Origin of the sequence: Mammaliicoccus sciuri (genome assembly GCF_025561425.1) — a bacterium.
GTDB classification, from domain to species: Bacteria; Bacillota; Bacilli; order Staphylococcales; family Staphylococcaceae; genus Mammaliicoccus; species Mammaliicoccus sciuri_A.
On sequence record NZ_CP094824.1, the window covers coordinates 2361739 to 2418217 of the forward strand.

Annotated in this window: 71 protein-coding genes, 1 other RNA gene and 1 pseudogene (2 of these 73 running past the window's edge); 13 read left to right on the forward strand and 60 right to left on the reverse strand. The window is 32.8% G+C overall.

Features of this window, described 5'->3' with window-relative positions:
- The 13 genes from MUA60_RS12305 to MUA60_RS12365 form a co-directional block, all read right to left on the reverse strand.
- Positions 1-84 carry the start of a DUF722 domain-containing protein gene (locus MUA60_RS12305; RefSeq protein WP_219926193.1) on the reverse strand. 348 nt of this gene lie to the left of the window's left edge, so only the first 84 of its 432 coding nucleotides appear in the window; its start codon is at positions 82-84; its stop codon lies beyond the left edge, outside the window.
- Between the two features lie 234 nt (positions 85-318).
- Positions 319-510 carry a hypothetical protein gene (locus tag MUA60_RS12310; RefSeq protein ID WP_262648435.1) on the reverse strand — a complete coding sequence of 64 codons (192 nt, stop codon included), beginning with the start codon at positions 508-510 and terminating at the stop codon, positions 319-321.
- A 152-nt stretch (positions 511-662) separates the two neighbouring features.
- A complete protein-coding gene (locus MUA60_RS12315; protein ID WP_262648436.1) occupies positions 663-1019 on the reverse strand; it encodes a hypothetical protein in 357 nt (118 codons plus the stop codon).
- A gap of 1 nt (position 1020) precedes the next feature.
- Entirely contained in the window at positions 1021-1446 is a 426-nt protein-coding gene (locus MUA60_RS12320) for a serine--tRNA ligase (RefSeq protein WP_262648437.1), read from the reverse strand.
- Positions 1447-1568: 122 nt separating this feature from the next.
- Entirely contained in the window at positions 1569-1754 is a 186-nt protein-coding gene (locus MUA60_RS12325) for a hypothetical protein (RefSeq protein ID WP_262648438.1), read from the reverse strand.
- Positions 1755-1765: 11 nt separating this feature from the next.
- Complete coding sequence (locus MUA60_RS12330; protein WP_262648439.1) at positions 1766-2734, reverse strand: phage replisome organizer N-terminal domain-containing protein; 969 nt, start codon at positions 2732-2734, stop codon at positions 1766-1768.
- Complete coding sequence (locus MUA60_RS12335; protein WP_262648440.1) at positions 2727-3401, reverse strand: putative HNHc nuclease; 675 nt, start codon at positions 3399-3401, stop codon at positions 2727-2729. Before MUA60_RS12335 ends, MUA60_RS12330 begins: the two co-directional genes overlap by 8 nt.
- A 19-nt stretch (positions 3402-3420) precedes the next feature.
- Positions 3421-3933 (reverse strand): single-stranded DNA-binding protein, encoded by a 513-nt coding sequence (gene ssb / locus MUA60_RS12340; RefSeq protein ID WP_262648441.1) that lies wholly within the window; start codon positions 3931-3933, stop codon positions 3421-3423.
- Complete coding sequence (locus tag MUA60_RS12345; protein ID WP_262648442.1) at positions 3930-4589, reverse strand: ERF family protein; 660 nt, start codon at positions 4587-4589, stop codon at positions 3930-3932. The genes ssb and MUA60_RS12345 overlap by 4 nt, the downstream gene beginning before the upstream one ends.
- Positions 4590-5075: a siphovirus Gp157 family protein gene (locus tag MUA60_RS12350; protein ID WP_262648443.1), complete on the reverse strand. Its 486-nt coding sequence runs from the start codon at positions 5073-5075 to the stop codon at positions 4590-4592.
- A complete protein-coding gene (locus MUA60_RS12355; protein WP_262648444.1) occupies positions 5068-5337 on the reverse strand; it encodes a hypothetical protein in 270 nt (89 codons plus the stop codon). Before MUA60_RS12355 ends, MUA60_RS12350 begins: the two co-directional genes overlap by 8 nt.
- 2 nt (positions 5338-5339) lie before the next feature.
- On the reverse strand, positions 5340-5600 hold the full coding sequence (locus tag MUA60_RS12360; RefSeq protein WP_262648445.1) for a hypothetical protein: 261 nt from the start codon (positions 5598-5600) through the stop codon (positions 5340-5342).
- A 92-nt stretch (positions 5601-5692) separates the two neighbouring features.
- Complete coding sequence (locus tag MUA60_RS12365) at positions 5693-5890, reverse strand: hypothetical protein (RefSeq protein ID WP_262648446.1); 198 nt, start codon at positions 5888-5890, stop codon at positions 5693-5695.
- Between the two features lie 121 nt (positions 5891-6011).
- On the opposite strand from MUA60_RS12365, the gene MUA60_RS12370 reads away from it, so the two are divergent.
- Positions 6012-6563, forward strand: coding sequence for a hypothetical protein (locus MUA60_RS12370; protein WP_262648447.1), 552 nt, complete (start codon positions 6012-6014; stop codon positions 6561-6563).
- Positions 6564-6722: 159 nt separating this feature from the next.
- Here the strand turns inward: MUA60_RS12370 and MUA60_RS12375 are convergent, their stop codons facing one another.
- Positions 6723-6899, reverse strand: coding sequence for a hypothetical protein (locus MUA60_RS12375; protein WP_262648448.1), 177 nt, complete (start codon positions 6897-6899; stop codon positions 6723-6725).
- A complete protein-coding gene (locus MUA60_RS12380; protein WP_206180412.1) occupies positions 6900-7112 on the reverse strand; it encodes a hypothetical protein in 213 nt (70 codons plus the stop codon).
- 369 nt (positions 7113-7481) lie between these two features.
- Between MUA60_RS12380 and MUA60_RS12385 the strand changes: the two genes are divergently transcribed.
- Positions 7482-7856, forward strand: a complete 375-nt coding sequence (locus tag MUA60_RS12385) for a hypothetical protein (RefSeq protein ID WP_262648449.1) — start codon at positions 7482-7484, stop codon at positions 7854-7856.
- Here the strand turns inward: MUA60_RS12385 and MUA60_RS12390 are convergent.
- Complete coding sequence (locus MUA60_RS12390) at positions 7853-8053, reverse strand: hypothetical protein (protein ID WP_262648450.1); 201 nt, start codon at positions 8051-8053, stop codon at positions 7853-7855. The two genes, MUA60_RS12385 and MUA60_RS12390, sit on opposite strands and share 4 nt — an antisense overlap.
- 85 nt (positions 8054-8138) lie before the next feature.
- Between MUA60_RS12390 and MUA60_RS12395 the strand changes: the two genes are divergently transcribed.
- Positions 8139-8519: a DUF2513 domain-containing protein gene (locus tag MUA60_RS12395; RefSeq protein ID WP_218697269.1), complete on the forward strand. Its 381-nt coding sequence runs from the start codon at positions 8139-8141 to the stop codon at positions 8517-8519.
- On the opposite strand, the gene MUA60_RS12400 is transcribed toward MUA60_RS12395, so the two are convergent.
- The 3 genes from MUA60_RS12400 to MUA60_RS12410 are packed head-to-tail and all read right to left on the reverse strand — an operon-like array spanning position 8506 to position 9719.
- Entirely contained in the window at positions 8506-8700 is a 195-nt protein-coding gene (locus MUA60_RS12400; protein ID WP_218697268.1) for a hypothetical protein, read from the reverse strand. The two genes, MUA60_RS12395 and MUA60_RS12400, sit on opposite strands and share 14 nt — an antisense overlap.
- Before the next feature lie 20 nt (positions 8701-8720).
- Complete coding sequence (locus MUA60_RS12405) at positions 8721-9467, reverse strand: phage antirepressor KilAC domain-containing protein (protein WP_262641731.1); 747 nt, start codon at positions 9465-9467, stop codon at positions 8721-8723.
- Positions 9468-9482: 15 nt separating this feature from the next.
- The gene (locus MUA60_RS12410) at positions 9483-9719 is read right to left on the reverse strand and encodes a helix-turn-helix domain-containing protein (RefSeq protein ID WP_262619693.1); all 237 of its coding nucleotides are present in this window, start codon (positions 9717-9719) and stop codon (positions 9483-9485) included.
- Between the two features lie 153 nt (positions 9720-9872).
- Between MUA60_RS12410 and MUA60_RS12415 the strand changes: the two genes are divergently transcribed.
- The 7 genes and pseudogenes from MUA60_RS12415 (at position 9873) to MUA60_RS12445 (ending at position 13257) form a co-directional block, all read left to right on the forward strand.
- Positions 9873-10187 (forward strand): helix-turn-helix domain-containing protein, encoded by a 315-nt coding sequence (locus MUA60_RS12415; RefSeq protein ID WP_262641732.1) that lies wholly within the window; start codon positions 9873-9875, stop codon positions 10185-10187.
- Between the two features lie 12 nt (positions 10188-10199).
- Positions 10200-10664: an ImmA/IrrE family metallo-endopeptidase gene (locus MUA60_RS12420; protein ID WP_262641733.1), complete on the forward strand. Its 465-nt coding sequence runs from the start codon at positions 10200-10202 to the stop codon at positions 10662-10664.
- 14 nt (positions 10665-10678) lie between these two features.
- On the forward strand, positions 10679-11263 hold the full coding sequence (locus MUA60_RS12425) for a DUF4352 domain-containing protein (protein ID WP_262641735.1): 585 nt from the start codon (positions 10679-10681) through the stop codon (positions 11261-11263).
- Between the two features lie 107 nt (positions 11264-11370).
- Positions 11371-11622, forward strand: a pseudogene (locus tag MUA60_RS12430) (S24 family peptidase); the annotation flags it as partial.
- 14 nt (positions 11623-11636) lie between these two features.
- On the forward strand, positions 11637-11948 hold the full coding sequence (locus tag MUA60_RS12435) for a hypothetical protein (RefSeq protein ID WP_262641737.1): 312 nt from the start codon (positions 11637-11639) through the stop codon (positions 11946-11948).
- A 35-nt stretch (positions 11949-11983) separates the two neighbouring features.
- On the forward strand, positions 11984-12166 hold the full coding sequence (locus tag MUA60_RS12440) for a hypothetical protein (protein WP_242449798.1): 183 nt from the start codon (positions 11984-11986) through the stop codon (positions 12164-12166).
- A 206-nt stretch (positions 12167-12372) separates the two neighbouring features.
- Complete coding sequence (locus MUA60_RS12445; RefSeq protein ID WP_262641738.1) at positions 12373-13257, forward strand: hypothetical protein; 885 nt, start codon at positions 12373-12375, stop codon at positions 13255-13257.
- Here MUA60_RS12445 and MUA60_RS12450 read toward each other — a convergent pair.
- Entirely contained in the window at positions 13245-13436 is a 192-nt protein-coding gene (locus MUA60_RS12450; protein ID WP_262641739.1) for a hypothetical protein, read from the reverse strand. The two genes, MUA60_RS12445 and MUA60_RS12450, sit on opposite strands and share 13 nt — an antisense overlap.
- A gap of 369 nt (positions 13437-13805) precedes the next feature.
- Between MUA60_RS12450 and MUA60_RS12455 the strand changes: the two genes are divergently transcribed.
- Together MUA60_RS12455 and MUA60_RS12460 are read left to right on the forward strand one after the other, a co-directional pair.
- On the forward strand, positions 13806-14459 hold the full coding sequence (locus MUA60_RS12455; RefSeq protein ID WP_262641740.1) for a CPBP family intramembrane glutamic endopeptidase: 654 nt from the start codon (positions 13806-13808) through the stop codon (positions 14457-14459).
- Between the two features lie 66 nt (positions 14460-14525).
- Positions 14526-15575 (forward strand): tyrosine-type recombinase/integrase, encoded by a 1050-nt coding sequence (locus MUA60_RS12460; protein ID WP_262641741.1) that lies wholly within the window; start codon positions 14526-14528, stop codon positions 15573-15575.
- Between the two features lie 49 nt (positions 15576-15624).
- Here the strand turns inward: MUA60_RS12460 and ssrA are convergent.
- From ssrA to MUA60_RS12525, 13 genes are all read right to left on the reverse strand, one after another.
- Positions 15625-15981: a transfer-messenger RNA gene (gene ssrA, locus MUA60_RS12465) on the reverse strand.
- A gap of 79 nt (positions 15982-16060) precedes the next feature.
- Positions 16061-16522 (reverse strand): SsrA-binding protein SmpB, encoded by a 462-nt coding sequence (smpB, locus tag MUA60_RS12470; protein ID WP_025906370.1) that lies wholly within the window; start codon positions 16520-16522, stop codon positions 16061-16063.
- A 16-nt stretch (positions 16523-16538) separates the two neighbouring features.
- Positions 16539-18887 (reverse strand): ribonuclease R, encoded by a 2349-nt coding sequence (gene rnr, locus MUA60_RS12475; protein ID WP_262648451.1) that lies wholly within the window; start codon positions 18885-18887, stop codon positions 16539-16541.
- 35 nt (positions 18888-18922) lie between these two features.
- Positions 18923-19663 (reverse strand): alpha/beta hydrolase, encoded by a 741-nt coding sequence (locus MUA60_RS12480; protein WP_262648452.1) that lies wholly within the window; start codon positions 19661-19663, stop codon positions 18923-18925.
- A gap of 89 nt (positions 19664-19752) precedes the next feature.
- Positions 19753-19986: a preprotein translocase subunit SecG gene (gene secG, locus MUA60_RS12485; protein ID WP_025906376.1), complete on the reverse strand. Its 234-nt coding sequence runs from the start codon at positions 19984-19986 to the stop codon at positions 19753-19755.
- 69 nt (positions 19987-20055) lie between these two features.
- Positions 20056-21399 carry a 3-phosphoshikimate 1-carboxyvinyltransferase gene (aroA, locus tag MUA60_RS12490; protein WP_262648453.1) on the reverse strand — a complete coding sequence of 448 codons (1344 nt, stop codon included), beginning with the start codon at positions 21397-21399 and terminating at the stop codon, positions 20056-20058.
- A gap of 569 nt (positions 21400-21968) precedes the next feature.
- Positions 21969-23273: a surface-displayed alpha-enolase gene (gene eno, locus MUA60_RS12495; protein ID WP_262648454.1), complete on the reverse strand. Its 1305-nt coding sequence runs from the start codon at positions 23271-23273 to the stop codon at positions 21969-21971.
- Between the two features lie 31 nt (positions 23274-23304).
- The gene (gpmI, locus tag MUA60_RS12500) at positions 23305-24837 is read right to left on the reverse strand and encodes a 2,3-bisphosphoglycerate-independent phosphoglycerate mutase (protein WP_262648455.1); all 1533 of its coding nucleotides are present in this window, start codon (positions 24835-24837) and stop codon (positions 23305-23307) included.
- The gene (gene tpiA, locus MUA60_RS12505) at positions 24837-25598 is read right to left on the reverse strand and encodes a triose-phosphate isomerase (RefSeq protein ID WP_262648456.1); all 762 of its coding nucleotides are present in this window, start codon (positions 25596-25598) and stop codon (positions 24837-24839) included. Before tpiA ends, gpmI begins: the two co-directional genes overlap by 1 nt.
- Positions 25599-25620: 22 nt before the next feature.
- Positions 25621-26811, reverse strand: a complete 1191-nt coding sequence (locus tag MUA60_RS12510; protein WP_262648457.1) for a phosphoglycerate kinase — start codon at positions 26809-26811, stop codon at positions 25621-25623.
- Positions 26812-26925: 114 nt separating this feature from the next.
- Positions 26926-27936, reverse strand: a complete 1011-nt coding sequence (gene gap / locus MUA60_RS12515; protein WP_025904545.1) for a type I glyceraldehyde-3-phosphate dehydrogenase — start codon at positions 27934-27936, stop codon at positions 26926-26928.
- Positions 27937-27984: 48 nt separating this feature from the next.
- Positions 27985-29001 (reverse strand): sugar-binding transcriptional regulator, encoded by a 1017-nt coding sequence (locus MUA60_RS12520; protein ID WP_262648458.1) that lies wholly within the window; start codon positions 28999-29001, stop codon positions 27985-27987.
- A 150-nt stretch (positions 29002-29151) separates the two neighbouring features.
- A complete protein-coding gene (locus MUA60_RS12525) occupies positions 29152-29397 on the reverse strand; it encodes a glutaredoxin family protein (RefSeq protein ID WP_262648459.1) in 246 nt (81 codons plus the stop codon).
- A 443-nt stretch (positions 29398-29840) separates the two neighbouring features.
- Between MUA60_RS12525 and clpP the strand changes: the two genes are divergently transcribed.
- Positions 29841-30431, forward strand: coding sequence for an ATP-dependent Clp endopeptidase proteolytic subunit ClpP (gene clpP, locus MUA60_RS12530; protein WP_025904542.1), 591 nt, complete (start codon positions 29841-29843; stop codon positions 30429-30431).
- Positions 30432-30480: 49 nt separating this feature from the next.
- Here clpP and whiA read toward each other — a convergent pair whose 3' ends face one another.
- The 27 genes from whiA to MUA60_RS12665 all read right to left on the reverse strand — a co-directional run.
- The gene (whiA, locus tag MUA60_RS12535; protein WP_262648460.1) at positions 30481-31425 is read right to left on the reverse strand and encodes a DNA-binding protein WhiA; all 945 of its coding nucleotides are present in this window, start codon (positions 31423-31425) and stop codon (positions 30481-30483) included.
- Between the two features lie 130 nt (positions 31426-31555).
- A complete protein-coding gene (locus MUA60_RS12540; protein WP_262648461.1) occupies positions 31556-31708 on the reverse strand; it encodes a hypothetical protein in 153 nt (50 codons plus the stop codon).
- A gap of 143 nt (positions 31709-31851) precedes the next feature.
- Positions 31852-32838, reverse strand: a complete 987-nt coding sequence (locus MUA60_RS12545) for a gluconeogenesis factor YvcK family protein (RefSeq protein ID WP_262648462.1) — start codon at positions 32836-32838, stop codon at positions 31852-31854.
- Positions 32835-33740, reverse strand: a complete 906-nt coding sequence (gene rapZ / locus MUA60_RS12550; RefSeq protein WP_262648463.1) for an RNase adapter RapZ — start codon at positions 33738-33740, stop codon at positions 32835-32837. Before rapZ ends, MUA60_RS12545 begins: the two co-directional genes overlap by 4 nt.
- A gap of 404 nt (positions 33741-34144) precedes the next feature.
- The gene (gene trxB / locus MUA60_RS12555; protein ID WP_025904538.1) at positions 34145-35092 is read right to left on the reverse strand and encodes a thioredoxin-disulfide reductase; all 948 of its coding nucleotides are present in this window, start codon (positions 35090-35092) and stop codon (positions 34145-34147) included.
- Positions 35093-35159: 67 nt separating this feature from the next.
- Positions 35160-36593, reverse strand: a complete 1434-nt coding sequence (locus tag MUA60_RS12560) for a tetratricopeptide repeat protein (RefSeq protein ID WP_262648464.1) — start codon at positions 36591-36593, stop codon at positions 35160-35162.
- Between the two features lie 8 nt (positions 36594-36601).
- The gene (locus MUA60_RS12565; RefSeq protein ID WP_262648465.1) at positions 36602-37084 is read right to left on the reverse strand and encodes an acyltransferase; all 483 of its coding nucleotides are present in this window, start codon (positions 37082-37084) and stop codon (positions 36602-36604) included.
- 18 nt (positions 37085-37102) lie between these two features.
- The gene (gene lgt / locus MUA60_RS12570) at positions 37103-37921 is read right to left on the reverse strand and encodes a prolipoprotein diacylglyceryl transferase (RefSeq protein ID WP_262648466.1); all 819 of its coding nucleotides are present in this window, start codon (positions 37919-37921) and stop codon (positions 37103-37105) included.
- Positions 37921-38853 carry an HPr(Ser) kinase/phosphatase gene (gene hprK, locus MUA60_RS12575; protein WP_025904534.1) on the reverse strand — a complete coding sequence of 311 codons (933 nt, stop codon included), beginning with the start codon at positions 38851-38853 and terminating at the stop codon, positions 37921-37923. The genes lgt and hprK overlap by 1 nt, the downstream gene beginning before the upstream one ends.
- 132 nt (positions 38854-38985) lie before the next feature.
- Complete coding sequence (locus MUA60_RS12580) at positions 38986-39312, reverse strand: hypothetical protein (RefSeq protein ID WP_262648467.1); 327 nt, start codon at positions 39310-39312, stop codon at positions 38986-38988.
- Positions 39313-39329: 17 nt separating this feature from the next.
- Positions 39330-42164 carry an excinuclease ABC subunit UvrA gene (gene uvrA / locus MUA60_RS12585; RefSeq protein WP_262648468.1) on the reverse strand — a complete coding sequence of 945 codons (2835 nt, stop codon included), beginning with the start codon at positions 42162-42164 and terminating at the stop codon, positions 39330-39332.
- A 5-nt stretch (positions 42165-42169) separates the two neighbouring features.
- Positions 42170-44152, reverse strand: a complete 1983-nt coding sequence (gene uvrB / locus MUA60_RS12590) for an excinuclease ABC subunit UvrB (RefSeq protein ID WP_262648469.1) — start codon at positions 44150-44152, stop codon at positions 42170-42172.
- A gap of 130 nt (positions 44153-44282) precedes the next feature.
- Positions 44283-44513, reverse strand: a complete 231-nt coding sequence (locus MUA60_RS12595) for a DUF2198 family protein (protein ID WP_025904530.1) — start codon at positions 44511-44513, stop codon at positions 44283-44285.
- An 8-nt stretch (positions 44514-44521) separates the two neighbouring features.
- Positions 44522-45172: an HD domain-containing protein gene (locus MUA60_RS12600; RefSeq protein WP_025904529.1), complete on the reverse strand. Its 651-nt coding sequence runs from the start codon at positions 45170-45172 to the stop codon at positions 44522-44524.
- Entirely contained in the window at positions 45172-45747 is a 576-nt protein-coding gene (locus tag MUA60_RS12605; RefSeq protein ID WP_262648470.1) for a TlpA family protein disulfide reductase, read from the reverse strand. The genes MUA60_RS12600 and MUA60_RS12605 overlap by 1 nt, the downstream gene beginning before the upstream one ends.
- A 123-nt stretch (positions 45748-45870) precedes the next feature.
- Entirely contained in the window at positions 45871-46566 is a 696-nt protein-coding gene (locus MUA60_RS12610; RefSeq protein WP_262648472.1) for a LysM peptidoglycan-binding domain-containing protein, read from the reverse strand.
- Between the two features lie 320 nt (positions 46567-46886).
- A complete protein-coding gene (cccB, locus tag MUA60_RS12615) occupies positions 46887-47207 on the reverse strand; it encodes a cytochrome c551 (RefSeq protein ID WP_025904526.1) in 321 nt (106 codons plus the stop codon).
- 144 nt (positions 47208-47351) lie between these two features.
- Positions 47352-48462 (reverse strand): peptide chain release factor 2 gene (gene prfB, locus MUA60_RS12620; protein WP_262648474.1). Its coding sequence is split into 2 segments (ribosomal slippage): positions 47352-48389 and positions 48391-48462, totalling 1110 coding nucleotides; the frame shifts between segments, so codons are not numbered across the junction.
- Between the two features lie 12 nt (positions 48463-48474).
- A complete protein-coding gene (gene secA, locus MUA60_RS12625) occupies positions 48475-51006 on the reverse strand; it encodes a preprotein translocase subunit SecA (RefSeq protein ID WP_262648475.1) in 2532 nt (843 codons plus the stop codon).
- A 166-nt stretch (positions 51007-51172) separates the two neighbouring features.
- The gene (gene hpf, locus MUA60_RS12630; RefSeq protein ID WP_262648476.1) at positions 51173-51745 is read right to left on the reverse strand and encodes a ribosome hibernation-promoting factor, HPF/YfiA family; all 573 of its coding nucleotides are present in this window, start codon (positions 51743-51745) and stop codon (positions 51173-51175) included.
- 48 nt (positions 51746-51793) lie between these two features.
- On the reverse strand, positions 51794-52327 hold the full coding sequence (locus MUA60_RS12635; protein ID WP_262648478.1) for a ComF family protein: 534 nt from the start codon (positions 52325-52327) through the stop codon (positions 51794-51796).
- 146 nt (positions 52328-52473) lie between these two features.
- Positions 52474-53013, reverse strand: a complete 540-nt coding sequence (locus MUA60_RS12640; protein ID WP_262648479.1) for a helicase-related protein — start codon at positions 53011-53013, stop codon at positions 52474-52476.
- Complete coding sequence (locus MUA60_RS12645; RefSeq protein ID WP_103361549.1) at positions 53013-53876, reverse strand: IS3 family transposase; 864 nt, start codon at positions 53874-53876, stop codon at positions 53013-53015. Before MUA60_RS12645 ends, MUA60_RS12640 begins: the two co-directional genes overlap by 1 nt.
- Entirely contained in the window at positions 53840-54391 is a 552-nt protein-coding gene (locus tag MUA60_RS12650) for a helix-turn-helix domain-containing protein (RefSeq protein ID WP_025907016.1), read from the reverse strand. The genes MUA60_RS12645 and MUA60_RS12650 overlap by 37 nt, the downstream gene beginning before the upstream one ends.
- On the reverse strand, positions 54388-55227 hold the full coding sequence (locus MUA60_RS12655) for a DEAD/DEAH box helicase family protein (protein ID WP_262648480.1): 840 nt from the start codon (positions 55225-55227) through the stop codon (positions 54388-54390). The genes MUA60_RS12650 and MUA60_RS12655 overlap by 4 nt, the downstream gene beginning before the upstream one ends.
- 55 nt (positions 55228-55282) lie before the next feature.
- Positions 55283-56149, reverse strand: a complete 867-nt coding sequence (gene fakB1 / locus MUA60_RS12660; RefSeq protein WP_262648481.1) for a fatty acid kinase binding subunit FakB1 — start codon at positions 56147-56149, stop codon at positions 55283-55285.
- Between the two features lie 73 nt (positions 56150-56222).
- Positions 56223-56479, reverse strand: the end of a protein-coding gene (locus tag MUA60_RS12665; RefSeq protein WP_262648482.1) for a hypothetical protein. The gene runs 259 nt beyond the window's last position; the window shows 257 of its 516 coding nt (coding positions 260-516); its start codon lies beyond the right edge, outside the window; its stop codon occupies positions 56223-56225.

Consider the following 56479-nt stretch of genomic DNA (forward strand, 5'->3'; position numbering starts at 1 on the left):
GTCATAGTTCTTATAATCGTATAACTCATCCTCTAACTTTCTTACTGTTGATAATCTTAAACCATACTTCATCTTAGTATTCATTAAACCATAACCCCTTCCATTTCAATCTCTTTCAACTGTTACCTGGATTACTCCATGCTTTATCTCTAATGTGTTCAGTGAGTCTGTTATACTTCTTATTCACTTCTTCATACATCTAATCACGCTCCTTTAACAAATTCTTGAGTAAGCGTATCTCTTTATTTTTTTGATGTAATAACAAATTCGCGAAAAATACATGCAATAATAATAGTGTTGATAATATTGTTACAGTCATTACTTCTCACGCTCCATATCATTTATATATCCGACTAAACTTTTATATCTCCACTCGCTAGGGTTGTTTTCTTCTTTGAGTCTGATGAAATGCGTAAGTCTCTTATATTTCTCACTCAACTTTTCATACATTGGTTTGTATGTTTTAATCGCATCAAGATGCATTTCTATTGCTGCCTTTTCTTCCCTCAACATAAAATAACTTTTTCGTGTAGTTTCATGTTAATTACCCTCCGAATCTCCTACTATCTCCCAACATTCATCTAATTTCCCTATATTACGTGTAGAAATATTCCAATCTCCATTGGCATAATTAACTAGTTCTTGTTGGTAATCTTCGGCATTTAATCAGCCTCCAAATCAAACAACTTTTGATTATTTTCTTCTAAACTTTTAAACAACATTTCCATATGCTCTTTTGGATAATTCCCATCATTTCTGAGACGCATTTTATATTCAGCTTTCATATTATTAATCGCTTGTTTCATATGCCACCTTGTTAGCTGTTTAACATCATTTGCAAATTCATCTGACATTGCCATAATATCTCCACTATCTTTTGTGTCGTATATAACAGGTCTAACTTCTAATGGTCTATTGAATGTCTTGTTGTAATCTGTAATTGCCCATTTGAGTTTTCTTTGTAAGTCGAAGAATGATAACTGTTGTATTTCTTCAATAGTTAGATTAAATAATGCCATGTCATTCACGCTCCCTAATACCTAATTCATTCAGTCTATCTCTGAAATCCATATACTCTTTCTTACCTGGACATGCTTCAACTTTTCTGTGAATGAATCGCGAGAAGTCTTTGAGTAATTCTCGTTGTTGTTCAACATCTTTGATAAGTGAGTCACGTTCACGCTTATACTTAATACTTTCTTCGACTGCTTCTTTTAATCCAGCTGTTAATTTGTCATGTGCCATTTTGTACTGATCGAGTTCGTTGTTAAGATTGGCATTTTCTTCTTTTAAATTATCGATGAGTTTATCACGAGTTTTTTGGTTCTTTTTTAATAGAGCTATATCTTCTCGTAACAAATTACCTTGGTGTTTTAACTGATCGAGTTCTTTTTTTACCTCTTCATACATCATCAGCAACTCTACTTGGTCCTTACTACCTTCCATACTCCACCAGCCCTTTCTCTTTAGTCCATATCAATTGATCTATCCTATCGTTTTTCATTAAATATATTTCTAGATATACAATTCGATTTTTGGTGTGTATTTAACCATAACTATATCCCTCCTTAATCAACCCATAATATCTCTGTTTCAAGTTCTTTTATTTTTCCGTCTATTAAGTCAGGTGACTTTTGTTCTGCTAAATTTTTAATATAATCTACTGCCTCTTCTTTCGTTCTACCTGGTGCATATGTTTCGACTTTTAGTTCTGCAGTGACTTTCACTACAACTAATCTTTGTGGTTGTTCCATATGATCACTCCTCACTTAGATTCTTCCCAAAAACTATTAACTTCTCTTTCAAGTTGCGCTTTCCTTCTCTCAAAATCTTCAGATATTTCTGTAGTAGATGATTCTTTGCTAGTTGCACCATTCTTTTGTTTAATTAACCATTCTGGTGTTTTCTCTTTTGATTGATATTGGTTATTATTTCTAGATTGATATTGTTGTAGTTTTCTTTTCTCATAGGCTCTAACTTCTTCAAAAGAATTTAAGTTAGCATTTATCCAATTACGTAAAACGCCTTTAGTATATCCCCAACTGATATTATTTCTGTCTATCGCAATCTTCATTGCAGCTATTACGATATCGTCACCGTTATATTTGAAATCATCTATAAATGCACCCATTTCATCACTGATATGACTATTCAATAACCCAAATCCATTTGATTGATAGAAGTCGAAGGCTTTCACTTCTTTTTCAACTTTTGGCTTCTTCTCTTCTTCTACGTCTTTCTCTCTATCTAATTCTTTATCTATATCTTCTTCTATCTCTCTATCTATATCTGTACCGTCACGTGACGTCACGCTAACGTCATTACTATTCTTTAAAAGTTTCTGTTCTTTTTTTCTTTGTCGATATTTTCTATTTCTCTCCGCATTTAGTTGTTTAACTCTATCCATACCATCAATATTTTGATGATTTTCCCAATTTTTAATTTTAATTGCACCATGTTCAGATTTCTCAATCATTCCATATCTTTCAAAAGTATTTATTGCTAATCTAACGGTATTCAATGGTCTGCCAAATATTGTCGCAAGCTCCTCTATATTCATTGGTATTTTTTCGGTTAACATAATATATCCACCAGCATTAACTTTTCCTGCATAAGCAATTAACTTTATCCATATAATTAAAATTGAATCTTTATCTGGTAATGCTTCAATCAATTTAATTTTTTCATTTTCAAACATATTTGTTTTTAATTTGACCCATGTTATTTCAGCCATTCTTTCCACCTCTTAACATTCTGTTTAATCTTTCATCTACTTGAACCCAACTATCCTCTAAATGGTATTTTTTATTAAAGCTATCCATACCTATCGTGTGCTGTTCAGTATGGTGTTCTCTACAAAGTGCTAACACTTTATTATCTGTATGATCAATCTTGTTTCTGTTCCGTCCTCTACCTACTGCGTTAAAATGTGCTAAATCACTATTAGGCTTGCCACAGATGACACATTTTCTGTTCAGGGTGTTTAAGTATAGAAAAGTCTTATCACCTCTTAAAAGCTCGCTAGTACGATAATTTAAAGGAACATCATGTAAAGCAACCCAATTTAATATCACTTCTATAATTTGATTAGCCACTTTCATTGAACATGACGATAATGAAATCTGCTTATCATAGCCATAAATAAATCGGACATAATCTTGGAACATATACCGCATATACTCTCTTGGTTGCCCTGTATAATCTTCTATATCATTCACCAGCGCGAATATCTTACGACGTTGTTTATCCGTTATCGTATCGATATCTAGTACATCTAACTTCACGTTGACAGGCACATTGTTATCGAGCAGTAACGTTGTTTTATTGTCTAGTTCAGCATCATCTATGACGATAGTATGGCTACCGTCATAGTTTTGCTGATACGCTATAATTTGAGTCATTTGTTCACTTCCTGTTCATTTAGAAAGGTAAATCATCATCCTTTATATCAATTGGTCCATTCGCATTGGCAAATGGATTATGCTGTTGTGGTGCTTGGTATTGATTGTTTTGTGGTTGTTGGTAATTGTTAGGTTGTTGATAACTTTGTTGTTGGTATCCTTGTTGTTGATTATATTGAGGGGCTTGATTGTTACTCTGCTGTTGGTTATTACTTTTCGGTTCTAGGAATTGTACACTGTCACATACAACTTCTGTGACATATACACGCTTACCTTCATTATTTTCATAATTTCTAGTTTGAATTCTACCTTCAACACCTGCTAGACTACCTTTTTGTAAATAATTATTAACTGCTTCAGCAGTGTTCTTAAATGATACACAGTTGATAAAGTCTGCTTGTCTTTCACCATTCTGATTTGTAAATGACCTATTAATCGCTATAGTAAATGTTGTTACCGCAATACCATTTGGTGTAGTTCTATATTCTGGATTTTTAGTTAATCTCCCTACTAATACTGCTCTATTAATCATTTCTGTTGTCCTCCTTGATTTTGTTTAATAATATCTTGCTTCCAGGCGTTCAATGTTTGAATACCTTGCATAGTTTCAGCAATACTTAATTTTTCATAGTTAATAATTTTCAATTGCGCTTTGACTGATTCAGTATCTGCTTTTACTAATTGCGCAAATCCTTCTATATGTTTTTGCAATAGTTTGATATCACTATCATCAGCTTTTGTATATTTCTCTTTCTTTTGTTTTGCATCTGCATCATCTTCATCAGTTGGTATATTGAAGAACTTGAGTAAGAAATAACGTTCGGCATATGTTAAAGCTGTACCATATGCTTTACTGGCATCATCTTGATGACCTATCGCATAGAATGGTATTTCTAATCTTTCTTTAGGGTTGTCAGTGTTAATAAATGTATACGTCATATTCATTTCTACTAAGATATTTGGTTTCATATTGCCTTTCACTAAAACTTGAATGTCTTTGTAATCTGCTTGATGAACACTCGGATATAGCAATAAATGATTTTCTTCCATTGCTTTTCTTATTTTGTGTAATATTTGAGAACCTTCAACATAGTTGTATTTGTATCCCTCAGCATCCTTTGTAAAGCCTTCTATATTGGATTTAACATCTAAGATACGTTGGTATAAATTTGTTTCTTGTTCACACATTTACTTAACCCCCAATGATTGTGTTTGTTTAAGCTCTACGCCATCAAACTCACCATTAGCTTTAACATGAGCTAATAACCCGCGTTTATCGAGTTTCGGTGTTTGTTCTTTATAAAAATCTTTCGGTATTTTAGTTTCATCTTTAATGTCTAAAGAAGGTGCATTATTTCGTATTGAATAATTGTGTAGTTTAGTTTTAAATTTTGTTTTACCTGTATAGGTCATTGCTTCTAATAAAGTAGTTTTTAAACGCTCAATACCGTTATTATTCTTTTTCTTACGTTCTTGTAATCTTTTTACTTCACGATCAATCGCTTCATTCTCTGACTCTAACGTTTTAACAACTGCATAATAGCCATCTGCTTTATCTTCTAAGGCATCGTTAATAGAATCTAATGTGTCTTTTAATGCTTTGTCATCCTCACTGTCTTGAATGATTTCCAACACTTCTCTATATTGACTTGATAGTTCAAATATATTAACCATGAATATATGCCTCCTTTATTACTGATAACCTTTGGTCCTCTTGTAGACGTCTGTATACTTCTTTACAGACATATTCCATTTCATGTGGATGAATTAAATCGAATGTTGTATGGTAACTGCCTGCATATTTAAAGTGAATAACTAATTCACAAATATATTTGTCGTCTTGTTCTACTTTATACTTAAGTTTTCTCGGCTTTAAGTAACAGTTTTCTAATAATTGAAGCCTATATTGATTACGCTTTAAATGTGGTGTGTACATATTTACAACCCTTTCTTAATCAAAGCCTTTCCTCTCATAACTTCGACCATATGGTTTTTAAGTCTTTCAAACGATTCTGGATGATTCTCATAAATAGCAATCCATTTGTTATTGCTGTCGTATGAGTCGTGCCAATGCGTAAAATTAATAGTTATTCCGCTTTTGTTGCGATCTATTTCTAACCAGCAACGCTGGTCACTTACTTTAAACTCTTCAAATAATCTAGCAAATAAGCTATATAGTTTCTTCTGATTGCTCGTCACCTTTGACGTCCTCCTTGATTAGTTATATAATTTAATTTTATAATATTTCTAATTTCATTGACTCCTTCTGTCTGCAAACAGCTGGAGTCTTTTTATTTTTTCAGACTTTCTTTTAAAAACATAAGATCTTTCTTAACCTCTGTTAAAACTTCTATTCTTTCTTGCGATGAAATGAGTCGTTCTTCTGTTCTTTTTATTAACGATTTATGTTCTTCAATAATTTCATGATTATCCTTTATTCTCTTCTCGATTTCTCCTATTTGATGTTCGTAGTAATCTGATTTTTTCATTTTAAGTTCACTCCTAATTTATTAATGTGGTTATCTACTTTTTCTCTAAATCTATATCTTATTTCAGTATTGATTGCGGATGTCATATTAAATTAATTTAATATGAAAGCGTGGTGAGAAAATGTACTATGATTACTCTAAAAATTTAAGAACGATATTAAATGCACAATCTCGGCAGATGAGTTTGATTTCATCAATACCTCAAAAAAATTTAGAAACATTAATTAAATCCGCAAATATTTCATCTCAAATACTTAGCACTTACAATAAATCACTGTTAAATTATGGGTATACTAATGTTATAAATAATACAAACATTCAAGATGTTTTGAAGTTGAATATTCCATCATTCTTTAAAAACAACAACTTCCAAAAAAATCTATTTTCTGATGTAGCTCTTAATAAATTCGTATATTCGACGCGAATTCCTAAAAATGAAATTTTGAAAATGAATTATGCTTTTAGAAATTTTAATATCAATATAACTACTACGCCTACATTTACTGAATCCATCAATTCTTCCGATCCAGTAAATGTAAAAGATCAAGACAAAGCCTGCAATGTAAGTGGCAGGATGTTCAATATGAAACATGTTCAAACCTCCTCTAAAAAATATTTAAATTTAAAAATGGCAAGGGTAAATGTCGACACTGCAATTCGACCATTAATTTAGATTTGAATTATCGTTAAAAAAGTAATCATCTACTATTGTTTTTAATCGTTCATTATCGATATTCATTTCAATTGAATAAGCAGGTTTGATAGCATTCCTAATCTCCTCCACCAAGATGATGATTAGGAGTGTTATTTTGATAATCTTTAGTTTATTCATCTACTCTTCAACCCCTTTATAAATTTGATCAGCCATTTCAAAGCCTGCTACCGTCACTAGCCAAAATAGAAACGAATGCTCAATAGGTGTTGTACTAAATGACGATATAATAAAGAACTCAACAACAATTGCTAGTGTTAATGCAGGGTATTTGATAATATTCCATGCTACGGTCATTTAGTTTACCTCCGTTTCATTTTTCATAAGGTTTTCAGCTATATAGTCAATAGCTGGTGCTACTTTGATGTAACGCTTGTTTCCATTTCCAAAGCGATACATACATTTTTCTTGAAAGCCTTTGTTAGCGAAAACTTTTCTTTCTAGATCATTTTCTGATATTCCACTAATTCTTTTAAATTCTTTTACGTCTGCAAAGCCGATGAATTCCATGTTATTGCCTCCTTTCGTGCATAATTTAGTTATCAAATAATAAGGTGATGATAAAATATGAATAAATCTGATAAAGAATTAGCAGTTGAGTTAACTATTGCCACTATCGATATGGTTACTAATCATAAAATGCAAAGTCGAACACCTAGTTTAGAACCTTTAAGCCAAACGGAAATAAAGAACTTGCTAAATTCGTATCACTCAACTATTAAAGATCTCGATAATTCTTAGGTCGATTAAGCAATTGTTCTATCACTGTTGCAGCAGCGTATAGAATGATTGCTTTTTTAATTGTTTGTAATGCTTGCATTTGTTATTCATCCTTTCTGATATAATTTAGTTATCCCTATATGAAGGGAGGTGTTTCCAATGAGCATATTTGAAATGTCAGAAGAAAAAGAGTACTTAAGAAATTTAGTTGTTACTGGATATTACGATACAAAGAAAGCTATTAGACAAGTTGTTGATAACGACAATGAAATATTGGCACTGCATTACTTATCAAAAGCTAATTCTTACTTTGTGACTTTAGAATCTTATGTTAGAAGTAAAGAGGATTTATATCGTTATGAATTTATACAAGCAGTTGATGCTTTTAATAACGTTTACAAAGAAGCGCTTAATTGTGTTCGAGACAATCATTCGCACCAACACACCGTAATATACTTCAATGAATTTAAAGAAAAATTGTATCCAGTGCTAGGTTATGTTGATTCTAATCTTGACTTAGAACTCAACAACTAATCTTCTTGGCCTCTTGTTAAATCAAGAGGTCTTTTTCCTTTTGATATCTCAGTATTTTGAATGTGGTGTAACAACTTGATATCGATTACATGTAAAACTCTTTTTACTTGTGTATAAGATAAACCATATTCATGAATTAATTGATAAACCTTACGTTCTACTGCACTTTCTTCCAAATTTAGTTTTGTTTCTTGCATTGTTATTCCTCCTTTAAGTTGGTTGTTCGATTGTGGGTTTTGTTCATAAATTTTCTGCTATACTCCTGTTAAGGAGGTGATTAATATGAAACTAAATCAGGACTGCGTAAGACATTTATTATTAGAAGTTGAATCAAATAAAAAACTTGGCGAGCCACTTACTGAATATAATTTCAAAGACAATATAATTTTTGGTAAATATGATTTTGAAACGGTAATGTACTCGCTTTTAAAATTAAAAGAAGCTGGATATATCGATGCTCAGTTTAGTTGGTCATCTGGAAAAATTATTGCTTGGATAATCAATGACATCACCTGGTCAGGTCATGAATTTTTAGACAATATTAGAGATGACAAGACATGGAAAGAAGTTAAAAAAGTTGCTAGTAAAACATCAAGTATGTCTTTAACATTGCTGAATAAACTAGCTTTCCAATACCTTTCTCAAAAATTCAATCTAACTTAAATTCAACTCCATCAACTAATGCATAAAAGTTGCTTTTTAGTTCAGGTCTTCTCGCTAATGTTCCGTCAATAAAATAATTTTGAGTCATTAAATCATAACCATCATTTATTTGAACATCTAATGGTCGTCTATTACCTTCTTCGTCATAGTAGTAATAGATGACCTTTTTTGATTCATTCACTGTGTTTCCTCCTTTATCTACTACGGCTGTTCACATAAGAACTTATTGATAAAATATTGTTGGCCTTTACCAGTTACTTTTGGTGTCTTACTAATCGATACATGACCATCTGAATGACTGATTGTTGTTTCTTTGATTTCAAATAGTTCTCTTTCCATTGAGTACTGTGTCGGCATGTTGTAATCAACGCCCTTACGTTTGATCAAGAAACCATTTTGTCTTAACCACTCAAACAGCCTACGTTGACCAATATCTACACCATTTTGTTTGATAATCTTCGCTAACTCACCAACCAGAATTGATGTTTTAGTAGTAGCCACCGCATCAGCAAATACAATTTTAGGTTTGTCTTTCTCAATCTTTGCTTCAAGTTGATTGATTGTATTGTTAGCAATTTTCAAAGCACGCTGCATAACCATTTCTGGACTGTTCCACGCTTTTTCCACTTGAATAAAATATTGACGTGCACGTTTTCCTGGTTCACTTCGTTGTATCATTGCTATTTCTTTAGCAGTGTCTAAAGTTAGTGCGTGGTCAACATAGTGAGTCATATTACCTTGAGCTGTTGCTCTTTTTTGAGCGATAGCTGTATAGTCCGCATTTTCTTCAAAACCATATTTCAGCATTCTAGGGAACCAATCTTTATATGCTGTTTTCACTTCTAACGCTTGATGAAGTTCACGACCACTAATCGCAATTTCTCCATTTTCTTTTTCTTGAATATTGAACATCTTTCCGATGTCAGGTTTGGTTTGTAATTCTTGCATTATTCATTCCTCCTTTTAAGTCAAAACTTTCCTTTTACGTAAGTCTTCGTTAAAAAAAATATCTCTACCTTCTTGCGGTGTTAAATCTAAAGCGAAATAAATTCCATTGATAACAGGATAAGATGGCTTTGTTCTACCATGTATCATATTAGACAACGTATCTCTATTCACTCCTATTTCTTCTGATAAGGTTTTGATGTTATGCTCTTTCAAAGCCATTTTAGACTTTAAGAGTTTAGCGTCGATTGGCATATCTTCTCACCACCCTTTCGTATTACGTAAGTAATCTTATCATGACGTCACAAAATCAGTCAAGCGTTTTACGAAAGTTTTTAAGAAAAATGTTGCAAATGCAGAAAGTTTTCCTTATAATATAATTACCAAGAAAAAAGGAGCTGTATTACAATGTGCTTTTCAAAAAGAATGAAACAATCAAGAGAAAAACAAGGTATGACTTTGGCTGAATTGGGTAGAAAAATTGGCAAAACTGAAGCTACCGTTCAACGATATGAAAGCGGCAATATTAAAAATTTAAAAAACGACACTATAGAAAGTATTGCCGAAGCATTGAATGTAAATCCTGCCTATTTAATGGGGTGGATTGATGAAGACAATGATGAAGTACAACATCGTGCAGCTCACTTAGAAGGTAACCTAACTGATGATGAGTGGAAACGCGTGTTAGATTATGCAGATTATATTAGAAGTAGACGCAAATAAAGGGTGTATTGGATGGGATTATACGAAGAAACTTTAATACAACATGACTATATAGAAGTAAGAGAGGCGAATGTACTTCCTGATGATTTAGATGGAGTCTGGCTAGGTGATCTAATATTAATTAAACGTAACCTACCAGAAAAGAAGAAAGTCGAAGTCCTTTTTGAAGAATTAGCACATCACAAACTTACATACGGTGACATCACCAATCAAAAACAGTTCAATAACCGAAAATTCGAAAATTACGCTAGACGCTATTCATACGAAAAGTCTATGCCCCTATCGGGTATAGTCCAGGCGTTTGAGCAAGGGGTACATAATCTGTACGAGCTTGCTAATTTTTTTGAGATTTCAGAAGGTCACGTACTAGATTGTATTGAGCATTATAAAGCTAAGTATGGTTTGTCCACCTATCACAAGGGTTATGTCATTAAATTTGACCCTTTGCAGGTGTTTAAACATATAGAATTTGAATAAAGGAGAGATATGTAATGGAAGAAATGAATCAAAAACCTAAGAAAAAGAAAGGTTTACTTTGGGGCTTATTAGGATGTTTAGGTGGTATTGTAATCGTCATAGTAGCTATTATAGTTATAGTATCTTTATTCTTTAGTAGTGTTGACGAAGAATTGAATGGAACTAAAGAAGAGAAAGATGAAATAGCTAACACTGCCAGTAAAACTCACAAAGTTGGGGACACTGTGAAGGCTGATGGAGTAGAAGTAACATTGGTAAGTGTAGAAGAAGCTGGAGAAACTGGAGAAATAGGAACACCTCCTGAAAATGGTAAAGCGTTAAAAGTTAATTATAAGTTCAAAAATAATAATGACGACCAAATTTTAATGGACTCATCTGATTTCACTATAAATGTTGGTGGGGAAACATATTCTGAATGGTTTGGTACTGATGATACTAACGCTGATTTTAGTCATCAAATAAATAAAGGTAATACTGCAAGTGGATATGTATACTATGATGTACCTGAATCTGACGAATATATGATTGAGATGGACGCTACTCCTGGACTTAAAAATATTAAAGCAAAATGGGAAATTAAAAAAGAAGATATTCAATAACCAACTACCTCACAATACGTGGGGTTTTCTTATAAGGAGGAATAACTATGGCATCATTTACAGTTACGAAAAGAAAAAACAAAACATCAGTTTCTTGGCAATATACTGATTTCTGCGTCTTAGTAAACGGGGATTCTATGGAACCTACTATACGTGAAGGCACATACGCTTTCTTCAAAGAAGTTCATGAAATTAATGATGGTGGGATTGCATTAGTCACTTTAGATGGTGCAGGCTTTATAAAACGTGTGGATAAATATTATGATCATATTGAGTTAATTTCAATTAACCCTAAGTACGATAGCATTACTGTTTCTTCATACAATCAATTTAAAGTGATTGGTAAGTTAGTGATGTAAGAAAGGATGATTTTATGGATTACAAAACATTTAAAGAACACATGAATGATAACCTCGAATCCCTTGACTCTTTTTATAATAAAGTTACAGAATTCCAATTAGACAAGAATAAAAGCCGTGCTAAAAAATCAAGATGGAATGATGCTAAAGTACAGCGTGCTATAGATAATATGTATGAAGACTTATTTAAGAATATCTATGAAAAAATAAAAGCACAGGTTGAAAATAACGGCAAGAAAACAGATGCTCAATGGGTTGAGTACATGGAGAAAAATGAAATATATGAAAATTTAGATCAGTCAATTTATGAAATTGAAATTGAATAATATAACACACCTCACACTAAAGGAGATGATATCAAATGAAAATAATTAATTGCAAAATAAAAAGAGAAACTGTCGTCTACGAGGTTTTAACAAATGACAACCATGCATTCACTTACGAGTTACCTAAAGATTTATCCTCGCAAAAAGTAATAGAGTGTTTAAAAATTATAGAAGAAAAAGTAGATAACGATAACAAAACAGGAAAGATCTTATCGTAGTATGTAAATATATTTAAAGGAGAGGCAAAAAATGAGATTAATCAAAAAACTAGTTCAATACATCGTATTAAATGTAATCTACAGTATCGCGCGTAGAATTTTAGATGATAGAAAGAAGAAGTAAAACTTGGGTAGCCCGCCTACCCTTATTATTTTACCATCCTAGTGACGCTTTATATAAAAACAATTTTTAAGGAGTGGAAAATATGGATATTCAGAAAATAAAAGCTAGCTATATGAATGGATACAAAAATCAAGCATGTCACTATGATTTTTTAGGCGACGATATTCAAAATGCTTTTCCTTTGATAAAATTCGAAAATTACTTAAGTTTTATTTTATTCGAAGCCAATAAAGATGTTTTTCATGCTTCGAAATTTTTAGTTATAGTTGACAATTATGACAATCCTGAAGAAACAATAAAAGTCAGAGAAGAAGATTATAAAAATATAAAAAGACTGTTGATGGACAGCGAAAAACGCGAAAGATTCGAAATTTTCATCGAACACTATTATGAAAAGTTGTCATCTAAAAATATTTTCATAATTGAACCTATTCATTTACTCTATATAGATAATGATTTAACGTTAAATGGTAAGTATCAAGCAGAAAGAGACTATAAAGAATGGTCAAACGAAAATAAAACATCTCTAGATAGGTACAATCATGATAAAGTTAGTCCTTATTCACATTTAGACTATGAAGGACTAATATTAAACTTCGATAGCGAAAAATATAATAATGACTTTTCATATCAAATGTCACAAGCCGAAGAATGCTATAAACGAAAGTTGTTCTTGCCTGCTGCTGCCACTTTAAGTGTCGCGTTAGAAACTTTACTTATGGCTATTTGTGAAAAAGAAAATGTTAAATTAAAGAGTAAAGACACTAACGATACCATGATGAATTACCTTGGGCAACAACTATTAAACGCAGGAAAAATAAACTATAGAATGCATAAGAGAATCGACATTACTTATTCTTTAAGAAATTCAGTTTCCCATTCCAATCCAGGAGAGGTTTCGAAGGCAGATTGTCAAATTATATTATCCTGTATAAAAGTTCTAATAGACGAACACTACTCAAAATAAAGTATACCTTTTCTTTCTTTTACAGAAGATTCACTTACCTTATCGAATGCGCTTATAAACGCATTAGTGTACTTCTCTTTAGACAAATCATTATAAGGATTAGAGTATACATCTGTTGTACATTCCAAATGGTAAAGCGCGTCGTATATAATTGCTATTTCATCTTGTGAAAAATTCACTATAATCACCTACTTTCTATAATTATAACATATAGTTATATAGTTATTGTTTGATTAATTTTCAATAAATAAACCCTATAGTTCTAGGTTACCTCCCACGTACCCTTTTTTATTACATTGGAGGTTGAGGGATGGAGAAAGAATTATATGAAATTTTTGTTAGAAAAAATTAAAATTTTTGAGATAGATATATTTGAGGTTAATATAATGTAACGCCAATATCCCTAGATAATTCGAAAAGGGGCAAATAGGGATATTTCAAACATAAAATATCTTATCTTTTTATGTTATTTATAAAATGTTCTTGTCAACACAGTAATTATTAATGTAATTTAAATATAAACACTAAAACATCTAAGGAGATAGCTTATGAAAAAACTAAAATTATTATTTGAAGATAACCACTTAGTCAACAATGATGTATACTGGAAGGCTATTTTAAAAGCTTTTTTTCTCTCTTATATTTTTTATAATGCATTCGCATTAAGTGATTACGTTACAAAAAACTACATATTTGCAATCATTGCAATTATTATAATTATAATAGGAGTGTGGGCTACTAACAGATTAAAATTTAATTTATTGCAATTTAAAACATTAAACAGAAAAGATATATTAATTACTATACTAGGTTTCATTCTATTGTACTCTTTCGATGAAATATTTGAATATTTGAAACCCGGACTATCCCCTAACGACACATTAATTGTTCATGAATTCTCAGGAACACCTTTTATACTGCTAATAATTAGTATCGCACTTATTCCTGCGATTGTAGAAGAAATTATTTTAAGAGGATTTCTACTCCGAGTAGTTTTTAGAGGACATTTATTTATAGGGTTAATTATTTCAAGTATTATTTTCGCGTTATTACATGAAGGGAATACTTTTATAGACTATCTCCCTTATTTTTATTTTGGTCTTATTGTTGGTATATCTTATCTTATTACTAAAAGATTAGAAGTTGCTATAATTATTCATTTCTTAAATAACTTTATAACTCTTTTTGAATATTTTAACTAATCTAATTGGATACAGGGTAGCCCGCCTACCCTTATTATTTTTTACTTTTTTTAAGGAGGAATACGCATGGCATCATTTACAGTTACGAAACGAAAGAATAAAACATCAGTTTCTTGGCAATATGATGTGAAAGACAAATCTTTTAAATCGGGTAAAAAGCGCAAATCTGGTTTTAAAACTAAAGCAGAGGCGACATACGCAGCACAACAATTAATTAGAGATTTAGAAGACGGCAATAAGATTGAAGATAATAAAACATTCGAAGATTATTATACCGATTGGCTTGTGATTAAGAATAAAAAGAAAGTAGCGCCGAAACAATATTATTGGTATGAAAGATCGCTAAATTTATTCAAAGAACACTTCGGCGATTATATGTTAGTTAAGAATATAACACGTTCTGAGTACCAAAAGTTTTTAAATGAGTATGGTCAAAATAGAACGACTGAAACAGTTAGAAAAGTACACGGTTGTCTTGCGCCATGTATTAGAGATGCAGTATATGATGGATATTTGAAGAAAGACCCGACTTATAAAATTGAGTTAAAAGGTACTAAGGCACCTAAGAATGAAGATAATAAGTACATGACCATTCAACAGTATTTAGATTTGATTGAATACTTTAAAACACGAGATGAACAAAGTTATATATTTTTATATTTACTAGCTATTACAGGTGCTAGATATAGTGACATAATAGGAATGACTAAAAAAGATTTAAACAAATCAAGTGGCATTGTCCACTTACCAGGTACTAAAACAAAAAATTCTAAACGTGATGTCGAAGTAAGTCAAAAAGATGTATTACTGATTAATACGAAGTTATCTAAATTACCAGTTAGAACTGATGGTAAATTATTTCACCTATCACACAATGCAATCATAAAGTCATTTAACTATGCTAAAAAACAAATTGAATTAAATGACGACACAATAACACCATATGCTTTACGTCATACGCACACATCATATTTGTTAAGTAAAAGCATTCCTGTTGAATATATAAGTAAACGTTTAGGTCATGCGACGATTTCACAGACTCTTGACACTTACTCACATTTACTTGATGAACATAAAAAAGAACAGGGTCAAAAAGTAAGAGAATTATTCTCTTGACACTTTTTTGACACCTGCTAGGTCAAAACCCCGTCATATATAGGGTGAAATATGGAGACGGCGGGAGTTGAACCCGCGTCCAGAGATCCTGATACAAATGTTTCTACGTGTGTAGTCTAGTCATTAAGGTTTCGCGTTGTCTCAGGGGACTGACACCCAAAGACAATGCTAGCTTGATTAATCTCTTCTCGTCAGACTTCAAACGGCAGTGACGAGCGTATCCTACTTAAGTTGAATCACGTTAACGGCACATAGGCGATGCGGTTAGGTGATGCAGAGTGCTATTACGCAGCTACTGCTAAATTATCTTGTTTGCCAGTTATTATAACTGTTGTGTTGATGACGAAGACAACCCTCCGACACGCTTCATAAGCTCGGGGACCCCTGTCGAATCCGTAACGTCCCCTCAATAAGAAATATACTTCCTTTTAACAGAAGTATATTTAATCTTAACAATTTTTGATTGATTTTTCAATACAAATTGCTTAATATCGTTGTTTCATTGCTCTTTCAACGTCACGTTTTGCTTCTTTTGCTTTTAATGCATGTCGCTTATCATAGTCACGTTTACCTTTAGCTACACCTAAAAGAACTTTACAGTAACCGTTTTTAATGTAGAGTTTAAGTGGGATTAATGCATACCCTTTTTCTCTTGTAATACCAAAGAGTTTATCGATTTCTTTTCTTTTTAAAAGTAATTTACGGTTTCTCAATGGATCATGATTAAATCGGTTACCTTCTTCATATGGCGCGATATGCATGTTATATACATACATTTCTCCATTAAATACACGTGCATATGAATCTTTTAAGTTTGCACTGCCTCGGCGAATGGATTTGATTTCAGTACCTTGAAGTACAATACCCGCTTCAACCGTATCTTCTATTGTGTAATCATGGCTTGCTTTACGATTTTGTGCTAGTGGTTTACTTTGAACTTTTGGCACATCCATCACCTACTTTCTATTTTTTCTTTCGTCTTGCTTTGTTTTTCACAGCTTTTGCTTTGTAATAAGGCTTTTTACCTTTCTTACCTTGTTTACCTTGATTGCCGCCTTGTTTACCTTTAGCTCTACCTTTTTTATGCTTATTAGGTTTATCTTGTTCTTTAGCTGTACCACGTTTTTTAGCTTTGATTGTTTTTTCTCTTGCTAAACGTTCTCTATTCTTTTCAGCTATTAGCATACCAACAATTTGAAAATCAATCATACGCTCATCAACGTTAACATTAATGACTTTAACTTCAACTTTGTCACCAATTCTAAATACTTTAGCTTGGCGCTCACCTATAATAGCCATATTACGCTCATCAAAGTTGTAATAGTCATCTGTTAAGTTAGAGATATGCACCATACCTTCAATTGTGTTCTCTAGCTCTACAAACATACCAAAGTTCGCTACTGAACTGATAATACCTGTAAACACTTCTCCAACGTGTTGAATCATATACTCTGACTTCTTCAAGTCATCTGTATCACGTTCAGCGTCAATTGCTCTTCGCTCACGTTTAGAAGTATGGTCAGCGATGTCTGGCAACATTTCTTCCCAATGTCTAATTTGTTTACTGTTCATAGATTTTTCAATTAAATATTTACGAATTAATCTATGCACTATTAAGTCAGGATATCTTCTGATTGGAGATGTGAAATGTGTATAGTAATCTGCTGACAAGCCAAAGTGACCTAAATTATCTTCACTATATCTAGCTTGTTGCATACTTCTTAACATTAAAGTAGAAATAACCATTTCTTCTTTCTGTCCAGCAACTTCTTCTACAATTTTCTGTAATGTTGCAGGGTGTATGTCTTCACTTGAACCTTTAACAGCAAGTCCAAAGTTTGAAATAAATTCAAAGAATTGGTTTAATCTTTCTGCTTTTGGATTCTCATGGACACGATAGATAAATGGCACTTCTAGTTTACTAAAGTGTTCAGCAATTGTTTCGTTAGCAGATAACATAAAACTTTCGATTAAACGCTCTGCATCGTTTCTTTCTCTCACTTCAATGTCTGTAGGTATACCATCTTCATCTACTAATACTTGCGCTTCTTTAATATCAAAATCAATTTCCCCACGTCTTTTACGTTTAGCGATTAATTGTTTTGATAGTTGTTGTGCTAAATCAAGCATTGGTGTAATTTCTGAATACTTTTCACGAATTTCTTGATCGTCATTTTCAATAATGGCATTTACATCTGAATATGTCATTCTATAATCTGAATGAATAACACTTTCAAAAATATCATGTCTGATGACTTCACCTTGTTGATCTATTTCCATTCTACAACTCAATGTTAATCTATCTTCATGTGGATTTAATGAACAAATACCATTACTTAATCTATGCGGAATCATAGGGATTACTCTATCAACAAGATATACACTTGTCGCTCTGTCGTATGCTTCTTTATCTAACTCACTATTTTCTGTTACATAGTAGCTGACATCAGCAATACTAACTGTCAGTTCTGTTAAACCATTGTCTAAAGATTTTACAGAGACAGCATCATCTAAATCTTTCGCATCTGCACCATCTATCGTGATTGTAAGTTCATCTCTTAAATCTCTTCTACCTTTAATTTCGTCTGGACTGATTTGATCTGGTACATTTTCAGCTTCTTGAATAACATTGTCAGGAAATTCAATATTAATGCCATGTTGATATATGATAGATAAAATATCAACACCTGGATCATTCTTATGACCTAGAATCGCTTTAACATGACCTTCTGGGTTATGCGTCCCATCAGCATACTCTGTAATTTCTACTAATACTTTATGACCTTCGATTGCTCCAAGATTTTTACCTTTAGGAATAAAGATATCTTGTGTAATACGTTTATCATCAGGTAACACGAAACCGAAATGTTTCGCTTCTGTATAAGTACCAACTACTTGCGTAATATTACGTGTCGTAATTGCTTTAACTCTACCTTCAATCTTACCTTTATGATCTCCACGAGATGGCACAACTTCTACTAATACTTCATCGCCATCCATCGCTTTGTTAATTTGATTAGGTGGGATAAAGATGTCTTCTATTGTGTCATCTTCCGGTCTTAAAAAGGCAAATCCTTTTTTGTGCTGACTTAAAGTACCTTTCACAAGGTCTGATTTGTTACTTTTCTTCTTATATCTATCCGTTTTTGTTCTTTCTAGTTGACCCTTTTGTTCTAAATCAACTAGAACTTTAATTAATTCTTTAAATGAATCAGCATTACTAAGTCCTATTACATCTTGAAATTCACTTACGGTCATAGGACTGTATTCTTTATCATTGATGATTTCTTCAACTTCTTCTCTTAGATTCATAGTGGGCCTCCTTTCTCGTTTATATTATGTGTGTGTTACTCGGACCAATCTAATGATTCTAAGAATTGATATACGTCTTCAAATACTTGTTCTTTTTCTTGTCCGATTGTTATAACATGACCAGATTCCTCATACCATTTAATATTTTTGTCATCAGAAGATGATTCATTATAAATAATATTAGCTGAATCAGGGTTAATCATTTCATCTAGTTTACCTTGCACAACAAACAATGGATCAAATACTTCGTCTACTTGATCTCTCACACCTTGAATGGTTTCTTGTAAATCTTTCAAAGTATTCGTAGGATGAAAATGTTTCATTTCTTCTTCAATTTGTTCAGGTGTTTTGCCTTCATATTTTTTAAATTCTCTAGCATAATCTAATACACCTTCAAACATCGTGCCTTCAGTTTTTATATACATAGGTGAGCACATTATTACAATACCTTTTACATCTCTGTTTAAACTTAATTTCAAACTAAATACGCCACCTAGTGATAATCCAGCTACTGCTATTTCAGTATATCCTTTTTCTTCTAAAAAATCATATGCATCTAAACAGTCTTTAAACCATACATATGGACTTGATTCCAAAATTTCTTCAGGTGGTCTACCATGACCTTCATAATGCGGAGCATATGATGTATACCCTTTTTTCTGTAAGTAACGTCCTAATTGTCTAACATCTGATGAATTACCTGTAAATCCATGTAAAAGTAATACTGCTCTTTTTCCTTCTTCAAAAAAGAAAGGTTTAGGTAATTGAATTCTCATGAATGACCATCCTTTAACATAATCTAGTTCTATTGTATCGTTTTTTTACTTGTATATAAATAAAAAAGTCCGACAATACAGTCGGACCACTACATTTTGAAGTAAGTAATTGCTAACATTAATAAGAAAAATAAAATTGCTAAAATAATTGTAACTCTGTGTAAAATTAAATCTATTCCACGTTGTTTTTGTTTTCCAAATAATTGTTCTGCTCCGCCACTAATTGCACCAGATAAACCAGTACTTTTACCTTCTTGAAGTAATACGACGGTAATCAATGCAATACAAACGATGATTAATAAGACGATTAAAAATGTATGCATGGACTCGGTCCTCCTGTCTATTATAACAGTAGCATTATAGCATATTTACAATATGCACTCAAGTTTTCATTAATGATACTCAACCGATATACCTAACGATGCTAACATTTCAAAATATGTTGGGCAAGTCTTTGATACGCATGAAGGATCTAATAATTTAATCCCATCAACTTTAGTACCCATTAAACTTAATGACATTGCAACACGGTGATCATCATAAGTATCTAATGTAGCTGCTTTTACATCACCCGGTGTGATAGTCCAACCATCTTGATGTTCAGTAACTTCAATACCTAATTTTGTTAAACTTTCTGTTAATGCAGTTACACGATTACATTCATGATGACGTATATGTTCTACACCTGTAATAGTAATTGGACCATCAGCAAATACAGCTAAACTGCCAATTGTTAAAGCTTGATCTGAGCAAGCATTCATGTCAATTGTTAAGTTCCCTTTTAATTGTTCAGGACCAGAAATCACAACATAATCAGAACCTTTTTCAACAGTTGCACCCATTTTTTCAAGAATATCGACAACTTCTAAATCAGGTTGATGACTTTCCATATTTAAATGATTAATTTTAATCGTAGACTTATTAAGTGCTGCTAATGCCATAAAATAGCATGCTGTAGATAAGTCAGCTTCTAATGGTAAAGTAGCTGCTTCATACTCACCTTGTTCTACTTTCATATGTGTATAATCATCTGATACATCTACATGTATGCCAAATTGTTTCATCATTTCAATTGTAATATCCACATAAGCACTTTGAACTATCTTAGTCGTAAGTTCTATTTCAGTTGGTTTGTTAAATAAAGGTGCCGCCATTAATAAACCACTTATAAATTGACTTGATTGATTACCAGCAATTGAAACTTTTCCGCCCGTTTCAGGTGCACCTTTTATAGTCACAGGTAACTGACCTTCTTTTTCAAGATACGTTAGTTGAACACCTAATTGTTTTAACGCATCGTGTAAAGTCTTGTGAGGTCTACCAGCAAGTTGTTCAGTTGAAGTAATTGTGATTTCACTTTTCTCTTGAGTCCCTAAAATACCTGGTAAGAATCTAGCAGTCGTACCAGCAGAACCAATAAATACTTGTTGTTTCTCAGGTAATTCTGAACGATTAATACCTGTAATATGAAGTTCATCACCTACAGCTTCAACAGTAGCACCTAGTTTTTTAATTGTTTCCATACACCAGTATGTGTCATCACTCTTTAAGTATCCAGATAATTTAGAAGTACCCTTACTAAAACCAGCCAAAATAAAAGCACGATTCGTTACACTCTTACTACCCGGAATCATGACTTCTTTATTAAATGCTTCTTTAATAGGATGAAGAGATAATTGATCCACACCATCTAAACTAGACCAAGGTGATTTTGCACTTTTTAAATTAATCGTCATTATGATCCTCCTATAAAATTCATCGCCTCTATTATAGAACATTTTCAAATAGAATGAAACGATAAAATACTATTGATTTAAAGCGTTAAAGAATTTGTTTGGTGAAGGAGGTTGTGGGAGATGGGAGGTATATAGTGTGTGGAATTTAATTGTGTAGTGTGGGATTTAATTGTGTAGAGTAGGATGTCTTGGCTTTATTTGATGTGGGGATACGACTTGGGGTCATCTCTTGGCTTTATTCAGAAGTTAAGCTACGACTTAGTCAATTTTTAAGTAATCAAAAATGTTAATTCCTAAATAATCATATAATTTTTGAAAAGATGTGAGTTTATTGCCTCTTTAACTCACATTTTCATCAATCTCGTGTGTTTACTCCATCTTTAACCCGCATCTCCCAATACACGTGATACCCCCACCGCTCTGACCACTCCAGCCTTCAACTAGCCATTTTCTATATCAAATACCAATCTCCCTTACATACCAAAATTTCGATTACAACTATAAAAAGCCCAAAAGATGTGACGACATCTTTTGGGCTTTATGTGAACCATTTTTATTTATATGCTCAATTATTTTGATAAGTTATAGAAAGCTTTGATTCCTTCGAATTTACCTGTTTCGAATAATTCATCTTCGATACGTAATAATTGGTTGTACTTAGCAATACGGTCAGTTCTTGATAATGAACCTGTTTTGATTTGGCCAGCGTTAGTTGCTACTGCGATATCAGAGATTGTAGTATCTTCTGTTTCACCTGAACGATGTGATACAACTGCAGTGTAACCAGCTTTTTGAGCCATTTCGATGGCTTCGAATGTTTCTGTTAATGTACCGATTTGGTTAACTTTGATTAAGATTGAGTTACCGATACCTTTTTCGATACCTTCAGATAATTTTTCAGTGTTTGTTACGAATAAATCGTCACCTACTAATTGTACGCGGTTGCCGATACGGTCAGTAAGAAGTTTCCAGCCGTCCCAGTCGTTTTCATCCATACCATCTTCGATAGTGATGATTGGGTATTTGTTTACTAATTCTTCAAGGAAGTCTACTTGTTCTTCAGAAGAACGTTTAGCACCATTTTCACCTTCGAATTTAGCATAGTCATATACGCCATTTTCGTAGAATTCTGATGCTGCACAGTCGAATCCTAAGAATACATCTTTACCTGGTTCTAAACCAACTGCTTTGATTGCTTCTAAAATTGTTTCAACACCGTCTTCAGTACCTTCAAATTTAGGAGCGAAACCACCTTCGTCACCTACTGCAGTTACTAAACCACGAGATTTTAAGATTTTAGCTAAGTTATGGAAGATTTCTGCTCCCCAACGTAAAGCTTCTTTGAATGATTCAGCACCTACTGGTAAGATCATGAATTCTTGGAATGCGATTGGTGCGTCTGAGTGAGAACCACCGTTAACAATGTTCATCATTGGTACTGGTAATTGAACACCGTTGAATCCACCAAGATATTTGTATAATGGTTGACCTAAGAAGTCAGCTGCAGCACGAGCTACTGCGATAGAAACACCTAAAATAGCATTAGCACCTAATTTAGCTTTGTTTGGTGTACCGTCTAAAGCGATCATTAATTTGTCGATAGAAACTTGTTCTAATACTGAGAATTCACCTTCAATGATTTCAGGTGCAATGATTTCGTTAACGTTTTCTACTGCTTTAAGAACACCTTTACCTAAGTAACGGTCTTTGTCTCCGTCACGTAATTCTACTGCTTCATATTCACCTGTTGAAGCACCTGATGGTACTAAAGCTCTACCAAAAGCACCGCTTTCAGTTAATACTTCTACTTCTACTGTTGGATTACCACGAGAGTCTAATACTTCGCGTGCATAAATATCTGTAATAATTGGCATAATTAAAACTCCTTTATAAATTTATAATTTATTATTTAATTAATGATTCACCAGTCATATCTTCTGGTTTTTCTACTCCAAGTAAGTCTATAAGTGTTGGTGCTAAGTCTGCTAAGCGACCTCCACTTCTTACTTCTACCCCTTCTTTTGTCACAATAACAGGAACTGGGTTTATTGTATGAGTTGTCATAGGTGATTCGTCATCTGTTAACACTTCATCAGAGTTACCATGGTCTGCTGTAATGATAGCTGTACCATTCATTGATAAAATTTTATCAACAACTTCACCTAAACATTCATCTACTGCTTCAATTGCTTTAATTGTTGGTTCAAGCATACCACTATGACCAACCATATCAGGGTTCGCAAAGTTTAAGATAATTAAATCTAAATCACCTTTATCTAACTCACTGATTAAAGCATCTTTTACTTCATATGCACTCATTTCAGGTTTTAAGTCGTATGTTGCAACTTTTGGTGAATCGATTAATATTCTTCTTTCACCTTTAAACTCTGCATGATTACCACCACTCATGAAATAAGTCACATGAGGGAATTTTTCTGTTTCAGCAATTCTTAATTGATTTAAATTATTTTTCTCAGCTACTTCACCGATTGTATTTTTGATATCAACTGGTTTAAAAGCAACTTCGGCAATAACATCATCACTATAGTTTGTAAAAGTAACAAAGAATAAATCATCTAGTTTACGTTTAATTTCAAAACCTTCAAATTTTTCATTTGTATATATTTGGCTAAGTTGTGCCGCTCTATCTGGACGGAAGTTAAAGAATACCATAGCATCATGGCTATTTACGCCAGTATTTTCTACACCTTTTTCTTCGTCTTTAACGATAAATGGAACAACAAATTCATCTGTTAGACCTTCTTGATAATTAGCTTCTACACCTTCAACTGCAGTTGCATATACAGGTCCAACGCCATTAGACATTGCATCGTAAGCTTTTTCTTCACGATTCCAACGTTTATCTCTATCCATAGCGTAATAGCGACCAGAAATAGAAGCGAATTGACCAATACCTAGCTCTTTAAATTTATTTTCAGTTTCTTCAATATATTTAAGTGCTGATTTTTGATCAACGTCACGTCCGTCTAAGAATCCGTGAACATAAACTTTTTTAACACCTTGTTTTTTGGCTAATTCTAATAGTGCAAATAGATGTTTGTAGTGACTGTGAACACCACCATCTGATAAAAGTCCCATTAAATGTAGCGTTGAATCATTTTTTACAATGTGATCCATTACTTGTTTAAGTGCGTCAATTTCAAAGAAATCGCCATCTTCAATTGATTTATTGATTCTAGTTAAACTTTGATAAACAATTCTTCCTGCACCAATGTTTAAGTGACCTACTTCAGAGTTACCCATTTGACCTTCTGGTAGACCTACATCTAAACCACATGCTGATAATTCGTTATGTGGGTATTTGTTGTAATATCTATCAAAATTTGGTTTGTTGGCTTGTTTTACCGCATTACCATGCTCTTCTTCACGATTAGCAAAACCATCAAGAATGATAAGTGCTGTTGGTTGTTTAGCCATTATTTAGCACCTTCTAATAATGCTACGAATGAATCAACTTTTAATGAAGCGCCGCCAACTAATGCGCCATCGATATCTGATTGAGCCATATATTCTTTAATGTTTTCTGGTTTAACACTACCACCGTATTGTACACGTAAAGCATCAGCAGCTTCTTGAGAGAAAGCACCTGCAACAACGTTACGTACGTGTGTACACATTTGGTTAGCATCTTCAGAAGTTGAAGATTTACCAGTACCAATTGCCCAGATAGGTTCATAAGCGATTACTGTCGCTTTAACTTGATCTTCTGTGAAACCTTTAAGTGCTGCTTCAACTTGACCACCTACTACTGATTCAGCTTTACCTGCTTCTCTTTCTTCTAATGTTTCACCAACACAAATAATTGGTGTCATATTATGAGAAAATACAGCTAATGCTTTTTTATTAACATCTTCGTCAGTTTCGTGGAAGTATTCACGACGTTCAGAATGTCCTAAAACGACATACTTAACACCTAAATCTTCAAGTGCTGCTGGAGATGTTTCACCAGTGAAAGCACCATTATCTTCAAAGTATGCATTTTGCGCACCAATTTGTAAGCCTTGTGCTACGCCTTCTTTAGTTAAGTTAACAAGTGCATCTAATTGTATAGTTGGTGCACAAATTACTGAATCTACCTCATTAGTATCTGGTAATGCTGGAAGTTCATTAACAAAGTCTTTTGCTTCTTGAACTGTTTTATTCATTTTCCAGTTACCTGCGATAATTGGTTTTCTCATGATATATAAACTCCTTTTATGATTATTTTTCAGAAATTGCTTCGATACCTGGTAATGCTTTACCTTCTAGATATTCTAGAGAAGCTCCGCCACCTGTAGAAATGTGTGTGAAATCATCAGCAAATCCTAAGTCCATCGCTGCTGCAGCTGAATCTCCACCACCGATAATTGTTGTAGCATCTTTTAAGTTAGCGATTGCTTTACATACGCCAATTGTACCTTGTGCAAAGTTACTAAATTCGAATACGCCCATTGGACCATTCCAAACAACTGTATTTGAACCTTGTAGAGCTTCACTAAATACTTCAACTGATTTAGGAGCGATATCCATTGCTTCTTGATCAGTAGGAATTTCATCAGCAGAAACAACTGTAATTTCAGCATCATTTGAAAATTCTTTAGCTACTTTACAATCAACCGGTAAAATAATTTTATCGCCAGCACGTTCAAGTAAATCTTTAGCAAAATCTACTTTGTCTTCTTCAAGAAGTGATAAGCCGATTTCTTTACCTTGTGCTTTGAAGAATGTATATGCCATTCCTCCACCGATGATAACTTTATCAGCAATTGTTAATAAGTTTTCGATAACACCAATTTTATCAGACACTTTCGCGCCACCTAAAATTGCTACTAAAGGACGTTCAGGTTCACTTACAACGCCGCCGATAAATTTAATTTCTTTATCCATTAAGAAACCTGATGCTGTTTCAATATTAGATGCAATACCTACGTTAGACGCATGTTCACGGTGTGCTGTACCGAATGCATCATTGATAAATACATCACCTAATGAAGCCCAGTATTTACCTAATTCAGGATCATTTTTAGATTCTTTTTTACCATCAACATCTTCAAAACGTGTATTTTCAAATACTAATACATCGCCTTCAGATAATCCGTCGATTGCGCTTTCTAACGCTTCACCACGAGTTTCTGGTACGAATGTTACTTCTTTATTTAATAATTCACTTAAGCGTTCTGCTACTGGTTTAAGTGACAATCCTTGTTTATCTTCTTCAGTTTTCACTTTACCTAAATGTGAGAATAAAATAACTTTACCGCCTTGTTCGATAATGTATTTTATTGTAGGAAGCGCTTGAACGATTCTGTTATCGTTTGTAATTGCACCATCTTTCATTGGTACATTAAAATCTGCTCTTACAAGTACTTTTTTACCTTTTAATTCTACGTCTTTAACATTCTTCTTTGCCATGACTTGTCTTCCTCCTCTAGATAATAGAAAATACTTTACGATTAAAAATAAGCGGAGAAGCGTTGTGCTCCCCGCTTACTCATAAGCATAACCTATTTAGTTCAATTATTTAAATTATTTGTTAGCTTGAGCTGCTAAATATTCTAAAGTACGAACTAATTGTGAAGTGTAAGACATTTCATTGTCATACCAAGATACAGTTTTAACTAATTGACGATCTCCAACTGTCATAACACGAGTTTGAGTTGCATCGAATAATGAACCGTAAGTGATACCAATGATATCAGAAGATACGATTTCGTCTTCAGTGTAACCGAATGAATCATTTGTAGCATTTTTCATTGCTGCATTGATTTCTTCAACTGAAACTTCTTTGTCTAATACAGCTGTTAATTCTGTTACTGAACCAGTTGCTACTGGAACACGTTGAGCTGATCCATCTAATTTACCTTTTAATTCTGGAATTACTAAACCGATTGCTTTAGCAGCACCAGTTGAGTTAGGTACGATGTTTTGAGCAGCTGCACGAGCACGACGGAAGTCACCTTTAGCATGTGGAGCATCTAAAGTATTTTGGTCACCAGTGTAAGCGTGAATTGTCATCATTAAACCTTCAACGATACCAAATTCATCATTTAATACTTTAGCCATTGGAGCTAAACAGTTAGTTGTACAAGATGCACCTGAAACGATTTCTTCAGATCCGTCTAATTCATCATGGTTAACGTTATAAACGATAGTTTTTAAGTCACCTGATGCTGGAGCTGAAATTAATACTTTTTTAGCACCTGCTTCGATGTGAGCTGAAGCTTTGTCTTTGTCAGCGAAGAAACCAGTACATTCTAATACTACATCGATATCTAAATCGCCCCATGGTAATTCTTTAGGGTTAGGATTTTCGAAAGTTTTGATTTCTCTACCGTTTACGCGGAATCCGCCTTCGATAACTTCTACTTCGTCTTTGAAACGACCTTGTGTTGAATCATATTTTAATAAATGAGCTAACATTGCGTCATCTGTTAAATCGTTGATTGCTACTACTTCGATATTTTCAACTTCTTGTAATCTTCTAAATGCTAAACGACCTATTCTACCAAAACCATTAATTGCTACTTTAGTTGCCATTATGATGGCCTCCTTTTTATTTTTTATTCAAAAAGGTTAAATAACCTTTTATTCCAAATTGATTATTGCTTTTGCAGCACCTTCATCAGTGATAAGAATTGTATTCTTAGGTGCAATCTCAAGATAAGCTTTTATCGCTTCTGCTTTAGATGTCCCACCTGCTACTGCAAAAATGTTTGTCTTTGTTGTTAAGTCTTCTAGTTGCAAACCGATTGTCTTAACACGATGCACGACTTCACCTTTGTCATTGAAATAATAACCAAAAGCTTCTCCGACAGCATGATGATGTTTCAATTGGCTTAATACTGCTTCAGAAGTCTTCCTTCTTTCCGCCATCTTCAGCGCATCACCAATACCGTGAATAATAAAATCTGAACGACGTATTGCATCTAGCACCTCAATAACTGCAGGTTCTTTCAGCAAAGTTTCGTATGAACTTTCGCTCACTTGGTCTGGAACATACAAGACTTTATATGACCCACCTGTACGATTTGCCATGCTTGCGCAAATTGTATTCGCTTGAAACACAACGTTTTCACCCAAACCACCACGCGCTGGCGTGAACAAAATGTCTTTATCTAATGGATGTAATGACTCACTCACTCTTGCCATTGTTGAACCACCAGTTACTGATACTGAAGCATGATCGTATAATGACTGTTCTAGTAATTCAGCAGTAACATTACCCATTTCTGCTTTAACCATCTCATCTAAATCCGAATTACCTCTCACTATATGAGCTTTCACACCATATCGATTAAAAATTTCTTCTTCAATATGATTAAAACTAGAATAAAGTGTTAAATAATGCGATAAAGAATCAAGCGTTTGCTCGCCTGTTTCAGTCAATTTCATACCAGTTGACTGAACGCTGATTAAATCTTGTTGTTTTAAAATTTCTATCTCAGTTCTCAATACCCGTTCAGTGACATTCATAACATCACTCAACGTTCTTCGACCTATAGGCTGCTTTTTCTCGATTGTCGATAAAATATTAAAGCGTCGATACATCTTGTCAATCAAATCAGGAACTAGTCTATGTTGTACTTTTAGTAAATCTTCCATAAACAAGTCGCCTCCTCAAAGATTAACAGATGGGCAATATCTAACCTGGGTTAGACGTTTTTCGTCCCATGCGGGTCAAAAAAATAATATCTGTTTGCATTTTTATAATACACCCCTTATATAGAGAATGCAAGTTAAAAGCGTTTCCTATTATTTCATTTGATCATATGCATCTGTCAATGTGATGAAATCAATAGTTCCTTCTTGTAGAACTTGTCCATCATATTCAACAACAGGAATTCTTAACATATATTTTTCAAGTAATGTATCATCTTCTTCAATATTAATAGTATCTATTTTTATTTCATGATCGTACGATTCTTTAAAAAATTCAATTTGAATCTTAGCATCTTCACATAAACCACAATTTGTTCCAACATAAAATTTAATTGTCATCCAAATCATCCTTTACAAAGTAAGCCTCCCCGAGACGAATCGAACGCCCATTTCAAGAACCGGAATCTTGCGTGTTATCCGTTACACTACGGAGAGATAAGTCTTAATAAACACTTTATATCTACTTAATATATTGTCTATATAATAGAATTATCAACTATTAAGGAGTGAAGGCAAAATGAATACAACTCAAAGGGAGTATTTCATCAGAAAGAGATGTGACTATTTTAATATAGAAGTCACACAAATTCACTGCACACAGCTCGTTGATTACGGAAACTATTATATCATTTATGCTAACATTGACAACTCATATCACAAATTCCCAGTGTATAAATCAGCTATTTAAGTTATAATATTCATCAGTAGGTCATATTTTTTGACCATGTTTGACTTTGTAGTGTATGATATGGTCATTAAGATATTCAAAGGAGGATTAACTGATGAATTTAATACCAACAGTTATTGAAACAACAAATCGCGGAGAACGCGCTTATGATATTTATTCACGTTTATTGAAAGACCGCATTATTATGTTAGGGTCAGCTATCGATGACAATGTAGCTAACTCAATCGTTTCACAATTACTATTCTTACAAGCTCAAGACTCTGAGAAAGATATTTACTTATATATCAACTCTCCAGGTGGTAGCGTAACAGCAGGATTTGCGATTTACGATACAATCCAACACATCAAACCTGATGTTCAAACTATTTGTATTGGTATGGCAGCATCTATGGGTTCATTCCTACTAGCAGCTGGTGCTAAAGGTAAACGTTATGCATTACCAAATAGTGAAGTTATGATTCACCAACCACTTGGCGGTGCACAAGGACAAGCTACTGAAATTGAAATTGCAGCTCGCCATATTTTACGTACACGTGAGAAATTAAATAAAATTTTATCTGAAAGAACTGGACAACCAATTGAAAAAATTGAAAAAGACACTGATCGTGATAACTTCTTAACAGCTGAAGAAGCTAAAGAATACGGTTTAATCGACGATGTTATGCATCCAGAAGATATTAAATAAATTATAAAAATAGAAGCACCTGAGACATTTATTGTCCCAGTTGCTTCTTTTATTGTTGAATTGTCTCGCCGTTTCTAATTTTTTCTGCCATTTCATTTAATTTACGTAATCTATGATTAATACCTGATTTAGAAATTTTACCTGTGCTTACCATTTCGCCTAATTCTTTAATTGAAACATCTTGATTATCTATTCTAAGTCTTGCAACTTCTCTTAAACGATCTGGCAAGTTATCGATACCAATTTCTTTATCGATGAGCTGAATGCTCTCAACTTGTTTCATGGCGGCACTCACTGTTTTGTTCAAGTTAGCCGTCTCACAATTGACTAATCGATTAACAGAGTTTCTCATATCTCGAATAATTCTTACATCTTCAAACTTAAGTAATGCTTGGTAGCCACCAATCAAACTTAAGAAATCAGAAATCTTTTCGGCTTCTTTCAAATAACTGATAAATCCTTTTTTGCGCTCTAATAATTTAGCATTTAAATCATATTGATTCATGAGTGCGGTTAAATCTGCTGAATGTTTTTCGTATAATGAAAAGATTTCAAGATGATATGAAGAAGTCTCTGGATTATTAACAGAACCTCCAGCAAGAAATGCTCCTCTTAAATAACTTCTTTTACAACAATCTTTTTGTAATATATCTTTGTCTATTTCATGTTTAAACATGCCATCTTGTAAAATACCAAGTTCATCTAATATTTCTTTAGCTTTTACTTTAATTCGACTAATATATATATTATTTTTCTTAAGTTTCATTTTCTTTCTCACTAATAATTCAACTTCAACACCGAAGCATTTTTTTATTAATGAAAATATTCGACGTGCTATCGCTGCATTTTCAGTTTGTACATTTATAACAAATTGCTGATTAGATATACTTAAATTACCGTTCATTCTAATCAAAGCTGAAAGTTCTGCCTTGGCGCAACAATCATCTACTTCAATTCTAGTTAATTCATTTTTCATTTCTGAAGCAAAGCTCACAGCAGATCATCCTTTCTTAGTTTATACGCACATAAAAATAATGATATGCCAAAAGACATATCATACGTTTTGTATCTATTTCATATTACATGGAATAGCCGGGCGTATCAAGTTTTTAAACTTGAACTTTTTATGTTTTACTTGAAGGTTCTTTAATAACCCCAAATAAAATCATCGCCAAACCAATGATTAAAAATGTAATACCTATCTGCTGATTTGCTATTAAACCTATGAGTAAAAATACACAACCTAATATCACCATTAATATTTGAACACTTTTCATGACCCATCACCCCGCATTGAAAACCCTTACATTTATATTACTTGATTTCCATAAAAAAATGAAGCAAATTGGACATGAATGAGTGTCTCATTTGCTTCATTAAATATCTATTTTCGTTTGTCTGTTTTCTCTAGACAAAACGATTACTTATCTTTCTTATATTGAATTGTACTGATTTCTCTCAAGGCGATTTCATAAATGAGTTGTGCCAATACTTTATTATTATGTCTAATGTATTGATGAGGTGTGATACTCACTAATTCATTATCATGAATACATTGTACACCCATGTCTTTCAATTTCTCACCATCAAATTCAACTTGTTTAGCTTCTTCTTGTTCATATCTTAATAAGATATCTTTATCGAAACGCTCATTTTGACATATTACAAAGTCAATAAATGATGCGCCTACATGGTCATGAATAGCTTTAACATGGTCACTTACTGAATAACCTGTTGTTTCACCTTTTTGAGTCATAAGGTTACATACATATAATCTTTCCGCTTCAGTATTAACAATTGCATCTTTAACTTTATTCAAAATTAAATTAGGCATTATACTTGTATATAAAGAACCTGGTCCCATAACGATTAAATCTGCTTCTTCAATCGCATCTATTGCTTCTTTCATCGGTTCAATATCTTGAGGCGTTAAAAATACTTTTTCAATTTTCTTATCTGTCTTAGGAATTTTAGATTCTCCGACAATGATTTCACCATCTGACATAACTGCATTCAGTACAACACTTCTTGTTGTTGATGGAATGACTTGCCCTTTAATATTCAACAACTTACTTAATTCTTTTACAGCATGTCCAAAATCATCCGTAATATTTGTCATGGCAGCTAGCAATAAATTTCCAATTGAATGACTTCCAAGTTCTTCTTCTTCAAAACGATATTGGAACAACTTTTCAAGCATTGGTTCTGTGTCACTAAGTGCTGCTAATACGTTTCTGATATCGCCAGGAGCAGGTATATCCATCACATCACGAATTTTACCAGTACTACCACCATCATCTGCTACAGTTACGATGGCTGTAATATCTATTGGATATTCCTTTAACCCTCTTGCTAATACAGAAAGGCCGGTTCCTCCGCCAATTAAGACGACTTTTAATTTTTTCATGATTTTGGCTTACTTTCAATATGTGCATCGCGATGTGATGTATACACAGCATAGTCAAAGTTCTCTTTAATATCTTCACCTAAACGTTTTGCAAGTGCAACAGACCTATGTTGACCACCTGTACAACCGATTGCAATCGTCAATTGGGATTTCCCTTCTTTCTTATAACCTGGCAACATAAACATTAACAGATCACTAAACTTTTTATAAAATGTATTCGTCTCTTTCCATTTCATCACATATTGATAAACTTCATCGTCGAGACCTGTCATAGGTCTTAACTCTTCAACATAATATGGATTTGGCAAAAATCGTACATCAAAGACTATATCTGCATCAATGGGCATACCATGTTTGAATCCAAAGCTCATCACTCTTACTTGAAATGTTGTAGAAGGATCTTCTTCAAATGCTTCTACAAGTTCTTGTTTCAATTCTTTAGGTTTCTTTTCAGTCGTATCAATCACAAAGTTACTGATACCTTTAATATCACTTAATAAAGATCTTTCTCTTTCAATTGCAGATAATAAACTACCTTCCTCACTTAAAGGATGCGTTCTTCTAGTTTCTTTATATCTAGAAATTAATTTTTTATCGCTCGCTTCTAAAAATAAAATATCTACTAATACTTTTTTCTCACTTTGTATATAATCTAATTCATCTCTTAAATTACCAAAGAAATCCTTACCTCTTAAATCGATACCAATTGCAACTTTTGATAAAGAAGGATTCCCTTGATCCATTAAATCAACAAATTTTTGCAATAATATAGGTGGTAAATTATCAACACAAAAGTATCCTAAATCTTCTAGAGCTTGTAGCGCGACTGATTTACCCGCACCGGACATTCCTGTAACTACGAGAAGTTCATTTTTTACATTAGTTTTGTCGATAGGTTGCATAACAGTTCTCCTTTAACGATCATATATACTCTTATCTTACATGATTACACCACAAAAAACATTAAATAAATGGCTAATACAAGTGTATCTTTCCCGTAATATTAAGGTAGCAATCACTTATGAAATAGCGTAGATTATATTGATGTTTCGTTTTCGGGTCGATAATTTATTTATCGGACTGAAAATCCCGTTTTCGGGTCGATATTTTATTTTATCGGACTGGAAATCCCGTTTTCGGGTCGGTAATTTTATTTATCGGTCCATATTTCTCGTTTCTGGACCGGTAATTTTCCGTATCGGTCCATATTTTCCACATCCGACCTTACCAATAATCACATTCCGCTCCCTAAATCCACATAAAAAAAAGAGGCGGGACATGTGTTTTCGCCTCTTCACTACTCAAATTATATTAATTGTTCTTCGTCTTCTAATGATTCGATATATGCTTGTGCATTTTGTGCTGCAATACTGCCGTCACCTGTTGCTGTAACGATTTGACGTAATGTTTTTTCACGAACATCTCCTGCTGCATATACACCTGGTACTTTAGTTTCCATTTCATCATTTGTTTCGATATAGCCATTTTCATTTAAAATACCTAATGATTCAAATGGTTTAGTTAATGGTTTCATACCGATATAGATGAATACACCATCAGCTTGGTGTTCTGACTCTGATCCATCTTCAGTTGAAACTAATGTTACTGATCCTACTTTACCATCTTTTTCATTAATTGTTTTTAATGTTGTGTTCCAAATGAAATCAATTTTTTCATTTTTAAATGCACGGTCTTGAATGATTTTTTGAGCTCTTAATTCGTCTCTTCTGTGAACAATTGTAACTTTGTCTGCAAATTTAGTTAAGAAAATACCTTCTTCGACAGCTGAATCTCCGCCACCGATTACGTATAAGTTTTTCCCTTTAAAGAATGCACCGTCACATACTGCACAGTAACTTACACCGCGTCCACCTAATTCTTGTTCACCTGGTACACCTATTTTTTTGTACTCTGCACCTGTTGCAATGATAATTGCACGAGCTGTTAATGTTTTGTCACCCATATTTACAACTTTATAAGATCCTTTATCTTCAATTTCTTTAATGTCACCATATTCATATTTAGCACCAAATTTTTGTGCATGTGTAAACATTTTAGTTGATAAGTCTGGACCTGTTATTAAATCAAAGCCAGGGAAGTTCTCTACATCTTCAGTGTTTGCCATTTGTCCACCTGGCATACCTCGTTCTATCATTACAGTTGATAAATTTGCTCTTGAAGCATACACTGCAGCAGTCATTCCTGCTGGTCCTGCCCCAACTATAATTACATCATAATCTACTTGTGTAGTCATTTATAAACTGCCTCCTCTTATTAATTAATTCAGTAGAATTGTACATCATAAACATTACTATTCATAACTATATGCTCAAAATAGCATTAATCGCTTTATTCAAGCGATACGTCGTAATATGAAATGTATCTTTAATCTCTTTTTTAGTTATTTTTTTATTTAACATCTTTAAATAAATATAAATGGATGCTGCAACATAATGTTCAACTTGTTCAATCGATTCATTATCTGCAATGAGCATTTCTGCATGTTCAATCCATGATACAAAAATCTCTTTACCATATTTCTGATATATGGATTGTTCGATAAGCTTCATACCTTTATCAATAAAGCCTAACTTGTTTAAATGTAAATCTTGAAAAGTATACGTTATATATAACCTTTCATAGTCTGGCAAACTTTCTAGAACTTCCCATATTTCATGAGACATAACGAGTTCTCTATGTTTCATATGCCCTAATAAAAATATGCCATATAATCTATATCGATAGTCTTCGTCTTTTAATAAAGGTAATACATGACGGTCTAACATATCTTTGAGTTCGTCAATTTTCCAAGGTGGCAATTGACTATGATATTGTACACTATCTTCAAATCTTTGCCAATGTCTTTTCGCTTCATCTAAATATCCTAAATGATAGAAGTTGTAACTTAAGGCGTGGTGTAATTGTGGCGTAGCAGCTTGTGCTTTTTTTAGAAGAGGCACTAATAATTGATTAGAAGGTTTATGCTTTCCTAAATAGCTTAGAACAACACCCAATTTAAAAGATTCTTCATCGTTAATAGGATGTAATTTACTTAATTGATTCAGAAATTGCTCATAACGTTCCACCTGTTGTGTGTTGTAAAGCAACAACGTCATATGACATAAAGCGTAAATATCAGAAGGATTATCTTCTAATATCGTTTGTAATAATATCTCCGCTTCGTCATATTGACTATTGTATAACATAGACATCGCTTTTAAATTCATAATATGCTTATCTTCTTGTAATTTAGCACGTTGTCTACCAATATATTCATTCGCTTCTTGTAACCTACCATGTGAAAATAAGTATTGAAAAATATGTTGAATCACAAATCTTTCCGCTTCTTCCACAATTGTTTGATCATCATACTTTACTTCAAACATTTGAATCATTTCTTCAAAGTAATCTTGATCGTCCTCTTCTGTTACATATCTTAACCCAAACAAAAATGCTTTATTAGGTTCATTCGTCTTGATATACATTTGACTTAAATAAAAATAATAATCTGTCACAAAATTTTCTTTCACAATTTGATCGAACATCATTTCTTCTGCTTGAGTATTTTTATTCAGCTCTACAAGACATTCAGCATAAGGCGGTATAATCACAAAATCATTAGGTGATAGTTCAAGCGCTTTTTTAAATAAAGACTCGGCATATCCGAAATCTTGTTCTCTCATTTTTTCCATTGCTTTATGATAATAGAAGTCTTTATCAAACTTTACGTGTATGACATTTGAATTTTCTCCCAACGACTGACTCACCGCCTTTTTTTAAGTTCCATAGGATTGCCATATGCCATCATATCATTAGGTACATCTTTCGTCACGATAGTACCACTTGCTATAACAGCATTATCACCTATACTCACACCTGCAAGTATAGTGGCATTTGCACCAACTAAGACATTATCTCCAATGTTTACACGGCCAATTCTATATTCTTCGACTAAATATTCATGACATAGAATGGTTGCATTATATCCTATTACACAGTTTTTACCGATAGTGATAAGTTCAGGATACATAATATCAGGTGTTGCTTTAAATGCAAAAGCTGTCTTTTGCCCAACTTTCATCTTAAGCCCTTTTCTGTATAAAAAATGTTTCCATTTAACACTCGGTAAATATCTACTAATTTCAATGATAATAACATTTTTAAATACTTTTATAAAACGTACTGTTTCATACATTTTCCATAATGGATTCTCACCATCTACTTTTTTAGTCTTTAATGCTCTCACGTAAACACTTCTTTCACATTAGTTATGATAATAACCTTGAACATCTCTGAATTTTTTCGGATTATAACGTACTCTTCTATAAATAATACAAATAATAGAAACAACAATAATCACAATCGATATAACTTGAGCAATTCTTAAATGTTCAGTAAGCATCAAGCTATCCGTTCTTAAACCTTCTATATAGAATCTACCAATTGAATAATAAATTAAATATGCAAAGAATGTCTCACCAATTTTCAAGTTAGGTCTAATGAGTAATAAAATGACAAAACCAATTATACTCCAAATTGATTCATATAAAAATGTTGGTTGATAATAAATACCGTCTATTTGCATATGGTTAATAATAAATTCAGGAATATGTAAATTCTCAAGAAAACTACGGGGAACAGGTCCACCGTGCGCTTCTTGATTCATAAAGTTACCCCATCTACCAATTGCTTGTGCCAAAATGATACTTGGCGCGACAATATCAACCATTTGGAAGAATGACAAATTCTTTTTACGACAAATGATGAACCCTGTTAAAAAGGCACCAATCAATCCACCATGAATAGCTATACCACCATTCATAATAAGAGGTATTTCTGCTAAATGTTGACTGTAATAATCCCATTCAAAAGCTACGTAATAAATACGTGCACAGATAATTGCCATTACAACACACCATATAATTAAATCTAAAAGTGATTCTTCTTTTATTCCAACTTTTTTAGCAGTTCTTTGTGCGATAAGATATCCAATTAATATACCAGAAGCAATGATAATACCATACCATCGTATTGCTAGCGGTCCTAATTGTATCGCTACGGGATCAATGCCTAACACTTCCATTATTCATTCTCCTTACGTGCATTTTTCAAAATTTCTGCATTAAGACGATTATTAAACTCTTCTGCAGTATTAATACCCATGTTGTTTAATCGATAGTTCATTGCAGCAACTTCAATGATGACAGCTAAGTTTCTACCAGGTCTAACAGGAATCGTCTTTTTAGTTATTTTTGAATCTAAAATTTTTAAAGTTTCTTCATTCAATCCGACTCTGTCATATATTTTTTCTTTGTTCCATGTTTCCAAATTGATGTTTAGTTTGATTCTTTTCTCCATCAAGATAGATCCCGCACCAAATAAAGTCATAACGTTGATAATACCAAGACCTCGTATTTCAAGTAAATGTTCAATGATCTTCGGTGCTTTACCGATTAATTCGTTTTTATTAATTTCTTTAATTTCAACATTATCGTCGGCAACGAGTCTGTGACCGCGTTTAACAAGCTCTAATGCCGTTTCACTTTTACCGACACCACTATCACCTGTAATTAATACACCTACGCCATAAACATCGACGAGTACGCCATGCAATGATGTTTCAGGTGCTAGTTCACGCTCTAAATATCCGGTTACTTGCCCCATCAATTTAGTCGTTGAAGACTCACTTTTTAAAAGCGGTGTATTATTTTCATTACAACTTTGAACGAGTTCTTCTGGTGCATCTAGACCTCGTGTGATAATAATAGCTGGTGTTTCAGGTCTACATAATTTAGCCATTCTACCTTTTTTCTCTTCATCAGGCAACAAATTATAAAACGACAACTCAGTTGTGCCTAATACTTGAATTCTATCTGATGAATAATGTGAAAAATACCCAGCCATTTCTAGACCAGGACGTGATATATCCGTTTCTGTTATTTTACGATGTAAGCCATTTTTCCCGGCAATAACTTCCAAATTAAATTGCTCTATTAATTTACTACTTGATATCATAGGGTTCACCTCTAGGTTAATATATGTTAATTCTAATGAACTTTAACCTTAACTGCAATCATTATCAATATTACAACAGTTTCTGCAAATATAAAAACCCTAGAAACGTTTTATCGTTTCTAGGGAATAAAATTAAATATCTTTTTTTTGGTCGTTATTTTTGTTGAAATTTCTAATGATATTTCTTAAAGATTCATCTAATTGTTGAATAGGATCTTGACCTGTTCCTTCGTTATCTTTAAACTGCTTTTCAAATTCAGTTTTACCTGATTTGGCAGTTGTCTTAAATTTATCTAATAAGTCTTCAAATAAATTTTCTACATTTTCTTTAGATTTCTTATCAAAAGGTGATGATGATTTTTGATTATGAGATGTTGCATCAAGTAATTTTACCGCTTCATAAACAGTAATTTCCCCACCTTCAATAAGGTCTAAAATTTTTAATTGTACTTCGTTCATAAATAACCCCTCCTGGTTTATGATCGATCTCGTTCTAAAATTGGTTTTAAGTATTTACCAGTGTAAGATGCTTCAACTTCTACAATGTCTTCTGGTGTTCCAGTAGCAATAATTTCACCGCCACCATCTCCACCTTCTGGACCTAAATCTATAATATAATCTGCTGTTTTAATGACATCTAAATTATGTTCAATAATGATGACAGAGTCGCCATTTTCAACGAGTCTATTTAACACACTTAATAAACGTTTAATATCATCTACGTGTAAACCTGTTGTTGGTTCATCAAGTATATATAATGACTTACCATTAGATCGTCTATGAAGTTCAGAAGCAAGTTTCACACGTTGTGCTTCACCGCCTGATAAAGTTGTTGCGGGTTGACCTAGTTTAACATATCCTAAACCAACGTCTACTATTGTTTTTAATTTTCTATTTATCTTAGGTAAACTTTCGAAAAAGTGATAAGCATCTTCTACTGTCATTTCTAATACATCAGAAATACTTTTTCCTTTATAAGTTACTTCTAATGTTTCTCTATTATAACGTTTTCCATCACAAACTTCACATGGTACGTATACATCTGGTAAGAAATGCATTTCAATTTTAATGATACCATCACCTTTACAAGCTTCACAGCGGCCACCTTTAACATTAAAACTAAATCTTCCTTTTTGATAACCTCTTACTTTTGCCTCATTCGTTTGGCTAAATACATCTCTAATATCATCAAATACACCTGTATAAGTTGCAGGGTTTGAACGTGGTGTTCTACCAATTGGTGATTGGTCAATATCTATAATTTTTTCAATTTCATTTACACCTTTTATAGTTTTATGTGCACCTGGTTTTATTTTCGTATTATACAATTGTTTTTGCAAACCTTTGTACAATACTTCATTTACTAATGAACTTTTACCAGAACCTGAAACACCTGTTACACATGTCATAACTGATAATGGGAAGTCTACATCGACATTTTTCAAGTTATTACTTGTCGCACCTTTAACAGATATTTTACGTTTTGTAACTTTTCTTCGTTTAGATGGTACAAACACTTTCTCTTTACCGCTTAAGTATTTACCTGTTAAAGATTGTTCATTTGCCATCACTTCTTCTGGCGTTCCACTCGCAACTACTTCACCACCATGTACACCTGCTTTTGGACCTATATCAATTAAATAATCGGCAGCTTTCATCGTATCTTCATCATGTTCAACGACAATTAATGTATTACCCATATCTCGCATTGATTTCAAAGTGTCAATTAAGCGATCATTGTCTCTTTGATGTAAACCGATAGAAGGCTCATCAAGCACATATAATACGCCTGATAATCTAGAACCAATTTGAGTTGCCAGTCTAATACGTTGTGCTTCCCCACCCGATAAAGTACCTGATGCTCGATTAAGTGTTAAATATTCTAAACCTACATTATTTAAGAAAGATAATCTTTCATGTATTTCTTTTAAGATGAGTTTCGCAATTTTACGTTCCGTTTCATCTAAATCTAGGTTATCGAAATGTTTAATTGCATTATAAATTGAATATCTGACTGCTTCACCGATATGTTGGCCATTAATTTTGACAGAAAGTACTTTTTCATTTAAACGATAACCATCACATGTTTCACAAGTTTTTTCGACCATATATTTTTGCATCACTTCTCTAACGTATTCAGATGGTGAATCATGGTAACGACGTTCAATATTATTTAGCACACCTTCAAAAGCCATCGTTTTTGTTCTTTCTGTTTTAACGCCATAATCTTGATTAAATTTAAATTCTATTTCATCATCATGACCTCTTAAGACGATGTTTTTTTCTTTTTTCGTTAATTTATTAAATGGTTTATCCATATCAATTTTAAAATGTTCACAAGCTTGTTTTAATAAAGTTGGATAATAATTAGAACTGATTGGTTGCCATGGCAAAATTGCGCCTTCATTTAAATTTAAAGTCTTATCTGGCACGACTAAATCAACATCTACAGTTAATTTACTTCCTAAGCCATCACAAGATGGACAAGCACCAAACGGATTGTTAAATGAGAATATCCTAGGTTCTAATTGATCTACTGAGAAACCACAAATAGGACAAGCATGGTGTTCAGAAAATTTAATTTCATCACCATCAATAATATCAGCAACTGCATTACCGTCAGCTAATTCTAGCGCTGTTTGTAAGGAATCAGCTAATCTTGCTTCAATACCTGGTTTAATGACAAGTCTATCAATCACGACATCAATAGAATGGTTTTGATTTTTGTTTAAATCCGGAACATCATCAACATCTAATATATCGCCATCTACTTTTAATCTTGCATAGCCTTTTTTAGCAATGTCTTCAATCAATTTCTTATGTGTACCTTTACGTCCTGAAACGATTGGTGAAAGAATTTGTATTTTTGTTCTTTCTTCTAATTCCATAACTTGATCGACCATTTGTTGAACCGTTTGTGATTTAATTTCAATACCATGGTTTGGACATATTGGTCTTCCAACTCTTGCATATAATAGTCTTAAATAATCATATATTTCAGTCACAGTAGCAACAGTTGATCTTGGGTTTTTACTTGTTGTCTTTTGATCAATTGATATCGCTGGAGAAAGACCATCAATTAAATCTACATCTGGTTTGTCCATCTGCCCTAAAAATTGTCTCGCATAGGCACTTAATGATTCTACATATCTTCTTTGACCTTCTGCATAAATCGTATCAAATGCTAAAGACGACTTTCCTGAACCAGATAATCCAGTCATAACAACAAGTTGGTCTTTAGGTATTTCTATATCTATATCTTTTAAGTTATGTGCTCTTGCACCTTTTACGATGATGGATTTGTTTTTCATCTCAGTCACCTTTCTGCTTTTAGTTCAAATAATATATCTCTTAGTTCAGATGCACGCTCGAAGTCTAAATCTTTCGCAGCATCTTTCATTTCTTTTTCTATGCGCTCGATTGTCTTTTCTCTTTCTTTTTTCGTAAGTTTCTTAGGCGTTTTTTTAGTATCTTTTTCAGTTACTTCATCTGTTTCTACAGTTGCTGATATCACATCACGTATTTTCTTGTTAATTGTTTGTGGTGTTATATTGTGTTCTTCATTGTACGCTTCTTGAGTAGTACGTCTTCTACTTGTTTCATCTAATGCTGTTCTCATAGAATCTGTAATTTTATCTGCATACATAATCACTTTACCTTTATCATTACGCGCAGCACGACCAATCGTTTGAATCAACGAACGCTCTGATCTTAAGAAACCTTCTTTATCTGCATCTAAAATCGTCACAAGTGAAACTTCTGGGATATCTAAACCTTCTCTTAGTAAGTTAATCCCAACTAATACATCATAAACACCCATTCTTAAGTCTCGAATGATTTCTATTCTTTCTAATGTCTTTATTTCTGAGTGTAAGTAATTCACTTTAATGCCGGCTTCTTTTAAATAAGTCGTTAAATCTTCACTCATTTTTTTAGTTAATGTTGTAATTAATACACGTTCATTTCTTTCTATTCTTTCATTAATTTCAGCCATTAAATCATCTATTTGATTTTCACTTGGTCTCACTTCGACAATTGGATCTAACAAACCAGTTGGACGAATAATTTGTTCGACCATTTCATCAGTATGTTCAATTTCATATGGTCCCGGTGTTGCTGAAACATAAACCAATTGTTTCGTTTTTTCTTCAAACTCTTCAAATCTAAGCGGTCTATTGTCTAAAGCACTTGGTAATCTAAAGCCATGTTCTACTAAGACATTTTTTCGCGCTTGGTCTCCATTATACATACCTCTAATTTGAGGAAGTGTTACGTGAGATTCATCAATCATCACTAACCAATCATCACCAAAGTAATCTAATAAAGTATATGGTGTAGAACCTTTTGGTCGTAACGTTAAATGTACAGAATAGTTCTCAATGCCTGAACAAAAGCCCATTTCTCTCATCATTTCTAAATCATAATTCGTTCTTTGTTCAAGCCGTTGAGCTTCTAGCAGTTTATTTTCTTTTCGAAGTTCTGCCAATCGTTCTTCAAGTTCTTTCTCAATACGCTCAATCGCAACTTTCATTTTTTCTTCACGTGTTACGAAGTGAGATGCAGGATAAAATAGAAAATGTTCTCTTTCAGCAATAACTTCTCCTGTTAAGTAATTTACTTCTCTAATTCTATCGATTTCATCTCCAAAGAACTCTACTCTGACACATAGTTCATCACGTGATGCTGGAAATATTTCTACAACATCTCCTCTAACTCTAAATGTACCACGTCTAAAATCTATATCATTTCGTGAATATTGGTTATCGACAAGCTTTCTTAACAGTTCATTACGTTCCATTTCCATACCAACACGCGTACTTACAACTAAGTCTTTATATTCTTCTGGATTACCTAAACCATAAATACAGCTGACACTCGCAATAACGATAACATCATCTCGTTCAAACAATGCGCTAGTAGCTGAATGTCGAAGTTTATCAATTTCATCATTTATAGAGGCATCTTTTTCAATAAAAGTATCTGTTTGAGGTACATATGCTTCAGGTTGATAATAATCGTAATAACTTACGAAGTATTCTACTCTATTCTCAGGAAAGAATTCTTTAAACTCACTATATAGCTGTCCAGCCAACGTTTTATTATGTGCAATAATCAATGTGGGTTTACCGACTTCTTTGATGACATTACTCATCGTGAATGTCTTACCTGTACCTGTCGCACCTAGTAAAGTTTGATGTCTCTTGCTTTCGTTAATGCCTTTTACAAGAGATTTAATAGCTTCTGGCTGATCCCCTTGAGGTGAATAGTCAGAATGTATTTTAAAAGGAAAATGTTGCATAGGAACCTCCTCATTTTCTGTAATATATATTTATTTTATCAAAAATTTGTAAAAATGACCAAACATTTGTTCGTTAATTTTAAATTTACATACAAATAAGAGGAAAAATCTAAATGATTTTTCCTCTTATTTATCTTGATTCAATTTTATCTATTTTAAGTGTATCAACTATATAAAAGCCTGCTACTAAACTCAGTACATCTAACAACATGATAAGCTCATTGTTAAAAAAGCCTTTATAAACCGAAACACCAATTATGATGCTGGATACAAGTAATCCAATCCATTTATTTTGAGCAATTTGCGTGAAAATAATTACCATTAAACAAGGAAGAAACAAAGCTAGAATCGGCCAAATCATTCAATTCACTAACTCCTTTTTGTTTCACGTTTCTCAAGTATCGTCATTGTTATCTCTCTTAACTCTGAACGTGGTATAAATTTTTCTTGTAACATATCAGGTATAATATGTTGAATAAAATCTTGTACAGAAGCTAAATGATCAAATTGCATGATCGTTTCCAATGAACTTTCATAAATTTCGAAGAATAAAGGTTCTGGATTTCTCTTTTGAATTTCACCAAAAGATTCATACAATAAATCAATTTTATCAGCAACACTTAATATTTGCCCTTCTATACTATCATCTTTACCCTCTTGTAGTCTATGTCTATATATATCTTGATATTGCTCGGGAAATTCTTCTGTTATAAATTTATCGATCATCTCTTCTTCAACTTGAGAGAATAATTTTTTAATTTCATAAGACGCATATTTCACAGGTGTCTTAATGTCACCAGTAAATATTTCAGGATAATCATGGTTCAAAGCTTTTTCATATACAAGTTTCCAGTCTATTTCTTGACCATTTTGTTCTTCTACTGTTGCTAAATATTGCGCTATTTTCGTTACTTTAAAAGAATGTGCTGCGACATTATGGTCTTGATACTTAAATTTACCTGGACATCTTACTAATTTCTCTAAATCAGACAAACTTTTAAAATATTGATGTACCCCCATTAAACTTCCTCCTTCACTTGTGTAACTAAGTTGTTTAGTGTCTTTTCAGATAATTCACCTAAATACACTTTTTTGATTTCGCCATTTTTATCTACAAATAAAGTTGTAGGTATATTATACGATTTATATTTTTCTAGAAAATCATCTTGCGCAACGTAAACATCGTAATTCACATTTACATCGTCCATTAATTGTTTAGCTGGTTTTCGTTTATCTTTAACATTTAAACCAACTAATTCGACACCTTTATCTTCGTGCTTTGCATATTTTACAAGTTCAGGCATTTCTCGTTTACAAGGGTCACACCAAGAGGCAAATAAATTAATAACAGTAATATCATTTTTAGATGTTACCTCTTTTAATTGTTTTGATTTTTCAGTTGAAAAAACATTAACAGTTTCATCATTTACATTCATGCCTGTAGCTGGATGACTGTTTTGAAACGTTTGCTTCCCTTGTTGCTCTTTAAACTGTTCGTTCGTTTGAAACTTATTGATATCTAATACTTTATAAACACTGATACTAATAATCAATAACAAAAGTATAACTAATATGATTTTTAACCTTTTTTTCATGTTTTCAAACCTCTACACTAGCATTTACGTTTATTATATCAACTATAATGATAAAAAAAAGCAAATAGTTAAAATTCTTAAACTGAATTAACTACTTGCTTATTTATTAAATTTCTATAAAAACTAATGAATATAATTATATGAGCCAGCTGCTGATGCTGAAATTGTACGTGAAGATACTACGCCTACACCTTGGTAGTTCATTTCAGAAACTTGAATTGAACCATCAGCATTCACTTTATCTACATAAGCTACATGTCCATATCCACCAGCAGTTGATTGTAAAATTGAACCAGCTGATTGGCTGTAGTTAAATGTCGGTGCAACATAAGCTACTGAATCTTCACTATTGTATACATTACCGTATGATGTTTGTTCAAATACGTATCTTAATAATGCATCTTCTTGAGCAGGAGATTCAGGTGCACTAACTGTTAAACTAGTAGGTTCAGCAGTTGGTTCTGAAGTTTCTGCTGCAACTTTTAATTCATCACCCACTAAAATTAAATCTGAAGATAAATTGTTCCATTCTTTTAAGTCTGATACGTTAACATCAAATTTTTCAGAAATTTTGTTAAGTGTATCTCCCTCTTGAATTATATAGATGTTATCTTCTAATACTTTTAATGTTTGTCCTTCTTTAACGTCTACGTCGATATTATTTAATGATTTAATTTCAGATACTGATGTGCCATATTCTTCTGCAATATTCTCTAATGATTGTCCTTCTTTAACTTTAATATCAGCTGCATAGGCAGATGAACTTGCTAAACTTGTTAAAGCTGTAACAGATGCTAATGTAATGAAAGTCTTCTTCATGATGACATATCCTCCCGAAGTGTATGTATTTACGTTTATATTTTAAATTTATATGATTTTTCTCAATTAATACTGGAAATAATATAGCACAATATCTATCGCAATATTGTATTGTTACAAATCTGTAATATAAACGTTAACATTCTATAATTTTATAGATAAAAATGTTACTAAAGACTGTCATGTAGCCATTTTAAAAGACGATGTTAATTATTTACACACAATTAACATCGTCTTTTTTATTTATTAATATTCAATTAAAATACATATGTGTTTCAACGTTAAAATTTCCAATTTATATACAAAATGAATATAAATGATTATTTTTGTTTAGCTAACCATTTAGCAACTTCTTTTGCTTCTTTCTCATCTACAACTTGACTCGGCATATTCCCCTTACCTTCGTTGATAATTTTTTCAATATCTGACTCAGACATTTTGGCACCGACTTTTTTAAGTGATGGTCCAGATGCACCATCTAAATCTTTACCATGACATCCTACGCAAGAATTGTTTTTAAAGATTTTTTCCCCTTGTGAACTGTATTCTTCTTTGCTGCTATCATCGCTTGATTGTCCACATCCTGCAAATACTAACGATGATAATGCTATTACAGAAATCATGCCCATTTTGATTTTCATGTATAACACTCCATTCATTTTATTATCAACTATATTTTACCATGTAAACCAGCGTCTGACATCATTTTGTTCAATAATTCACAATTTTAATTATCATAAATGAAGCTAGGATATTTTAAAATCATCCTAGCTTCTTACTTTAAATTATTTTTCATTAATTTGGCTTCTTAAATATGCATCGATAAATGGATCTAAGTCCCCATCCATAACTGCGTTTGTATTACCTGTTTCTTCATTAGTTCTATGATCTTTAACCATAGCATATGGATGAAATACGTATGAACGTATTTGACTCCCCCATCCAATTTCTTTTTGTTCACCTCTAATTTCATCTAGAGCTGCTGCTTGTTCTTCAAGTTCTTTTTGGTAGAGTTTCGCTTTTAACATTTTCATAGCTTGTTCTCTGTTTTTAATTTGTGATCTTTCATTTTGACATGTAACGACGATACCAGTTGGTTGGTGTGTAATACGAACAGCTGAATCAGTCGTGTTGACGTGCTGTCCACCTGCACCAGATGCTCTATAAGTATCGACTGTAATGTCTTCAGAATTAACTTCTATTTCTATTTTTTCATTATTAAATTCAGGTGTTACATCACAAGATACAAATGATGTATGACGTCTTCCTGATGAATCGAATGGAGAAATACGCACTAATCTATGGACACCTTTTTCAGCTTTTAAATATCCATATGCATTATGGCCTTTGATAAGAATTGTGACACTTTTAATGCCCGCTTCATCTCCAGCTTGATAATCTAACGTTTCCACTTTGAATCCTTTTTGTTCTGCGAAACGTTGATACATTCTAAGTAGCATTGAACCCCAATCTTGAGATTCTGTACCACCTGCACCTGGATGCAATTCTAATATAGCGTTGTTTTCATCATGTTCACCATTAAGTAGAAGTTTCAATTCAAATTGATCGATGTCTGTTTGTAACGCTTTTAAATCTTGCTCAAGCATTTCGTGCATGTCTTCATCATATTCTTCTTGTAACAATTCAACAGTTGTAAGTAAATCTTCAATCTGTTGATTTAATGTATGAAAATCACCGACGACAGACTTTAATGCGTTGTTTTTGTTAATGATGTCTTGTGCTTTATTCTGATCGTCCCAGAATGTTGGATCAACCATCATTTCTTCGTATTCTTGAATGTTCGTCTCTTTATTTTCTAAGTCAAAGAGACCCCCTAATATTCATTAATTTTTCATTATTTTTATTTAATGTTTGTCTAATTTCCGTTAATTCCATAAAATTACTCCTTTATGCTTGACCATGACAGTTTTTATATTTCTTACCACTACCACATGGACATGGATCGTTTCGGCCAACTTGTTCATCTTTGACGATAGGTTTTGGTTTAACTTTTTCTTTACCATCATTCGCACTCACATGTTTAGCTTCACCTATTTCAACTTGTTCACGTTCAACTTGTTCACCGCGATCAATAGTTGATTTAAGAATGTATTTACTTACTTCATCTTCTATTTCATTCAACATTGTTTCAAATAAATCTAAACCTTCATTTTGGTACTCTCTAAGTGGATTGATTTGACCATAAGATCTTAAGTGGATACCTGTACGTAATTGATCCATTGTATCAATGTGATCAGTCCATTTACGGTCTATTGTTCTTAACACAATCATACGTTCAAATTCAGACATTTGATCACCAAAGTCTTCTTGTTGAGCTTTGTATTGTGTTTTAATTTTTTCTAATACAATTTCTACGATATCTTCATAATCTCTACCGCGAATATCGTCAACTTTAATTGCACCTTGTGGTACATATGAGTCTTCAATATATTGAACGAGTGCTTCAAAATCAATTTCTTCTTCATTTGTTGCGAAGTGATAGTTCACGCCACGCTCTAATGATGATTTAATCATATCTTTAACAATGTCTTGTACATCGTCTTTTTCAATAATATCATTACGCTCACCGTAAATGATTTCACGTTGTTTTCTTAGTACATCATCGTATTCTAACAAACGTTTACGTGCATCGAAGTTATTACCTTCAACTCGTTTTTGAGCAGATTCTACTGCTCTAGAAACCATTTTAGACTCAATTGGCGTATCATCATTCATACCTAATTTACCCATTAAAGATTGCATACGTTCTGATCCGAAACGAACCATCAATTCATCTTGTAATGATAAGTAGAATCTACTTCGACCAACGTCACCTTGACGACCTGAACGTCCTCTTAATTGGTCATCGATACGTCTTGATTCGTGTCGTTCTGTACCAATAACAGCTAAACCACCAAGTTCAACAACGCCTTCACCAAGTTTAATATCCGTACCACGACCAGCCATGTTAGTTGCAATGGTTACTGCACCTTTTTGACCTGCATTTAAAATAATTTCTGCTTCACGTTCATGGTTTTTCGCGTTTAAAACGTTATGTCTAACGCCTTTTTTCTTTAATAGTTGTGAAATATATTCACTTGTTTCAACGGCAACTGTACCTAATAATACTGGTTGACCTTTCTTATGAAGCTCGATTACATCTTTAACAACTGCATCAAACTTACCTTTTTGTGATGCAAAAATTAAATCCGCTTCATCTTTACGTTGTATTGGTCTATTTGTTGGAATTTGCGTAACAGTCATATTGTAAATATTTCTGAACTCTTCTTCTTCCGTCTTAGCTGTACCTGTCATGCCTGATAATTTGTTGTACATTCTAAAGAAGTTTTGGAATGTAATAGATGCCATTGTTTTAGATTCATTTTGAATCTCTAGACCTTCTTTTGCTTCAATTGCTTGATGCAAGCCGTCAGAGAATCTTCGACCTGGCATTGTACGACCTGTAAATTGGTCGACAATCATAATTTCCCCATCTTCAACAACATAATCTTTATCTTTAAACATTGTTCTATTTGCTTTTAATGCAATATTAATATGATGCATTAAGTTAACATGTTTCACGTCAAACAAGTTATCAATTTTGAACATACGTTCAGCTTTATCAATACCTTGTTCTGTTAATGTGATAGCTTTAGTTTTTTCATCATAACTAAAATCATCTTCACCTTTAAGCATTTTTACAAATACGTTGGCTTGAGTATATAAAGTTGTTGATTTTTCTGCTTCACCTGAAATGATAAGTGGTGTTCTCGCTTCGTCAATTAAAATTGAGTCAACCTCATCAATGATGGCAAAGTTAAGAGGTCTCATAACACGGTCTTTTTTATACGTAACCATGTTGTCTCTTAAATAATCGAATCCAAGTTCATTATTTGTACTATACGTGATATCTGCTGAATATGCTTCACGCTTTTGATTCGTATCCATTGAATTCAAATTAAGTCCAACTGATAAACCTAAGAAATTATATAATTGTGCCATTTCTTCACTTTGTGAACTTGATAGATATTCATTGACTGTTACAACATGAACGCCTCTACCTGTTAGCGCATTTAAATAAACTGGCATTGTTGCTGTTAATGTTTTACCTTCACCAGTTTTCATTTCTGAAATATCACCACGATGAATAGCAATACCACCCATAATTTGTACTTTAAATGGTGTCATATTAAATACCCTAGTAGATGCTTCTCTTACGATTGCATATGCTTCAGGTAGTATTTTGTCTAAATATTTTTCTTGCCTTTTATAATCTTCTATTTCTGACAATTCTTTTTTGAATTGTTCTGTTTTCTCTCTTAATTGATCATCTGTTAATTTAGCAATTTCATCTTCTAAATTGATGACTTGATCTGCTAATTTTCCGAGTGATTTAACAACTCGTTTGTTACCATCAGCTATTTTTGATAAAAAACCCATTTTGTTCTCTCCTTCAACTAGAAAACTAGTAATCTTACAACAATATATCATATCACGTTTATATCTCTTTTTACACTATTTAAGATTACCACCTCTGTACATGAAAAGCTATCAATAGCCAAAGAAACTGGTGCAGAAATTCTGCACCAGTTGGTGTAAATGATTTTTATTGTATTGAAGTTTCAATTAATCCATATTTACCATCTTTACGTTTATACACGATGCTTGTTTCATCTGTTTCTGCATCAGTAAAGATGTAAAAATCATGTCCTAGTAAGTTCATTTGTAATACTGCTTCTTCAGAATCCATTGGTTTCAAAGCAAATTGCTTAGAACGGATGATTTCAATTTCATTATCGCTATCATTCTCTTCAACTTCTTCAGGTGCAGCTGAATCTGCACTTACTGCAAAGACATCTTTATCTCGCCCTTTGTCGCGATACTTTCTATTAACCTTTGTTTTGTACTTACGTACTTGTCTTTCGAGTTTGTTAGTTATTAAGTCGATTCCAGCATATAAATCTTCATGTCTTTCTTCAGCTCTTAAAGTAACATCTTTCAACGGAATAGTTACTTCAATTTTACTTCTAGAATTCTGATAAGTTTTGATTTTAACGTGGGCTATCGCCTCTGGGACATTAGTAAAATATCTTTCTAGTTTACTTACTTTGTCCTCAATATAATTTCTTATCGGATCAGTCACTGTGATGTTTTCACCATGAATTTCAAATCTGATCATAAAACACCGACTCCTTTAACGCTCAATTTCTCTTGTGTTTCTTCCTACCTATATTTTATCATTATTTACTGCTCTTGCAAATGTTAAGGCATCTATTTTTCTGATTTTTCTAACAAATAAAAGTTCCGCTAATCGATGAATTGTTAACCCTGTTGTATAAATATCATCTACGAGTAATATTCTCTCATTTTCAAAGTCTAAGTCCTTATTTATTTTAAATGGATTATGCTGAGATGACCTTTCTAATTTAGTTAATTCTGATTGCTTTTGCCTTTCTTCAGTTTCATAAATCTGTATATATTTAATTTTTTGATTATCCAATACCGTTGTTACATGATCAAAAGTACGCTGCCCTAACTTATTAGGATGAATGGGTTCCGGAATAACATAATCATATTGCTTAAATAATTTCAGCGGCAATTGAAATACTTGATTAAGTGCAACATCCCCCTTTAACTTATATTGTTGTATGACCGCTTTGATAAGACCATCATAGTCATACAACGTATATAGTTGATTAATTAATGGATATTTATTTGAAAGCCACTGACAATCTAAGCAATCCTCCTCTTCTTCAGACATTATTTTTAAACATCTTTTGCATCGTCTTGCTTCATGATTAAATGTTAATTGATTGGCACATTGCTCACATATTATAGATTGCCTTGAAAAAAGATTTAACAAATCGATCACTTCATTGATATGATTTTGACAAATTATGCACCTCTTCAAATTAACCATCCTTTCTCTCGTGCTAAATCATTCATTTCAATAATTTCACGTTTCGCCTGTATCATATTTCGTGTGATACCTTCGTGATAACACAATACCTTGCCAGTTGGACAAGATAATTTTCGACCAACACGACCTGCAATTTGAATGATGGCACTACTTGTAAACTTTTCTGTATGCACGATGACGATATCTAATTTTTCTAACGTAACGCCTCTTTCTAATATTGTCGTCGTAAACATAATGTCTATTTCATCATTTCTTAAACGCGTCACCTTTTCATGCCTCATTGCATCTTGACTGGATACATAATCAATTTTTGAAAAGTAACCTTGGAATACTTTAAATATTTGTTCCATATATTGAATATTATGATAGAAGACAAATGTCTTTCTATTTTGTTCTATTTGAGATTTAAGAAACGCAAGTAACTTCTGATTGAGTTTATTTTCTTTAATGTTATTAAATTGAAATTCTGGAACTGGTAATGGATGTTTATGATATCGGTAGTGACCCCCAAAAGTTAGAGTTTCCATTATGCTATTAATTGGCTGGATTGAGTTCGGTATTGTACTGGACTTCGTCCAGCCAATTTTAATTTCAAACGTTCATTGTTATACCAATAGATGTAATCCTCAATTCTTCTTTTTAATGTTTCATAGTTAACAAGTTCTTCTCCATGATACATTTCCTGCTTCATGATGCCAAAGAAATTCTCCATAGAAGCATTATCCGCACACGTCGCTTTACGTGACATACTTTGATAAATCCTTTGTTCCGATAATCTTCTAATCCATGCATTATGCTGATAATGCCAACCTTGATCAGAATGTATCGTCGTACGATATGGAGCTTCATGCTTAATGATTGTAACTGCTTTATCCAATGATTGAAGTACTAAGTCTAATGTTGGTCTTCTGGATATACCATAAGAAATGATTTCCCCATTGTATAAATCCATAATAGGGCTGAGATATAATTTTTGTTCTTCAGCACATTTAAATTCAGTGATATCTGTCACTAATTTTTGAAGTCGAATAGATGTATGGAATCTACGATTCAAGCGATTTTCAGCCACTTTACCAACTGTACCTTTGTATGATTGATAGCGTGATTTACGTGTGAATTTTTGACATTTTAATCCTAGTTCTCGCATAATTCGTTGTACTTTCTTATGGTTAATGAGATAACCTTGATTTCTCAAAGCTAAATATATACGACGATAGCCGTATTTACCGTTGTGTTTTTGAAAAAGTTCAATGATCTTTTTCTTCCAACCTTTATCTAAATCTTCCTTTTGTAATTGTTTGGCATGGTAATGATAGGTTGCTTCTGGTATACCAACCTTTACTAAGATATCTTTTAATTTGAATCCTTCTTCTTTGAGTTCGAATGCCACTGCTGCTTGTGCTTTTCTAGAAAGGCACTCGGATTCTCTCGAAAAGCGTTCAACTTTTTTAAATAAGCATTCTCTAATCGAAGATTTTCATTTTCTAGCTCTAACTCTTTTTCTCGTGATAGGTTTTGATTAGATTTCTTCTGTTTCTTCTTTTTCATGGGAGGTCGTCCTTTCGGCTTTTCGAGTCCTTCCACACCTTCTTTGTCATATATCTTTTTCCATCGCACAATAATAGATGGGGTATTTAGGCCAAATTTAATCGCTGTATCTTGGAAGGAATCGCCTGTTCTTTTCATATAGTTTAATACATTTATTTTGAATGTAACAGAATAAACTGTCTTTTTCTGTTTCTTTTTAATGCCATCTACACCGAATGATTGAAAGGCTTTTACCCATGTTCGTATAATAATTTTATCAGGTATATTATATTTTTTAGCTAATTTTCGATAACCATAATGGCCATCTAGATAATCTCTTACAACTTTCAACTTAAATTCATCACTATATTTTGTCATATTAAAACACCCCCTAAAGTTAGTTTTTTTACTCTAACTTTAGGGGTGCAGTACCATCTTGCGGGGAGTTTAATTATTTGATTGTGATTAAATATAGAAAGGAGTTGCTTGTTAGGCGTTGCTGTTAAATAAATATGACTAGATTGTCCTGAAGAAGCTTTTCGAATGGTATGCATCAGTTGATTATCCATTTCTAACGGAAATGCATCTACTTCATCAACGATAACCACATCAAAATGTCCATCATAGCGTATAAGTTGATGAACGGTCGATACGACAAACGCACTGTTAAACTGAGCGAATTGTCCTTCATACATTAAATCAATGTGTTCATCTTTAAATGCGTTTATCAACCTTAAATAAACTTCTTTTACGACATCTACTCTTGGTGATACAACTGCAACATTCATACCGTTTTTTCGGGCTTGCGACATACCTTCAAATATCATTTCTGTTTTACCTGCACCTGTCACAGCATGGAGTAATAAATGATCTTGCTTTAAAATAGCGTCTTTAATTTTAGAGGATGCGAGTTGTTGCTGTTCACTCAATTCAAAATCCAATTGATAATGACATTTTGATGCTTCATGCAAACTCTCAATGACATAAATGTCTTTACAACTTTGAACTTTACCAAGTGCAATACAGTATCTGCAATAGGTTGTAATGTGCTCGCAATGGTGGCAAAAATACTGATAAAACAATGTTTGATCTTTGTTACCACACTGATTACAAATATATTTACCTTGAACTAAAGACACGCCAGGTTTAGTATATTTAACTCTTTCAGTCGTTATATCATTTAAATCTCGGCATATACGTCCGTATAATTTCATACTAACCTCCATAAAAAAAGCACAAAAAGCCTCGGCTTTTTGTGCTGTAGTTATATTATATACTTAAATCTAATTCGGTCGTTGTGAATCCTAAACCTAATGAACCTTCTCCTAAATGCGTCCCAATTACTGGTCCAAAATAACTCATAATAATTTGTGCATCAGGGAATTGTTCTTCAACTTGCGCTTTCCAAGAAAGTGCGGTCTCTTTATCATTTCCTTCAATAATAACAATAGATAAGTTTTTATAACCTTCAACTTCTTTAGCTAATTGTTCTTCAATACGTTTCATTGCTCTTTTCTTTGTTCTCACTTTATCGTAAGGGACAATTTTTGTATCAACGAAGTGTAACAATGGTTTCACTTGTAACATCGTGCCGACTAATGCTTGTGCACTATTTAAGCGGCCACCTTTTTTCAAGTTATTTAAATCATCTACTATGAAATATGCATTTGTATTTTGTTTCATATTCTCTAATTGTTCTAGAATGTTATCAATAACTGTCATACCTTGTTCGATAAGTTGAGCTGCTTTTAGAGCATAGAAGCCTTGTACTGAACAAGAGATTTCAGAATCAAATGCGTGTACGTTTATACCTTCTACCATATCGTTTAACGTCACAGCTGATTGATATGTACCACTTATACCACTTGATAAGTGAACTGCAATCACATCTGTATATCCTTCGTCTCTCAAACTCTCAAGTAATTCCACATATTGACCCATAGCTGGTTGAGATGTTGTCGGTAATTGTTTTTCATTTCTCATTCTTTTATAGAAATCTTCTGTACTTATCTCTGACAATTCTTTATAAACTTCATCATTAAATATAACATTAAGCGCAATTGTTCTAATATTATATTTATCTATATAAGCTTGATCTAAATATGCTGTTGAATCTGTTATAACAGCAATCTTCATAAAGTTATCCTCCTTGATTCTCTTCCATACTCATCATATCTAATTCTTGGTTATTTGAAAAGAAGTTTATAAACTAAATTGCTGCCTGTGCCATTTTTGAAAATTTATATGTGCCGTCCTTTTTAACAAGCGTCACAACTTCGTTAAATGTTTTTTTCTCATCTTTACTTCCATTCTTAGGATGAGCTGTTGTTTCCACATTATAGAATACAACCACTTGATCTTTTTTCTGTTCTAAAAACTTAATATTGGATATTTTTTTATCGAATTTATAACTTTTAAGTGTATCTTTCAACACTTTTTCTTCCTCTTTAACGTCTAGTTGTTTTG

Excerpts from the sequence above, each read along its gene's own strand:
- MUA60_RS12370 (WP_262648447.1), top strand. The coding sequence starts at position 6,012 with ATGTACTATGATTACTCTAAAAATTTAAGAACGATATTAAATGCACAA.
- clpP (WP_025904542.1), top strand. The coding sequence starts at position 29,841 with ATGAATTTAATACCAACAGTTATTGAAACAACAAATCGCGGAGAACGC.
- MUA60_RS12415 (WP_262641732.1), top strand. The coding sequence starts at position 9,873 with ATGTGCTTTTCAAAAAGAATGAAACAATCAAGAGAAAAACAAGGTATG.
- MUA60_RS12600 (WP_025904529.1), bottom strand. The coding sequence starts at position 45,172 with ATGGGGGTACATCAATATTTTAAAAGTTTGTCTGATTTAGAGAAATTA.
- MUA60_RS12425 (WP_262641735.1), top strand. The coding sequence starts at position 10,679 with ATGGAAGAAATGAATCAAAAACCTAAGAAAAAGAAAGGTTTACTTTGG.
- gap (WP_025904545.1), bottom strand. The coding sequence starts at position 27,936 with ATGGCAACTAAAGTAGCAATTAATGGTTTTGGTAGAATAGGTCGTTTA.
- hpf (WP_262648476.1), bottom strand. The coding sequence starts at position 51,745 with ATGATCAGATTTGAAATTCATGGTGAAAACATCACAGTGACTGATCCG.
- MUA60_RS12350 (WP_262648443.1), bottom strand. The coding sequence starts at position 5,075 with ATGGTTAATATATTTGAACTATCAAGTCAATATAGAGAAGTGTTGGAA.
- MUA60_RS12455 (WP_262641740.1), top strand. The coding sequence starts at position 13,806 with ATGAAAAAACTAAAATTATTATTTGAAGATAACCACTTAGTCAACAAT.
- MUA60_RS12395 (WP_218697269.1), top strand. The coding sequence starts at position 8,139 with ATGAAACTAAATCAGGACTGCGTAAGACATTTATTATTAGAAGTTGAA.
- MUA60_RS12405 (WP_262641731.1), bottom strand. The coding sequence starts at position 9,467 with ATGCAAGAATTACAAACCAAACCTGACATCGGAAAGATGTTCAATATT.
- MUA60_RS12540 (WP_262648461.1), bottom strand. The coding sequence starts at position 31,708 with ATGAAAAGTGTTCAAATATTAATGGTGATATTAGGTTGTGTATTTTTA.
- uvrA (WP_262648468.1), bottom strand. The coding sequence starts at position 42,164 with ATGAAAAACAAATCCATCATCGTAAAAGGTGCAAGAGCACATAACTTA.
- MUA60_RS12650 (WP_025907016.1), bottom strand. The coding sequence starts at position 54,391 with ATGACAAAATATAGTGATGAATTTAAGTTGAAAGTTGTAAGAGATTAT.
- MUA60_RS12435 (WP_262641737.1), top strand. The coding sequence starts at position 11,637 with ATGGATTACAAAACATTTAAAGAACACATGAATGATAACCTCGAATCC.
- hprK (WP_025904534.1), bottom strand. The coding sequence starts at position 38,853 with ATGATATCAAGTAGTAAATTAATAGAGCAATTTAATTTGGAAGTTATT.
- MUA60_RS12345 (WP_262648442.1), bottom strand. The coding sequence starts at position 4,589 with ATGTGTGAACAAGAAACAAATTTATACCAACGTATCTTAGATGTTAAA.
- MUA60_RS12440 (WP_242449798.1), top strand. The coding sequence starts at position 11,984 with ATGAAAATAATTAATTGCAAAATAAAAAGAGAAACTGTCGTCTACGAG.
- MUA60_RS12635 (WP_262648478.1), bottom strand. The coding sequence starts at position 52,327 with ATGTCTGAAGAAGAGGAGGATTGCTTAGATTGTCAGTGGCTTTCAAAT.
- MUA60_RS12480 (WP_262648452.1), bottom strand. The coding sequence starts at position 19,663 with ATGAGAATTCAATTACCTAAACCTTTCTTTTTTGAAGAAGGAAAAAGA.
- MUA60_RS12315 (WP_262648436.1), bottom strand. The coding sequence starts at position 1,019 with ATGGCATTATTTAATCTAACTATTGAAGAAATACAACAGTTATCATTC.
- MUA60_RS12380 (WP_206180412.1), bottom strand. The coding sequence starts at position 7,112 with ATGGAATTCATCGGCTTTGCAGACGTAAAAGAATTTAAAAGAATTAGT.
- MUA60_RS12525 (WP_262648459.1), bottom strand. The coding sequence starts at position 29,397 with ATGACAATTAAATTTTATGTTGGAACAAATTGTGGTTTATGTGAAGAT.
- uvrB (WP_262648469.1), bottom strand. The coding sequence starts at position 44,152 with ATGCAACATTTTCCTTTTAAAATACATTCTGACTATTCACCTCAAGGG.
- MUA60_RS12610 (WP_262648472.1), bottom strand. The coding sequence starts at position 46,566 with ATGAAGAAGACTTTCATTACATTAGCATCTGTTACAGCTTTAACAAGT.
- MUA60_RS12640 (WP_262648479.1), bottom strand. The coding sequence starts at position 53,013 with ATGGAAACTCTAACTTTTGGGGGTCACTACCGATATCATAAACATCCA.
- MUA60_RS12545 (WP_262648462.1), bottom strand. The coding sequence starts at position 32,838 with ATGAAAAAATTAAAAGTCGTCTTAATTGGCGGAGGAACCGGCCTTTCT.
- MUA60_RS12330 (WP_262648439.1), bottom strand. The coding sequence starts at position 2,734 with ATGGCTGAAATAACATGGGTCAAATTAAAAACAAATATGTTTGAAAAT.
- MUA60_RS12335 (WP_262648440.1), bottom strand. The coding sequence starts at position 3,401 with ATGACTCAAATTATAGCGTATCAGCAAAACTATGACGGTAGCCATACT.
- aroA (WP_262648453.1), bottom strand. The coding sequence starts at position 21,399 with ATGACGATTAATTTAAAAAGTGCAAAATCACCTTGGTCTAGTTTAGAT.
- MUA60_RS12385 (WP_262648449.1), top strand. The coding sequence starts at position 7,482 with ATGAGCATATTTGAAATGTCAGAAGAAAAAGAGTACTTAAGAAATTTA.
- secA (WP_262648475.1), bottom strand. The coding sequence starts at position 51,006 with ATGGGTTTTTTATCAAAAATAGCTGATGGTAACAAACGAGTTGTTAAA.
- rnr (WP_262648451.1), bottom strand. The coding sequence starts at position 18,887 with ATGAATCTAAGAGAAGAAGTTGAAGAAATCATCAATGATAAAGAATAC.
- secG (WP_025906376.1), bottom strand. The coding sequence starts at position 19,986 with ATGCATACATTTTTAATCGTCTTATTAATCATCGTTTGTATTGCATTG.
- ssb (WP_262648441.1), bottom strand. The coding sequence starts at position 3,933 with ATGATTAATAGAGCAGTATTAGTAGGGAGATTAACTAAAAATCCAGAA.
- MUA60_RS12390 (WP_262648450.1), bottom strand. The coding sequence starts at position 8,053 with ATGCAAGAAACAAAACTAAATTTGGAAGAAAGTGCAGTAGAACGTAAG.
- MUA60_RS12355 (WP_262648444.1), bottom strand. The coding sequence starts at position 5,337 with ATGTACACACCACATTTAAAGCGTAATCAATATAGGCTTCAATTATTA.
- MUA60_RS12580 (WP_262648467.1), bottom strand. The coding sequence starts at position 39,312 with ATGAACGAAGTACAATTAAAAATTTTAGACCTTATTGAAGGTGGGGAA.
- MUA60_RS12375 (WP_262648448.1), bottom strand. The coding sequence starts at position 6,899 with ATGACCGTAGCATGGAATATTATCAAATACCCTGCATTAACACTAGCA.
- rapZ (WP_262648463.1), bottom strand. The coding sequence starts at position 33,740 with ATGCAACCTATCGACAAAACTAATGTAAAAAATGAACTTCTCGTAGTT.
- MUA60_RS12510 (WP_262648457.1), bottom strand. The coding sequence starts at position 26,811 with ATGGCAAAGAAGAATGTTAAAGACGTAGAATTAAAAGGTAAAAAAGTA.
- MUA60_RS12420 (WP_262641733.1), top strand. The coding sequence starts at position 10,200 with ATGGGATTATACGAAGAAACTTTAATACAACATGACTATATAGAAGTA.
- MUA60_RS12520 (WP_262648458.1), bottom strand. The coding sequence starts at position 29,001 with ATGGAAGATTTACTAAAAGTACAACATAGACTAGTTCCTGATTTGATT.
- MUA60_RS12655 (WP_262648480.1), bottom strand. The coding sequence starts at position 55,227 with ATGAAATTATACGGACGTATATGCCGAGATTTAAATGATATAACGACT.
- MUA60_RS12365 (WP_262648446.1), bottom strand. The coding sequence starts at position 5,890 with ATGAAAAAATCAGATTACTACGAACATCAAATAGGAGAAATCGAGAAG.
- tpiA (WP_262648456.1), bottom strand. The coding sequence starts at position 25,598 with ATGAGAAAACCAATTATCGCAGGTAACTGGAAAATGAATAAAACAGTT.
- cccB (WP_025904526.1), bottom strand. The coding sequence starts at position 47,207 with ATGAAAATCAAAATGGGCATGATTTCTGTAATAGCATTATCATCGTTA.
- trxB (WP_025904538.1), bottom strand. The coding sequence starts at position 35,092 with ATGACTACACAAGTAGATTATGATGTAATTATAGTTGGGGCAGGACCA.
- lgt (WP_262648466.1), bottom strand. The coding sequence starts at position 37,921 with ATGGAAGTGTTAGGCATTGATCCCGTAGCGATACAATTAGGACCGCTA.
- fakB1 (WP_262648481.1), bottom strand. The coding sequence starts at position 56,149 with ATGAAGATTGCTGTTATAACAGATTCAACAGCATATTTAGATCAAGCT.
- MUA60_RS12445 (WP_262641738.1), top strand. The coding sequence starts at position 12,373 with ATGGATATTCAGAAAATAAAAGCTAGCTATATGAATGGATACAAAAAT.
- MUA60_RS12605 (WP_262648470.1), bottom strand. The coding sequence starts at position 45,747 with ATGAAAAAAAGGTTAAAAATCATATTAGTTATACTTTTGTTATTGATT.
- MUA60_RS12325 (WP_262648438.1), bottom strand. The coding sequence starts at position 1,754 with ATGGAACAACCACAAAGATTAGTTGTAGTGAAAGTCACTGCAGAACTA.
- eno (WP_262648454.1), bottom strand. The coding sequence starts at position 23,273 with ATGCCAATTATTACAGATATTTATGCACGCGAAGTATTAGACTCTCGT.
- gpmI (WP_262648455.1), bottom strand. The coding sequence starts at position 24,837 with ATGGCTAAACAACCAACAGCACTTATCATTCTTGATGGTTTTGCTAAT.
- MUA60_RS12595 (WP_025904530.1), bottom strand. The coding sequence starts at position 44,513 with ATGATTTGGCCGATTCTAGCTTTGTTTCTTCCTTGTTTAATGGTAATT.
- MUA60_RS12460 (WP_262641741.1), top strand. The coding sequence starts at position 14,526 with ATGGCATCATTTACAGTTACGAAACGAAAGAATAAAACATCAGTTTCT.
- MUA60_RS12320 (WP_262648437.1), bottom strand. The coding sequence starts at position 1,446 with ATGGAAGGTAGTAAGGACCAAGTAGAGTTGCTGATGATGTATGAAGAG.
- MUA60_RS12410 (WP_262619693.1), bottom strand. The coding sequence starts at position 9,719 with ATGCCAATCGACGCTAAACTCTTAAAGTCTAAAATGGCTTTGAAAGAG.